A 57671-nucleotide genomic window follows, 5' to 3' on the forward strand; every position below is an offset into this window, starting at 1 on the left:
ACTGGTCTTTTACGGCTTTTTTACTTTGCTTTTTCTATTCCTGGCTCTCTTCTTTTCCGCTCCCCTACTTCTTGTTTCGAAAGCGGATCCGAAAAAATCGAATGCGATTCTAGTCGAGGCGATCGAAACGGGAAGAAAAGACAAACTGAAACAAGCTTCCCAACTTTGGAAAAAAGGATTGGCCCCCGTAGTCCTAGTTCTCTACTCTCCTGCCGGTTCCGATTCGGATGTAGGAGTCCCGACGGATCTCACGTCCGCGATCCAATCCAATCTGATCTCTCAAGGAGTGGAGGAAAACAAAATTCTGATCTATACTGTCCCTGCCGGACCGCAAGAGTTTCCGAAAACTCTTCTGAAAATCGCTCTAGACCGCCAATGGAAGACATTTTTATTGGTAGGACGCGAATATGATTCGGCTACTCTTTTGCGTCTCTATCGTTCCGTTCTGGAACCCGCCGGGATCTATTTCGCCGTTTCGAAAGTTCCGGAAGGGTTCTCCTCTATGGATTGGTTTTTGAAACCTAAAAACCTCGAATCCATCCTAGGCCGTCTGGCCAAGTATTTGTATCTTATATTATTAGGAAACTGAACATGTCCCAGCAAGATGTTAAGGAAACCAACGAACTAATACAGCAAAGAATCCGCAAAGTGGAGGAATTGAAAGCGAAAGGGGTCGATCCTTATCCTGTTCGCTTTTTCCCGGACGCGAATTCTTCCGAATTGATCGAGAGGTATTCCCAAAAACCGAGCGGCCCGGAAACCAAATTCAAACTGGGAGGAAGACTCCATTCGAAGCGGGTCATGGGCAAGGCGAGTTTTGCTCATCTCAAGGACAAAGGCGGTGTAATCCAACTTTACGCCACCCGTGACGACCTAGGAGAGGAAAATTATTCGCTCTTTAAAAGCCTGGATTTGGGGGACCAAATCGGAGTGGAAGGATATCTTTTCCAAACCCAAAAAGGGGAAACGACCCTCCATCTCACTTCCGTGGAATTGCTAGCGAAATGCATCCGGCCCCTCCCCGTCGTCAAGGAAAAAGACGGAGTAGTTTACGACGCGTTTGCAGACGTGGAACAGCGCTATCGGATGCGTTATGTGGACTTGGTCGTCAACGACTTCGTCCGCGAAACCTTTATCACCCGGAGCAGGATCGTATCCGAAATCCGATCCTTCCTAACCGGCGAGGGCTTTTTGGAAGTAGAAACCCCCATGATGCAACCCATCGCGGGCGGTGCGGCCGCTCGGCCTTTCGTCACACACCACAACACCCTGGACATGCAATTATTTCTGAGAATCGCACCCGAACTCTATTTGAAGCGCCTAATTGTGGGAGGTCTGGATCGAGTCTTCGAACTGAATCGGAATTTTCGGAACGAAGGGGTCTCCACGAAGCACAATCCGGAATTCACGATGATGGAGGCCTACATGGCCTTCGGAGATATGTCCAAGATGCTGGACCTGACGGAACGCTTGATCACTCACGTGACTCAGAAAATCCATGGTTCATTAAAAATTCCTTATGGAAACGATATGGTGGATCTGACTCCTCCTTGGAGAAGGGTAAAATACGTGGATATCATCAAAGAATATTCCGGGATAGATTTTTCCCAGATCAAGACCTTACAAGAGGCGAAAGAAAAGGCCTCCGCCTTAAAAGTGGACGTCTCCAAATGCCATTCCATCTGGAAAGTCGCGGATGAAGTGTTCTCTGAAAAAGCGGAACCGAACCTGATCCAGCCGGTATTCGTAACCGATTACCCGAAAGAACTTTCTCCATTGGCAAAATCCCGTCCGGACGATCCGAACTATGTGGAAAGATTCGAGCCGTATATCGTAGGGAGAGAAATCGGAAACGCGTTTTCGGAATTGAACGATCCTTTCGACCAAAAGGAACGCTTCGAGGAACAGGTAAAGCAGCGGGAAGCGGGAGACGACGAGGCATTCATGATGGACGAGGATTATATCCGAGCCCTCGAATACGGCATGCCTCCTACCGGCGGTTTGGGAATCGGGATCGATCGGCTCGTCATGCTTTTGACGAATTCCCAATCCATCCGGGACACCATTCTCTTTCCTCTGATGCGTCCGGAGTAAAAACTCCGGACTTCTTCAGTAATTTGCGATGCTCAACTTTGCTTGTGCATCAAGCCTTGTCTTAAGTTCCTTTAACTGCTGCTTCAGATTTTCCGAATCTCCGGATCCCAAAGATTTCGTGACCGTATGTTCGCGGGAAGAGAAGCTGAATTCTATCTCCTTCGCGGCCATGATCTTATCCGCGACCTCCGGAGGAAGGATGGAAACGAGTCGGAGGGTCTCTCCGTAATCGGTGGTAACCTTCCGCAGATTGTGCCAAGTCTGGTCCAATTTTAAGGAAACCCCTATCGGAAAACTTTCCTCGAAAGAACTCACGTAGTATTCCAAGAACAACGGTTTTTCTCCCGTGCGGTTATTCAAAACCCCCTTGAAATTCAAGGCTCCCGAGCGACCGGGAGAACAGAACCAGGAAAAAATACATACTGGACTGGACCGAAGTGTCGTTTGCTCGATCACAGGTTCCGCAAGAGATTCTGGGCGAGCGGAACAGGAAAGGGAAAGTAGAAAAACCGCAAATAGGCCTGCGAGTTGTAAAAGGGTACTAGATTGAAATCTCCGCACTGTCATCTCCAAAATCGATTCCATACTATCTCTCCGCGGCAAAACGTGAAGCAAAAATCCGATTTCCAGGGAATGGAGGAAGTCCTTTTATGGTTCTAGAACTATGATTTCCTACCCTAAAGAAAAGATCAACGTACTGCTGCTCGAAAACATTCATAAAGACGCTTACGATCTCTTTCAGAGGGACGGTTTTAACGTCCGTCTGCTCCCCCAGGCTTTCAGCGAAGCGGAACTTTTAAAGGAAATCGAGAATGTTCACGTTCTGGGAATCCGCAGCAAAACCAATATAACCGCTCCCGTTTTGGCCAAGGCGAAACGTTTGCTTACCATCGGCTGTTTCTGTATCGGCACCAACCAGGTCGACCTGGCGGAGTCCGAAAGCAAGGGAATTCCAGTATTCAACGCCCCCTATTCGAATACCAGATCCGTAGCGGAATTGGTGATAGCGGAGATCGTGCTCCTGGCCAGGCGAGTTCCCGACCATATCCGAAACACCCATGCCGGGATCTGGAATAAGATCTCCAAGAATTGTTTCGAAGTACGCGGAAAAACCCTAGGAATCGTAGGGTACGGTCATATCGGCAGCCAGGTTTCCGTCCTTGCGGAAGCCATGGGCCTCAAGGTAGTCTATTACGACGTCCAAACGGTACTTCCTTTAGGAAACGCGACCCCTGCCCACTCCTACGAGGAGTTATTGGCAATTTCCGACTTTGTTACGTTTCATGTTCCGGAGACGACGGAAACTACGAATCTGTACGGCAAAAAGCAGATCGACCAAACGAAAAAGGGTGCGTATGTCATCAACTTGTCCCGAGGAAAAGTGTTAGACCTGGAAGCCCTGGCGGAAGCCATCAAAAGCGGGCATATCGCCGGTGCAGGTGTGGACGTTTTTCCCGAGGAGCCCGAATCCAATAACGATCCGTTCCTGACTCCAATGCAGAATCTGCAGAACGTGATCCTTACACCGCACATCGGAGGTTCCACAGAGGAAGCCCAGAAGAACATCGGTTCCGAAGTGGCCAGTAAGCTATTGAAATTCGTCAATAACGGCTCGACTTCCTTCGCCGTGAACTTTCCGCAATTGGAATTGAATCCGATTCCGACCGGAATGTATCGCATCCTGAATGTCCATAAGAACCAACCTGGATTCCTGAAGGATATCAACGCGATGGTTTCGGAAGTAGGAGCAAATATCAGTTCCCAACATTTGGGTACCAGCGCGGAAATCGGCTACCTGTCGATGGTAATCAACATGACGGTCGGTGACGAGCTGAAGGAAAAAATCGAGAGGCATCCGGGATCCATTAAGACCAGAATCCTGTACTAAACCCTCTAAGATCGCCGTCCTAGACTCTTTCCGTCCTTGATTTGGATTCGTTTAACAAATCGTAAAATCCGTTCTCTTTAGATCAAATAGCTGCCAAATTGAACAGCGGGTCTTCTCTCGATTCAATCCGTTTGATCCTTTTTTCCCGCCAAAACCCTTACGTGAAGCGAGAAAACGCAACGAAAAGGCGATCCGCGTCTTCTTTAGCCTACTTTAAAATTTCTTTCAATCTCTCTTCCTGTAGGCACGCTAATTGCTGTTAGATCCTTGAGGAACAAAATTGGATAGGGATCTTTTACTGACAAAAGTCGCGCTTAAAATCGTAAAAATTCCTTAATCTGTATGTAAGTATCCTCGATTAGGGTTAGTGCAAACGGGAGGACCGCCATGAAATACAATAGAATCCCTTCCACCTTAAACGTTCGTTTTGAGACGATCGACGACACCAAACTTAGGTTCGCGGAGAACGTTCTTGTCGGACTCGTAATGAGAAGCGACTCGGCCGTAGATCCCGGAACCAACCTTTCCATACAGATAGGAGTGCTCAGTCTTTCCGGCTCGATCGAACTAATGATGAAAGTGATCAAATGCGAACGGATTTCGAACTTCGAATACGACGTTTATCTAAATTACACCGAAAAGGATTTCGGTAAGATAGAGGCGATCGAGGATCTGATCCGGGACCTCGCTTAAAAAGCGGGTAAAAGCGATTCTGAATCGGTCGTTTTCGTTCCTAGGAGCGGAAACGACCGAGACGATTCCGTCTAGGCTACGAATAGATCCGCTTTGCTGATCATCGTCAGCGGAACTTTGCTTACGTTCATTTTATCGGGGAAATAAACGATCTCTTCTCCGACCAATCTCCTGTTTTTGTCCAATTCCACTACGGACCCGTCTTTGAGATGAAGTACGATGTCGATTCCGCGGTAGTTGACATATCTTTCGAGTTGGTCTCTGAATTTATTTCCCTGTTCCATGGTTGCTCCTCGGCAAAAACGTTGAACGGTAGCCTAAAGAACCTAGGTAAAAGTACAAGTTTTTTTTATTTCTTCCTTCGAAAAATATTTATGTCCGCTAATTTAGAAGTACTGAATGGATGTGAAGGTCTTCAGTTCGGAAACGGAACCTGATTCGGTCCCGTCCAACTCGCTCCGTTATTCGTAGTGGTATACCAGTACAGTCCGGTTCCGGTCGCACTCGGAACGCTGATGAATATCGTAATTGCGTTCGTGGAATCAATGGTGGAAGTGTAAGCGTTCGCGTAAAAAGAGGATCCTGCGGCTCCCAAAGGCAAAGCGCTCGTATCAACGAGAGTCCAGGTCGCTCCCGCATCCAAGCTGACGTAAAGAGGAGAATACCCTGCTTGAGCGGAAATCTCGGGGTACATGGTGGAAACTAAAACTCCGGATCCGGAAACTCCCATCCGCGCCACGGTTTGGCTGATCGAACTCGTCGTCGTCAAATACAAAGGAGGAGTGACGTTCACAGTGGTAAAAGTGGCGCTCGAACTCACGGTAAAGTTCGTGACCGGCGTAGTATTGATACGCAAAGAAGTCGTAGCGGAACCCACATCCAAAAAGAAGGCTTGGCTATAGCCGTCCGCAAACGCCCAGGATGCATTACTCCCGTTGAGCGTAAAAGGGGTATACCCGTACGACGATATAAGAGAAGTAGTGACGTTAGAAGAAAGTCCGGCGCTGGAAACGGACTGTCCGCTCATGGAATACGCACCGGAAGAACCGGAAATTCCGAAACCGCAAAATTCATATCCGGTGCCCGAACTTTTCGGACCGACACAGGTTGTAAGATTCGCAATCGACGTTCCGGAACTCGGAAAGCTAATCGCCCGGTAGCAATTGTATGACGCACCGCTTTCGCACCAATAATAATACCCCGAATTGTAATAGATCGAAGTAAACCCAGTTCCTCCCATCGGCGGGGTCACTTGGGTAAAATTGAGATTTGCTCCTTGCGTAAGAGGCAAAACTCCCTGTGCAAAATAATAAGTGTTCGTACCAGTCACTTCGAACATCGCATAGAAACCGCTCGCGGACCCGTTCGCGCCGGCATTCAATGCGATGGTAGAACTCAAAAGCCCGCTCCCGGGAACGTTCGTGGAAACCGTATAAGTCCCCGTACTTCCTCCGGTAAAAAGCAGATCTAGAACGCTAGGTTGCAGTCCTTTCTGGCGGGTAATGTACGAAAATTGCACCCCTGTTCCGACGGTTCGAAATCGCTGGTACATGTCGGGAAAGCTATTGTAACCGACGGAATCTCCGATTCCGAGAAGAGTGGTCAGCAAAGAGAAATTGGATTGCGGGTCTAAGGAGGCTTCCTGAAATTTCATGCATCCGCTACAAATGAACAAAAGAAAAAAACCCGCCGCAGTTCTAGACAATCTACTCTGCATCGATTTCATACACTCTCCTCCCCAAAACCCGAAATGAACCTTCTAAAACAGTGTTGAATACCGGACTTCTCCGTACAACGCCTTCCCATACCAACCGTTTGCGAAACTTGTACTTGTAAATACGGAAGTCGGAACCCTGTCATAACCCGCATTCCATTGGAAGCCGTTGCGCACCGGAGTTCCGTCCGCGGAAACGACCGTCTCTTCGGCCGCCCAGGTCCCTCCGGTGAAATAGCTATGGACCAATTGTACCAAATAAACGGTCCCTAGAATAGCAAGAGATTGGTTGTATTGTTTCACGTCCTTTTGGTATTCGCTCCTCTGGCCTTCCAAATTGAACCTTCCCAGTCCGATCGGAGAATTTCCGAAAATCAAGGCAGAGTTGAACGTGGCCTGGTCATAACTGGATTTTGCGGATTTCGCATGTTCTGCGGATATGATGCTATATCCGAGAGCGACAGCGAATGTTCCTCCATAGATCCATCCCGTTTTTTTACGATCCGCATAGATATGCCCCCAACCAGGCAATACTGCGGATCTCCAGACTAGGCTCCACCGACTTCTGGTCGGCTTAGGAGGCGGGACAAAAACGGGCTCTTGCGGAACTTCAGGAATGACAGGGATCTCCTCCTGAGCGGATTGAGGCTGCTGGATGTTCTGGATTTTTTTCTCCTCTTCCTGCCGGATTTTCTTCTCTTCTTCTTTCGTAACTTCCTTGTAAATGACCTTTAAAATGGACTTTTTGGGGATGGTAACGAGCCTACCGTCTTCCCCCTTTACCTGTATATTTTTTTCGTTTTGAGTGATCACAGTCCCTTTTACCGTACTTCCATTTCGAAGTAGGATGGACTGCACTGCAATCAATTGGCTGGAAAATAGAAGAAGGATTAGCGGAGTTCCGTATCTGGCGGCACTGAGAATTCGTAGAAACATTTTTGTCTATGCAACTTTTTGACAAAAATACACTCCTCTCCTTCCGTCGCATAGGAGTTTTTCGGGGAGTTAAGTTAGTTCTACGGAATTTTAGTTCTTATCAACAAGGAGATCCTTTTTTTTCGCGGTCGGACATTCCATTCGGAGAAAATTCCTGCCTTCAGACGAGAGAATTCCCGGAATAAAATCCCTCCATCACTTTTGCAAGAAGATCCGGACGATCATGGTGCATATTGTGGCCCGCTTCTTCCAGCTCGATGTAGGTAAGATTTCGGAGATGTGAAAACACTTCTTTCGGATCATCCAAAGGAAGATTGGTTTCCTTACCGTAGACTACAAGCACGGGACACGACACACTTTCCCAAAGATGCCTCGTGAATTGAGGACTGATGAATACCGGCGGACCGCTTTTATAGATCGGGTCGCTTTTCCAGACGAATCCGTCTTCCACAGGTTTGGTCAAATACGTCGCGATGACAAGCAGCCGTTCCTTAGGTAGTCTAGGATACACCGGGGAAAGTCTGGAGGCCGCTTCTTCCACGTTTCGAAAACTCTTTTGTCTCTTTCTTTCCCTTCCCGCCAAACTATTTTCCCAAGTTTCCAGCCAGGAGCGGAAACGTTTCCGTTCTTTTTCCGGATTCGGCAAAGAGCTGAATCCCTCCAAACATACCAAAGATTCTACTCTCTCCGGTACCAATCCTGCGATCCTGGATCCCAAACCTCCCCCCATAGAATGGCCCAGTATATGAAATTTTTCCGGCAGAAATTTGGAGATAAAACTTTGGGTGTCGACTAACGGAAGCATGAAATGATAGAACCCTTCTCGCAACCATTCCGAATCTCCATGACCACGATAATCGAATCTGTACAGATCGAAATATTCGGAAAGAAATTCCTCCTGAAACACGAAGGTATCGGAGGAATCCATAAATCCGTGAAGTTGAAGGAGCGCCCTCCCCTTACCGTTATTCCGGATGGAATACGAGAGTTTGTATCCTCCCGACTCGAAAGTCCCTTTTACCGTTTTGCCGATCTGAATTTCTGTAGAACCCATATTCGTATCCAGAATGGAATCGGATCCGGAGGAAGAAAGCAATTCCTCTCCCGTTTTGGTCAAAATAGGCAGCGGGAGTTTTTGGATTCGTTCGAGATCCCAACGATTTTCGTCCGAAAATTCGGACAAAAGAGAATCCAAAAACCCGATCCATTCCGGAACGATTCTTTTTCCGATTTCGGAAAGCTCTCCGGAAAGAAGCAATGCTTCGAATTTTTGTTTGGATTTTTCCGCCTGCATCCTCGCGCCGCGAACATTCGGTTTTACGAAAATCTTATTTAAGGAAATTGCCAACTGGATCCAGCCGTGTAATAACAGCCTACGTCCTCTAGCTTCCTTCTTCCATTGGAATTCGAATACTTCGTGCAGCTCGAAGTATTTTCCCTTTGCGTACAGTTCCCTTCCCTTTTCCCAGGCAAACGGGAAACTTTCCTTCGTTTCGGAAGTATTTGAGATTTTCGCAAGGATGCTTCGAATTTCAGGGTCGAATTCCATGGTTTTCCCTTTTCTTCCCCGTCGCATCTCCGACCAAAATCGTAAATTCACCTCTCTTCGATTCGAGGAAAATTTTCGCATCGCACAATGGAAGGTTCGGACCGGGTTCCTTCCTTTTCTTGCAAATGTCCATTTTTTGTCCCTTAGTTTAAAAGTTACTTTCCGTCCAAAGCAGTTTTTTTACCCTAAAACTTGGGACAAATCGGAGACGCTTCTTCCTTTAAGGATTCTCCCTCCCGCAAAACAAATCGATGACTTCTTCCCATGACTCTCACAGGAGATTTTGAATGGACTTTCAGGCTGGATACCTTAGGTCTTCCATCGGTAGGAAAACTATCGTAGGGATTACCGGACTCGTTTTTTTCGGCTTTGTGTTTTTTCACATGCTGGGGAACCTCCAGATCTTCCAGGAACCGGATAAGATCAACAGCTATGCCGCGTTTCTACAAAGCCTCGGCGGACTTCTTTGGATCGCTCGCGGTACGTTACTAGTGGCCTTCGTGTTGCATGTCTATTATGCGATTCGACTTTCGGTGGAAAACCGTCAGGCAAGACCGGTCGGATACGTGAAAAACAGCACGATCCAAGCCACTCTTTCTTCCAGAATGATGGCTCTGACCGGCTTGGTGATTTTCGGGGCGATCCTTTACCACCTAGCTCATTTTACTTTGGGCATTACCGATCCCAAAGACTTTGCATTAAAAGACGCGCAAGGTCGCCACGACGTGTATTCCATGGTCGTTCTCGGATTTCAAAATCCGATCGTTTCCGGAGCGTACGTGCTTTGGATGTTTTTGCTGGCTTCCCACCTCAGGCACGGAGTCTCTAGCGTTTTCCAAACCTTCGGTCTCAACACATCCTTTTGGGCGCCTAAAACCAACGCCTTTGCGATCGCTTATGCGATCCTGATTTTCGTAGGAAACTCTTCCATTCCGCTTTCTATCCTACTGGGATATGTAAAGTTACCAGGAGCACAATAGAATGAGCTTAGATTCAAAAATCCCTTCGGGACCCTTGGAACAAAAATGGGACAGTTACAAATCCCATATCAAATTAGTAAACCCCGCTAACAAACGTAAATATACGATTCTAGTCATAGGAACCGGACTTGCCGGAGGATCCGCCTCCGCCACACTTGCGGAACTCGGCTATAATGTAAAAACCTTCTGCTTTCAAGACAGCCCGAGAAGAGCCCACTCCATCGCGGCACAGGGCGGAATCAATGCGGCAAAGAATTACCAAAACGACGGAGATTCCGTTTACCGCCTGTTTTACGATACCATCAAAGGCGGCGACTTCCGAGCGAGAGAAGCAAACGTGTACCGTCTTGCACAAGTCTCCGCGAATATCATCGACCAATGCGTCGCGCAAGGGGTTCCGTTCGCGAGGGAATACGGAGGTCATTTGGACAACCGATCCTTCGGAGGAGCCCAAGTCTCCCGGACATTTTATGCAAAGGGACAGACCGGACAGCAATTGCTTTTAGGCGCTTACTCTTCCCTCTCCAGACAAATCGGATTAGGAAACGTGAAAATGTATCCTAGAACCGAAATGGTGGATTTGGTAGTCGTGGACGGACACGCCAAAGGAGTCGTGATCCGGGATTTGGTTACCGGCAAAATTTCCGTTCACTCAGGAGACGCGGTCGTACTAGCTTCCGGAGGATACGGAAACGTATTCTATCTTTCCACGAACGCAAAAGGCTCCAACGTCACCGCGACCTTCCGCGCGTATAAAAAGGGTGCCTTCTTTGCGAACCCTTGTTATACGCAGATTCACCCCACCTGTATCCCGGTTACCGGAGACCATCAGTCCAAACTGACCTTGATGTCGGAATCTCTTAGAAACGACGGCCGTATTTGGGTGCCGAAGAAGAAGGGAGATACCCGGAATCCGGCGGACATCCCGGAAGGAGAAAGGGACTATTATCTGGAAAGAAAATATCCTAGCTACGGAAACCTTTGTCCGAGGGACATCGCTTCCCGTTCCGCAAAAGAAGTTTGCGACGCCGGCCTAGGAGTCGGTCCCGGAGGCCAAGGGGTCTATTTGGACTTTTCTTCCGCCATCCAACGCCTTGGCGAGCACACCATCGCGGAAAGATACGGAAACTTATTCCAGATGTACGAACAAATCACCGGAGAAAACCCTTACAAGTCGCCGATGCGGATCTATCCCGCCGTTCACTATACGATGGGCGGACTCTGGGTGGACTACAATCTCATGAGCAACCTTCCGGGTTTGTTCGTAATCGGAGAGGCGAACTTTTCCGACCACGGAGCCAACCGTTTGGGCGCTTCGGCTCTAATGCAAGGATTGGCGGACGGATATTTTGTGTTACCGTATACGATCGGAAATTATCTGGCGGAAGTCGGATTCGGAAAAACTCCTTCGACCGATCACGCCGAGTTCAAGAAGGCCGAGACGGAGAACACGGAAAAAATCAATAAATTTCTTTCCATCAAAGGAAAACGGACCGTCGATTCCTTCCACCGCGAATTGGGAAAATTGGTTTGGGACAAATGTGGAATGGCAAGGGACGACAAAGGCCTAAAGGAAGCTCTGCAGAAAATCCCGCAAATCCGGGAAGAATTCTGGAAGAACGTGAACGTCCCGGGATCCGGCGCGGAATTGAACCAGTCTTTGGAAAAAGCCGGTCGGGTCGCGGACTTCTTGGAATTTGCGGAACTACTCTGCCTGGACGCCCTCACTCGAGAAGAATCCTGCGGTGGACACTTCCGAACGGAACACCAGATGGAAGACGGGGAAGCCAAACGTAACGATAGTAAATTCTGTCATGTCACGGCATGGGAATGGAAGGGAGTTGGCGGAAAACCGGTCGAACACAGGGAACACCTGGAATTCGAGAACATTAAACTCGCAACGAGGAGCTATAAATAATGGATCTCAAACTGAAAATCTGGAGACAGAAAAACTCCCAGGAAAAGGGAAAAATCGTGGATTATCCCGCCAAAGGGATTTCCGAAGATATGTCCTTTTTGGAAATGTTGGACGTGGTCAACGAAGAACTGATCGAAAAAGGCGAAGATCCGATCGCTTTCGAACACGACTGTCGGGAAGGAATCTGTGGGTCCTGCAATATCATGATCAACGGCGAAGCACACGGACCTCTTCCCGGTGTGACTACTTGCCAACTCCATATGAGATCCTTCAAGGACGGAGATACGATCTTTCTGGAACCCTGGAGAGCTAAGGCCTTTCCGGTGATCAAAGACCTAGTTGTGGACCGCAGCGCCTTCGATCGGATCATCCAATCCGGAGGATTTGTCAACATCAATACGGGAGGAGCTCCCGATGCGAATGCTCTTCCTGTCGCGAAAAAGAACGCGGACCTGGCTATGGACGCCGCAACTTGCATCGGATGCGGTGCCTGTGTTGCTTCCTGTAAAAACGCTTCCGCAATGCTCTTCGTCTCCGCGAAAGTTTCCCACCTGGCTCTCTTACCCCAAGGACAAGTGGAAAAGCAGGAACGAGTCAAGAAAATGGTCTCCGCTATGGACAAGGAAGGCTTCGGAAACTGTACCAACCAGTACGAATGCGAGGCGGCTTGCCCGAAAGATATCAAAAGGGATTTCATCAGAATGCTCAATCGGGATTACATTCTCTCCTAAAGTCCCTCCTCTACCGGGGACAAGAGCCCCGGTAGATTTTTCCTTTGTCCGTCCTTTCTATTCTTTCCCTAGTAGAGAAAGACTTTGCAAAATCCCTCCTTGGTACACATACAAAATCCTTCCCTTTAATTCTTTTGCTTTGACCAGTTCCTCTATTACGAATAAGGATTTGGCTGCATAAACCGGCTCGATAAAGATTCCGGTCCTAGTGGAAAACTTCTCCGCTAGGGATTTCCATTTTTTTCCGCTGCGAAACGCGAAAGATTTTTCCCCGAATTGCGACCTAGGATCGAACAACGAGGACCACCGCAGGTCCGAATCGGGAAATCCGATGTTCTCCGTGTTTCGTAAAATCCAGTCTTTCATTCTAGGGAAAGATAAGCCTAAACTGATTCCCAGGACTGGAATCTGGTTCCATCTTAATGCGGAAAGCCAAGTCAATCCGGAGCCGACATCCAGCACGAGCCAGTCGAAATCCCTCGGATCGATTTCCTCCCAAAGAGAGGAAAGTCCATGGAAGGCGGGAGAACAAAAAAGATATTCCGGCAAGCGAACTTCCGAGCTGCCCGACAAAATTTCTTTACCAAACTTCTCTCCTCCGGAACGTCCGATCGGTCCGCCGGAAAAATCGAAAGCAGGAATTTTGGCTGTCTGCTCTTCCCATTCTCTCCTGCTAGAATAAAGGGAAATCTCCGAAAAGCGCCGAGCCAAAATCGATGCCGGACTCTCCAATTCCGGGTTCCGAGAATACGCCTCCACCTTGACCGAAATTCCCATCCAATGAAAAAAAAGAACTCCGGATAGAATCGCGTTAGAATGCAGATTGCCGCGCAGAACCGCACGGAATCGACTTTCGGAATCGGAAATCGACTTTAAAGATTCGTAAATTCCTTTGAGTTTTCGAATCTTAGTGCCTTGAGAGAAAAAGATCCGGTCTTCTCTCTTTACGAAAATTTCGGAACCGCCCACCCTCAAAATAGGTTGGATCGGAGTGAAGAACTCGAAAGGGGATCGATTCCCCTCCAATTTTAATCTCCCGTTTTTAGGACGGCAAGGAAGGCTTCCTGAGGGATTTCCACGTTTCCGATCTGCTTCATCCGCTTCTTTCCTTCCTTCTGTTTTTCCAACAGTTTCTTCTTACGGGTGATGTCTCCACCGTAACATTTTGCGGTTACGTTCTTTCTCAATGCGGAGATACTTTCGCGGGCCAGGATTTTTCCTCCTACTGCCGCTTGGATCGGGATCATGAATTGGTGACGTGGAATGAGTTCCTTCAGTTTTTCTATAATCTCCCGCCCTCTCTGTTCCGCTTTGGAACGATGCACGATCATGGACAATGCATCCACAGGTTCCCCGTTTACCAATATATCCATTTTGACCAATTGGGAAGCCTTATAGCCGGAAGGCTCGTAATCCAAGGACGCATACCCTCGCGTCAAAGATTTTAATTTATCATAAAATTCGAATATTAACTCGGCAAGAGGCAACTCGTACGTCAACTGGACCTTTTCCTGGGAAAGATATACGGTATCCAATTGAATCCCGCGCTTATCCATTGCGAGAGACATGATGTTCCCGACGTATTCGATAGGAGTGATGATGGACGCCTTTACATAAGGCTCTTCCGTGGTTTCTATATGGATCGGATCGGGAAATTTGGAAGGATTGTCTATATCGAAGACCTCTCCTTTCCTGGTATGGATCGTGTATTTGACCGAAGGAGCCGTCGTGATCAGATCCAGATTGAATTCCCTTTCCAATCTTTCCTGCACGATTTCCATGTGCAAAAGGCCGAGATAACCTACCCGAAACCCGAAACCCAGAGCGGCGGAACTTTCCTTTTCGTAGACCAAAGCCGCATCGTTCAATTTCATCTTTTCGATCGCGTCGACCAACTCTTCGAACTGCTCCCCCGCGATCGGGAAGAGACCCGCAAAGACCATGGGCTTGGCGTCCTTATATCCCGGAACGGCATCCTGAGTAGGATTAGAGTAAAGCGTTACGGTATCACCCGACCTGGCGTCCGAAACCTTTTTGATCCCTGCGATGATATAACCCACTTCCCCTGTGGAAAGGGTTTCCGTAGGTAGAAGTCCGATTCCTTTGATCCCGACTTCGTTCACTGTAAAATCCTTCTGGTTGCTCATGAGAAGGATCCGGTCCCCTTTTTTTACGGTTCCGTCGAATACTCTGGTTTTAATGACGACCCCCATATATGGGTCGAAATAGGAATCGTAGATCAATGCCTTCAGCGGTCCTTTCGAATCTCCTGTGGGAGCAGGAATCTGCTTCGTAATTTCCTCTAAAACCGCTTTTACGTTCAACCCGGTCTTTGCGGAAATAGCCACCGCCTTTTCCGCATCCAATCCGAGGCTATCCTCGATTTGCAACTTGGTTCTTTCCACGTCGGCGGCAGGCAAGTCCACCTTATTCATAACGGGAATGATCGCCAAGTCCTGCTCCATAGCAAGATACAAGTTGGCGAGAGTTTGGGCTTCCACCCCCTGACTCGCGTCTACGATCAAAAGTACCCCTTCGCATGCTTTCAAAGAGCGAGAGACTTCGTAGGTAAAATCCACGTGCCCCGGAGTATCGATCAAATTCATCGTGTACGTATGCCCGTCTTCGGCAAGGTAATTGAAGGTAGCGTTATTCGCCTTGATCGTGATCCCTCTTTCCCTTTCGATATCCATAGAATCCAAAATCTGGTCTTTCTTGGTTCGATCGTCCGTGATCCTTCCGATCTCCAAAAGTCGGTCGGCCAGCGTGGATTTTCCGTGGTCGATATGAGCAATAATGGAGAAATTACGGATGTATTTAGGATCGGACATGCTTAAAAACAAAATTCAGGGGAATTCCTTCCCTGAAAAGCGTTTTCTATGCCCGAGTTTTCGAGGAATCATGTCCGTGCCATTGAAAAAGGACGGCGAAGAACGGACGGGAAAAATGCCCCCCGCCCGACTTTTGGATCGATTCTTAGTAAATCAAACCGTCCGCTTCGATTTTTTGACAGGAAGTTACGATCGTCAAAGTGGAACCGATCAGGTATCCTTTAAATCCTTTGATATCGCTTACGCATTGGTCTACAACGGACTTTTTATAGTACTTCGTCGGATCGATTCCGGCAACATCCCCTGCAATCACGGAAAGAATAGAGACGGTTGCCTTGCCGGAAAGAATGGCCGAATTGACAAGGTCGGTCGTAATGGCCGCATTTTGGATTTCATTGGATGCCACATCTCCTTTGACCCTATCGTACGTGAAACCGATCGGATCCAAGACCGCGCAATTTACGAGAAGCACACAGAAAAGATTCGAGAGAAAGAACGCTTTTTTCCTCATTTCAAATTCATCCAGATGATTTTTTTTCATTTCTGAGCGTTTCGCTCTTTGCTTGCAACTGTTTTTAAACCGATAAGAAATAAATTTCGCCTGCGAGAATTTCGTTCCAAAATCGATTTCAGAATAGAACCGTCGTTACCGTTTCTCTTGCGACAATCTATCCGAGAATTTGCAAATCGAATTCCGCCAAACGTTCCGGATCGCAGGCGAAGCGAGAGATGTCGATCTGCTTGTGATGGTCGAACAAATACGTGGTCATCCTTCCCACAAATCTTCCCGAATATTCTTCTTCGACGAACCTGAGCCAAGCGCAAATGTCGATCAACTCGTGACAGAGAAACTCGAAGTTCTTACCCGTTTTCGAATCCTGAAATTTTTCCCTAGAATTATAGATTCTATCCTCGTCCAACAGAAGTACGTTCTCCAGAGTAAACGGATAGTCCTTCAAACCTCCGGCCAGACCGATTTGGTGGAACTTTTCCGCCTCTGGTTTGGTTCGGAACGCAGTCGTTCGAGCATCGCAGAAATAAGAGAACGTTTCCGGACCGAACGTTACCTGTATTCTCGAATTTCCGACGGAAGTTCCGGGATAAGAAACCTGGTGGTCCAAAATCAACTCGTCGGAATCCTTGGAATTCGTAGGAGGTTCCAAGATACAATATCCTTTTTCCCATTCCATCGCAAAAGGAGAAGAGGGAAAAATCGGTTTCCTCTTTTCCAATTTTCGAAAATTGTCCTTTAAACCGTCGGAATACGGAAGATCGCAGTTGTCGAAGGTCGGAAAACTCGACTCGGTGGTTTCTAGATCCGCATAGACACCGTAAGCCAACATCCACGCCAGAGGATGCTCGATGATCTTCACTTCTCCCAATTGAATATTATGATTTCCTTTGATACAATAGGAAGGGTGCAAGGGAAATCGGTTCCCCTTCCAGGAAAAAGAGGACCTTTTCGGATCCGTTGCCGGACGAATGGTAACCCGGCTATTCCTGTTTTCGAAGGTCGCCTTCCCTTCCAGAATAAATTCCCTTTCGACTGTATAGGAAAAATCCCGGTTCGAGACCGGAGGCATTCCTAGAAAATGATCGGGCAAAAAAAGGATCTCCTTCGACCGTGCTTCGCGCAAACGGTCCAACCTGGAAGAATCGCGGATGATCTCGAATTCCGTCGAAAGTTCGGTATCGGACAAAGGGAACCTCCTTCCGTATCTTTCGGAAACGCTCCGCCTTCCGACGGACCCTAATGCGAAAGTTTGCATCTTCTCCTAAAGTGCGAGCAACCTTTTTTCCCCGTTTCCCGCTTGATTTATTTTGCAGAACGCGAAGAATCTCTGAAAAAATCCTTCGGGAAAGAATTACAGGAACTATCATGCTCAAATCTTCCAAAATCTCCGGAATTACAGCCCGAGAAATCATGGACTCTCGTGGAAATCCGACGGTAGAAGTGGATGTAAAATTAGAAGACGGGTCTTTCGGTAGGGCTGCCGTTCCCTCCGGCGCCTCTACGGGCGAATACGAAGCGGTGGAACTTAGAGACGGAGACAAATCCAGATACGGCGGTAAGGGAGTTCTCAAAGCCGTAGATCATGTGAATTTGAAAATCAAAGAATTGTTGTTAGGGGAAGACGCTCTCGACCAAAATAGGATCGATGCGCTCATGCTGGACAAAGACGGAACCAAGAATAAATCCAAATTAGGCGCCAACGCTATTTTAGGAACCTCCTTGGCCGTCGCCAAAGCCGCCGCCTCCCATACCCGCCTCCCTTTGTACAGATATATCGGAGGAAACTTCGCTAGAGAACTTCCAGTCCCCATGATGAACATCCTGAACGGCGGTGCTCACGCCGACAACAACGTGGATTTTCAGGAATTCATGATCCTCCCGATAGGAGTATCCAGTTTTCGGGAAGCCCTTCGGGTTGGAGCGGAAATATTCCATAGCCTGAAATCGGTACTCAAATCCAAAAAACTGAACACTGCGGTCGGAGACGAAGGCGGATTCGCTCCGGACCTCGCCAGTAATGTGGAAGGGTTGGAAGTCATTCTAGAAGCCGTCGAAAAAGCGGGATACAAGCCCGAAAAGGACATCCTTTTGGGCCTGGACGCTGCCTCTTCCGAATTCTACGATAAATCCAAGAAAAAATACGTGCTCGGCGGAGAAGGAAATAAGGAATTTACCGGCGCAGAATTAGTGGAATACTATTCAAATCTTGCCGCGAAGTATCCGATCATTACTATCGAGGACGGTCTGGACGAAAACGATTGGGACAGCTGGAAAATCCTGAGCCAAAAACTGGGGAAAAAAGTCCAATTGGTCGGAGACGATCTCTTCGTCACGAACATAGAAAAACTCTCCAAGGGGATTTCCTCCGGAGTCGGGAATTCGATCCTGATTAAGGTGAACCAAATCGGATCCTTGTCCGAAACTCTGGCCTCCATCGACATGGCCAAAAAGGCGAAGTACACGAATGTGATCAGTCATAGATCGGGAGAAACCGAAGACGTTACGATTTCGCATATCGCGGTCGGAACGAACGCAGGCCAGATCAAAACGGGATCCTTGTCCCGGACGGATCGGATCGCAAAATACAACGAACTCCTCAGGATAGAAGAGGAACTCGGAAATTCTGCGGTATACAAAGGAAGGGAGACCTTTTATAATCTATAACCCCATGGGCTCGAAACTCGCGAACAGGCTTTTCCTAGGATTGGTTTTTCTCTCAGGACTCTTCTATTTTACGATCCTGGGAGAATCCGGCCTGGTCGTGAGGTCCACTCTCGAAACCAACCTCTCCGAACTGCGCCTGGATGTGGAAAGGTTGGAATACGAAAACCGCCAATTGGAAGAAAGGCAAAAACTGTTACGGGACGACAAGGTCGCCTTGGAAAGAGAAGCCAGGAGATATTACCTCTTATCCGAAAATGCCCATATTATCAAATTCAAGGAAGCCGAACCTAGGTCGGAAAACCGGCCGGTTCTGGCCTCTCGTTTGATCGCCCTCCGCGCGGGAAAGGATCTGCCCGTCCCTCCTATCCAATTGATCCGCTTTTTTTACGTATCCTTTGTCGCGTTCGTATGTATTGGTGTTTTCAGAAAATTGCGTAAGAAGAAACTGGAACAACGAAGCGCTTAAGGGAGCCAGAATGTCTGAGACCGAGAAAATTACGGAAGTTTTCGAAGAACTTACCGGAAGCAAAATTTCCAGGAAGCTGATCGACCATAGAAAAATATTTCTTTGGGGACCTGTGACGGACGAATCCGCAAAGGATATCGTGGGCAAACTCCTCTTTCTAGAAATGGCGGACCCCGGAAAAGATATTACGTTTTATATTAACAGCCCCGGAGGAGTCGTGACTTCCGGACTTACGATTTATGATACGATCAAAATGATCAGTTCTCCCGTACACACCGTTTGTATGGGATTGGCGGCATCCATGGGATCCGTTCTACTTGCAGCAGGAGTCAAGGGCAAACGTTCCATTTGGCCCAACGGAAAAGTGATGATCCACCAGCCTTCCATCGGAGGTCAGATCGTAGCCCCCGCTTCGGATCTGAAAATCCAGGCCGAAGAAATCCTCAAAACCAGAGCAAGGTTGAACCAAATCCTAGCCGATGCTTGCGGTCACCCCGTCTCCAAACTGGAGGAGGATACGGACAGGGATTATTATATGGATGCGGACGAAGCGATCCAATACGGCATCGTGGACACCCTCGCCACTAAAATAGAATTCCCGAAATCGAATTCGTAAGGAGGAGTTCTTTGTCGGAGGCTCGCAGGATCGAAGACGCCCTAAAAGGCTTTCTGGAAAATCCGCAAGGGCGAGCCTCGGATAGCGACGAGGCATTCTCTTCCCTGCTCCTGGAATTCTGCGAATTATTATTCGCCGAGGAAGAAGACGATCGGGAAAAAATGAGCCTGAGCAACCTAGGTTCCTTCGAACTGGACGAGTTCTTTCATTTTTACCTACCCGACATGCACCCCGGCGATGTTAATATCCAAAAGAAGGTGAAGGATTTCCTCAAGCGCTTCCGCAAATACCTGGAAAAGAAGAATCTCCTAAGCAAGGCCCAATCGGAAGATTGGAAGGAATTCTTTCAGGAAAACGGAATATAAGGTTTTCTTTATGGATCATCCTCCGTTTCGACCAAAGCGCTTCGTTTCCGGTAAACACGCTCAAACCATCTACAATACCTTTTTTCCGCCCGCAAATCGGCTGCGAACCGAATATTTCTGCGAGGATGTCCTTCTTACGGTTCGGGACGATTCCCAAGACATCCTTTGGTTGGAACACAATCCCCCCGTTTCCAGCTATGGAAAGAAAGGGCCTAAGTGGAACGGTGCGTATATAGTCATGCTCCACGGAATGGAAGGAGATTCGGAAAGCCCTTACCTGGTTTCTCTGGCGCAAGGAGCGCTAAATAGAGGATACGGAACCGTTCGAGTGAACCTTAGAAATTGCGGAAGAGGAAGAGGCTTCGCAAAACATTCGTATTACGCCGGTCAATCGGAGGACCTGGAAGACGTATTGGACTATGTCCGAGAGTCCGTCTGCAGCAAGGTTTTCGTATCCGGCTTTTCTCTTTCCGCCAATCTGATTTTAAAATTTTTCGGAGAAAGAACGGATCGCCCGGCGAAAGCCTTCTCCGCGGTTTCCCCTCCTTTCGATCTGGCCAAAAACTGCGCGTTTATCGATTCCGCCAGGGGAAGATTTTATCGGGAACATTTTCTGAACAGCTTCCGCCGCAAAATCAAAGAGGGAGTCGTGCAATTGGCTCCGGAGATCGGAGCGAATCTAGCGAACGTGCGGTCCTTCTTCGATTTCGACGATTTAATCACTGCCCCCACGTTCGGCTACAGGAGTGCATTAGATTATTATAAGATAAATTCCTGTAAGGATTACATAGCCTCCATCCGACATCCCGGGATTCTGGTACATGCGGAGGACGATCCTGTCGTTCCCCTCTTCGAATGGGATTCCGTGCCTTGGGAAAAGCTTCCACATCTCAAGGTTCTACTGACCAAACAGGGAGGGCACGTGGGGTTCGTCGCCGATTCCAGCCCGGAGGTTCCCGACGGTCATTGGGTCACGAAAATTCTGCTGGATTATTTCGATTCCAAATTATAGCCTGAATTCCGGACAATCCGAAGAAATCGATTGTCGAACAGAGCAGTCCATCCCGAGTGAAACAAAGACAAACCGTCAAGCAGCGCAAGCCCCTCCCCGCTTCCTTTTTCCTAGTGATTTCTTTCGAAGACGAGGAGTGCTATTATAAACTGAAAGAAAAGGCGGAAGAGATCTTTTCCCAGACTCTCTACGAATCCCAAGCGCTCCCGAAGTGGAGTCACGAGTTCGCGAACTTTTTGGATTCTCCCTTGGGACGTCACACTCGGATCCTTTCGTTCAAACGCAGAATTTCGAGAGAGGAGCTTCCGAGTCTGCAAAAGGAATGCTCCAAGACCCAGGATAGACTGAGGAAAACCGATCCGTCCTTCCGCATTTTTCCGGGGTATCTTACCCCCTACAATCTCGTACTAGCTTCCGTAGAAGAGGACCTCCATAGAGTGTATCTCTTCCACGGAGTCTTTGCCGAAATCGTTTATACGTACCAGGGTCAGAAATGGGTTTGCCAACCCTCGGCTCCGAATTTCTTTAAGTCACCGGAAGTACTGTACTTTTTTACAAATCTGAGAGAATCCTATGTTTTATCCCTCGAAAAGCGTTAATCCTTTTATCCTCCTCTTTGCTGCCATTCTTGGCGCTTGCGAACCTACTGCTCTTCAGATCGGTTCCGTGGAACTTTGCGATTACTTTACGAGAAACGGGAACTGCGAGGAACCCGTCGCAAAAAATAAGAAATACCAAGTGAAGATTCCCAATAACAAAAGACCTCAGACATGGGAAGACTTGGCGAATTACCTGTACTTTCATGCAAGGGAGACTCCCGGTTTCGTGATCCGCGCAAATCGGAACTTCACACCGGAGGAAAGGAAACGTCTGAAAGAATCCTATTTTGCCATGTACGATTTCGCGGGGGAACGGGGCAAAATGGAAGGCTTGGAAATCGGCGAGAACTGGATAGGATCCTTCAACTATCTCGGATCCATGATTAAGGAAAAACTAAAAAAGGAAAATCGACTGAAGCAATACCCTTACGAATCCGGTTTGTTTCCTGCGGACCTGGAATTCAGTTGGTCCTCCGCACTTTTCTCCGGCGCTCTTAAGACCAGGATCGATTTCGTTTATAACGTGCTTCCACCCGAAACGAAATAACCGGAACGAGATTCGATCCGAAACGAAAAAATCAATAGATCATCTGCAAAGGGTTCAAAAAAATCCGATCCGCATGAATGCCTAAAACCAAATAGGCCACGACTCCCAGAACGAGCGCGGAAACTACGGGTATTAGAAGATTATCGTCGATCAGCCCGTTCCAATACGTCCCGCTATACAATTCGGTAACTGCGGCCGAAATGATGGCGGGAAGGATCAAAATCAGATTTTCTCCCAAGGAACCGGAACCGAAATGATAGATTCCGAGTATCTTAGGCTGCGCCTGGACCAGGTACAAAAACCAAAGACCGACGACTAAAGTGGAAAGGATAAAGGCGAGAATCCCTTCCTTGGATTTTCCGTTCGAGAATCGGTTTTTGCCGAAGTGCACCCCTACCCATGCAGCCATAGGATCTCCGATCACGAGAAACAGCATGGATAAGATCGTTATGTCGGGGGGAAAGAAAAGTACGACGAACAGGATGGAAAGAAAATACGGAAAGGTTCCGTTGATCCTGTATTTTTCCTCCTCTTTCAATAAGGGACCCGCTACCTTCACGAAAAGGTTTTGGACCGCTTGAACGTGAAAGCGGGAATACTCCAGAACCACCAACAATACAAGACAGACGAATAGGATGACGGTGATGAGCACCCAAGTCGCGTGCTGCATACCGAAAGCTCCTTGGAAAACGTCCATATAATAGCAGACCGGAATCAAAAGCCCGAGCAAATGCCAGGCCTTTCGGAAGTAATTGAAGGATGCGGGTCGCGTAATTTCCAATTTTCTAATTCCTAGTTTATCGTTTGGAGGCCATTTTTAAGGCCGCCTCTTCGTCGCCGGCGATCAGGAAGAAACCGTTCAAGCCCGCCATTTTGAAAACGTTCGAAATCGGTTTCGAGATATTCACCAATACGAGCTTGTTCTTATGGCCGAAACTGACCTGATACACTTCTTTCAGCGCCTGCACGCCCTTGGAAGAGATCAGATGCACGTCTTCCAAATCCATAATCACCGGTCCTTGGCGAACGGCAACGGAAAGAACTTCCCGAAATTTTTTCTCCGTAAAGGAGTTGATAGAACCTTGCAACTTCAGAACCTGAACGTTGTCTATCTTTTCCGTCGAGATCAATATCTCGTTCAGGATCATAGTTTCTCCGATTGGTCAGGATACGGAATTTTCCCAAAAGATACAAATGGTTTTTCTGTTATTCGTTTCCGCCTTTCTCTTTTTCAAAACGTACGATTTTCCGTTTTCCGGAACCTTGGTCCTAGGCCTTACCTTAGCTACATCCCTAAATTTCCGCGAAAGCATGCGGAAATTTCCCCCCGTTTTTCTGACATTTCCGACCCTACTCTGCCTCCTTTCCCTCTGGGACGGATCTTCTCCGGAAGACATTCTGGACTTAATTTCTATCAGCCTAGCCGGAATCCTTTCCTACAGGGAATCGCTGCGATCCGAAGGAAATTACAAATCCGTACCGGAGGAAGGAATCCTCGCGCTTCTATTCGCCTGCGGACTCATTTTTTCCTACTCCAGGGAGGAATTTTCCGCCTTCCTCTCTCCTGCCTTAGCCCTACTATTCTTAAAAAAGGGATTCGGCAAAAAAATACGGATCCTTTTGCTTCTCTCTCTTCTCTCCCTCACCGCGATTCATTTGTACGGGGGGAACCCTTCCTTGCCTACGGAACCTTCCTTTAGCAAATCGATTCTGATCTGTTCCGGTATGGGACTCCTTCTATTTTACGGGAAGGAGGCTCTCCTCGAAAAAATACTCTTCCTGTTCTCCTTTTTGGCCGTTTCCGCATCCCATCCGGGCCCCGAATTTCCGGGCTATTCCTTGGGGTTGTTTTTTTCCTACTTGCAAGAACGGGATAGGGAGAAAGAATCCGAAAGGGAGGAATCGTCCGGATAAGCAGGCGTTCGTATGAAAATTAAAATCGCTCACCTTCTCAGAAAAACGGAAGAGATCGAAAGAGATCTGACCGAATTGGGAAAAATCAAGGACCGGATCGCTACGGACCGGGACTACTCGGAGTCTTTAAAAGAGTCCATCGGAGCCGAGATGCAAAAGCTCAGTTCACAAAGGGACGAACTTCTTTCTCTTTCTACGAAAGAAATCCCGAGCGGATGGAACCTTCCTTCCTCTTCCTCAGGAGCAAGAGCCGCTGAGGGTTTGTACCAAGACAACGAAAAACGTCTGACCCGTGAAATATCCGTTGAAATACAAGGAAAGCGCCAGCAACCTGCCCGAAAGACCGTTCATAAATACTAATCCCATCAAACTTCCGAAAAAATCAGGTAATCAAAGAAACATGAGTAAAAAAATCATCGTACTCTCTCTCTTCGGAATCCTATTTGCGGATTGCAAATTAGATTCCGACGTACTGGCTTCCTTTAAAGGAGGTACGGTCACCCGTAAAGAGCTTAGAACCCATTACTTTTACAGTTTAAAAGGCCGTAAAATAGATGAGACCAATGCTTCGGTGGAAAACCAAAACAAGATCCTGGAAGAGCTGAGCCTCCTCAAAATGGCGGAACTTTATAATAAGGACCACCATTTAGTTTCCGATCAGGATATGGAAAAGTATCTGAAATATTCCGAACCCCAATTTGCGTTTTCCTTATTCCGTAAAAAATTCGAGGATGGAATCGCGAAAGACGGAAAAGTCAGAATGGCTTTCATACGCGTACTTCTCGTCGCGACTCCGGACGCCTCCGGAAAAACTCCGAAACAAAAAGGGGAAGAACTACTCTCTCAACTTTCCAAGTTATCCTCCAAGAAGGAGACCGCCAAGTTCGTCTCCGAACATACGGAAGAACCCCAGAGAAAAGCCGTAGGCGGAGTCTTGGAACCCGTCTGTTTGGACTGTGGAAACGATCCTCTATCCGCGATTCTTTCCCGAGCCGCCGAAAATAAGGGAAAGTGGATCTTGGAAGAAAGCGCGGGAAAAGTCTATGTTCTGCGAGCAGAAAGAGTGGAGAATATCTACCTGGCTCGTTTGGACAAACTGTTCAAAACGGAATTGGCCAAACAAAGAGACGTCGCAAAGGATTATTTACAGAATCCTAATTTAACGGAAGAAGATAAGAAGAATGCGAAATTCTATTCGGAACTTCGTGTGGAAGACATAGCCGGTCAGTACGCCGACTATTACAAAAATAAGTTCCTGGCCGAAGGCTGGAAAAAGAGCATAGACAAGGTAATGGAGGAATCCGGCTGGGAACCGGCTCAAATCTCGCAGGCGAGCATTCCTACTCTCGGACCCGAGACCGTACTGCTCTCCGACAAAAAGACGGGAGCATCGGTCAAATACAAAGAAGTATTAGAAAATTTTAAAGATTTTGCGGCCACGAGCGGAGCGGATCCGATCGCGGGGAAAGATGAAAAATCGATAGTGATCAATTTCTACTCCTCGCGCTATCTTCCTTTGAAAATCGGAGAACGCTCTGAAATGATCCGCGCAATTCGAGAATCTCAAGAGTTCAAAGAACTCTTTCCGATCCAAAAACGATTCCTGGTGCTTCCTCTTTTTATGAAGAAAGTCTTTCCTCCTAAAATCGAAGTGGGAGAAGCGGAAGTAAGAAGCACTTACGAAGCTGGTAAGATGTTCGCGTATTCCAAACCGAATCCGAATAACCAGAAGGAAAGAATTCCCGTTCCGTTTGCGGAGGTTCGGGAAAAGATCCACCAGGAATTGTTGGAATCCAAAAAACAAAGTCTTGCTCAGGAATTCATCGGAAAGTTAAAAACCGAATACCAATTAACCGTAGCTACGGAGCAACTGAAGCCCGGACGAATCTAATACGATTTGCTACAAAGATTCGAAAACGTTCCGAACCCCGGCTCTTTGCCGGGGTTTTTCATTTTGTGTTTCTTCTTCCGATCGAACCTAGGTCGACTTAGCTATTTCGTCTTACTTTCTTCCTAACCCTTGCGGTTTAATTCCAAACCTCCTTTCCGTATAGGAACGGGACCTCGGAGGGAACCTTTTAAAATCGATCGATTTCCTGCCATACCTAGGTCGTTTGTGCCAAGCTCCTTCTTTTTTATTGAGAATTTCTTAAAATTGGAAAAAAATTGTATCCTAAAGGTTCTAAGTTAGCGTACTGGAAATTTATTCTTGAGCCTAGATAGGACATGGATAAAACGGTAATAAAGAGGGGAAAAAGATGAATAACCACATCTACATGCTCCGCAAAAAACGGGGTATCAAACAATACGATATGGCAAGGGCTTTGGGAGTTTCCCCTAGCTACCTCTCCAAGATCGAAACGGGAAGCCAGGCACCCACTGAGAAATTCAGACAAGCTTGCGCAAAATATTTGAAAACCACACTTGAGAAATTATTCAACGAGAACCCGGTCGAAGACGTTTATCCCGAATTCAGCCAAGGTCTCACCAACAAACTCTGGGCAAAACGCAGAGAGTTGGGAATCAAACAATACGATATGGCAAAGAAATTAAAGGTTTCGACTCCCTTTCTTTCCAAAGTGGAATTAGGTTTACTAGAGCCTCCAGAGGAATTCAAAAACATGGCCTCTAAGGTCTTAAAAATGAAAAAGGAAGAACTATTTCTGCATAAAGTAGAATTCTGATATTTCCGAACGGGAGGCGTTTGCCTCCCGTAGAGAAATCCGTTTACGCTTTGTCCTTTCCCCTTTTGACAAAATCGAGCGGCAACCCCGGCCTTTTCACCGGGGTTTTTTATTTTAGAATCGAAAGCTCGGTCTAGTTTTTAAGCTTTCTTCACTTCTACCTTTCCCCCGTTGGAATCCACTCGTATTTTTTGGCCGGCTTCGAAATCCCCTTTTAGGATGTAGGAACTCAAGGCGTTTCCGACCTCTCTTTGGATCAATCTCTTGAGAGGTCTTGCACCGTATTCCGGATCGAAACCCGCATCCGCCACGTATTTTCGGAGCGCTGTCGTGTATTCCACCACAAGCCCGCTTTCCTTTGCTTTCTTGGCCATAAGGTCTAATTGCAATTCGGAGATTTTGGAAATCATCGACTGGTCCACGGATTTGAATAGGATCACTTCATCCAGACGGTTCAGGAACTCCGGTTTAAAATGCCGTTTCAGCCTTTCGTCCACCAATCTCTCTTTTTCCTCCGCGCTGTATTCGTAGGAAGACAGGATGTCCGAACCTAGATTGGAGGTGAGAATGATCACCGTATTCTTGAAATCCACGCTCCGGCCTTTGCTATCGGTCAACCTACCTTCGTCCAGAATTTGGAGGAATACGTTGAACACCTCCGGGTGAGCCTTTTCCACTTCGTCGAAGAGAATCACGGAATAGGGTCTTCTACGAACGGCTTCCGTCAATTGTCCCCCTTCGTCGTGCCCGATATAACCCGGGGGAGCTCCGATTAGTCGCGCTACGGAATGTGCTTCCATATACTCGCTCATATCGATCCGTAACATCGCATTCACATCGTCGAATAGAAATTCCGAAAGCGCTTTGGCCGTCTCGGTTTTTCCCACTCCCGTAGGCCCCAAGAACAGAAAGGTTCCAATGGGACGATGAGGATCGGAGATTCCCGCCCGAGACCTGCGTATGGCTTCGGACAAAAGAGAGATCGCATGATCCTGTCCGATCACCTTTGCGGTTAAAAATTCCTCCATTTGAAGGAGTTTCGCCTTTTCTCCCTGAAGCATTTTGGAAACGGGGATACCGGTCCATCTGGAAACGATATTCGCGATGTCCTCTTCGTCTACCTCCTCTTTGAGCAGGCGACTGTCTCCAGAAATCTTCCTTAGTTCTTCGTTGGCCTTTTCCATCTGCTTGGACAATTCCACCTGCTTGCCATAACGGATCTCTGCGACCCGATTGATTTCCCCTCTACGCTCCGCCTCCGCTTCCAACAATTTGAAATGATCGATTTGTTCCTTGATCTCCTTGATCTTGGAAATCTTGGATTTTTCCAGATCCCAGCGAGCTTTTAAGATTCGAAAAGTTTCCTCCTGCTCCGCCAACTCTTGGACCAGATTTTGGGTCCTCTGTTTCGAGGCGGGATCCGTTTCCCTCTTCAAGGCTTCCCTCTCTATTTTCAAGGATTGGATCTTTTTACTCAGTCGATCCAATTCCTCCGGCATGGAATCCATCTCGATCCGCATTTTAGAGCTCGCTTCATCGATGAGATCCACCGCCTTATCCGGTAAAAAACGGTCAGCGATGTACCGATTGGAAAGCGTAGCGGCGGCGACCAAAGCGGAATCCAGGATCTTAATTCCATGATGCAATTCGTACCTGTCCTTCAACCCCCTCAGGATGGTTACCGTTTCCTCCACGCTAGGCTCCTTGACCAGAACGGGTTGGAAACGCCTTTCCAGCGCCGCGTCTTTTTCGATGTATTTTTGGTACTCCTTCAGCGTCGTGGCCCCGATACAACGGAGTTCTCCTCGAGCCAACATCGGTTTCAACATGTTGGAAGCGTCCATCGCCCCTTCGGTGGCTCCCGCCCCCACAAGAGTGTGAATTTCATCTATGAAAAGAATGATATTCCCTTCGCTCTGTTTCACTTCGTCCAAAGTGGCCTTCAGTCTCTCTTCGAACTCTCCCCTATATTTCGCCCCGGCAATCATGGCGCCCAAGTCCAGAGCGTAGAGAATCTTATTCTTGATTCCTTCCGGGACCTCTCCTTGGATAATTTTGTTAGCGAGTCCTTCCACTATGGCAGTCTTTCCCACTCCAGGTTCTCCGATCAGGACCGGATTGTTTTTGGTCCTTCGAGTCAAAACCTGAATGGTACGACGGATCTCCTCGTCCCTTCCGATGACAGGATCCAGCTTGCCTTTCTTTGCCAGCTCATTTAAATTTTTCGCATACTTATTCAGCGCATCCGCCTTGTTTTCGGGTGAATCGTCCATGATAGGTTGTCCTTTTCTTAAGTCTAAAACGACCTTGAGTAATTTTGCGTAATCCAATCCCAGCGTTTGGAATTCCAAGCGCAGAGGGGAAACTCCGGATTTTAAGAAGGAGAGAAGAAGGTGATCCGTGCTCAAATAATCGTCCTTCATCTCTTTGCGGAGAGAGTCCGAATTTTGGAGCAAAGAAATCGCCTCCCGGGAAAATCCCCGCTCCGTTGCGCCTTCTACCTTGGGAAGTTTTTGCAGGAAGGCATCCGTCCTTCTACGAAATTCCTCTAAGGGCAATCCCAACCGAGAGAACAAAGGTGGGGCAAATCCGTCTCCTTGGGAAAAGAGTGCCGAGAGGATATGTTCCTCTTTGATTTCTGGATGGCGAAATCTCTCCGCGGAAGATTGCGCTTCCGAAAGCGCCTCGTTCAGCTTTACAGTGATCTTGTCCAATTTCATTTTTTCTTCCTAATCGCTTCTCAGTCGGCCTCCGACTCAAGCACCATTTAGACCCCCTCCACCCCGAAAAAGTCTCATTTTTCTGCCAGTTAGTCAGAGACTTTTTTTCCTTTTTATGTCCCGTCTTTTTCCGTTCCGGGATCGGAAATCCTTTTGACAAATCTCCTTCCTTTTATGCGATTATGGTTCATCTCACTTTCCTGGCAGATTTCTGACCGGGACCCCGGCGGAAAAGAAGAATGTCGAATGAACCTCCTAAGGAGAGTTGGAAATCTCGCACTGGATTGATTTTAACCGTAGCCTCGGGAGCCATCGGTTTAGGGAATTTCCTTCGCTTTCCGGGACAAGCCGTCCAGAACGGAGGCGGGGCGTTTTTGCTCCCGTACATCATCAGCTTTATCCTCGTCGGAATTCCGGTCTGCATCACGGAATGGGTCATGGGACGAATGGGCGGGGAACAAGGCCATAGCGCGCCGAATCTATTTCGCTCTTATCTTTCCGGAATTCCTCTTCGCTTAGTGGGCGCCATCGGGATCACCATTCCGTTATTGATCTATATCTATTATGTTTTTGTGGAAGCCTGGTGTTTGGCGTACGCATTCGACTTTCTGACGGGCCAGATCCATTTGACCGCCCAAGGATCGGACAGATCGGAAGTCATTTCCACCGCTACGGAACATTTCCGGAATCTCGTAGGTGCCAAGGAAAACGGAGCTGCCATCGCCGGAAAAATCTTCTACGCAACTCTGGCCTGCTTTTTGATGAACTTCATCCTGGTCTTCCGGGGCATTTCGAAAGGAATCGAAGTCTTTGCCAAGATCGCGGTACCTCTGATGTTAATCTGTTCCGGAATCGTCCTGGTCCGCGTACTGACTCTGGACGGAATCCAGATCGGTCTCGGAAAAATGTGGAATCCTGACTGGAAGTCCTTAGGAGAAGCAAAGGTATGGATCTCCGCGGCGGGACAGATCTTTTTTACCCTTTCCGCAGGATTCGGGATCGCTCTCGTCTTTTCCAGTTATTTGAAAAAGGAAAACGACGTAGTTCTCTCTTCACTTTCCGCAGCTTCTTTAAACGAATTCGTAGAAGTCGCCTTCGGTGGAATGATCACCATTCCGGTCGCCTTCCTGTTCTTAGGCGCTACGGTAACCTCCTTCGGTACGTTCGGGATGGGTTTTATCGCCCTCCCCTCTGTCTTTGCTCTCATGCCGGGAGGACAATTTTTCGGAGCGCTTTGGTTCTTCGTTCTTTTCTTGGCGGCCCTGACCTCTTCGGTGACCATGCTCCAACCTTGGACCGTATTTTTGGAAGAGTCCTTTCACCTGCGCCGACGTACCTCCAGTTTTCTCCTTTTCTTACTTAGCTTTTCCCTTTCCTTTCCCATCCTGTATTTCAATAAGGATTTTAACGCTCTAGACCAAGCGGATTTCTGGATCGGAACCGTGTTGATCTACATCCTTGCTACGATACAGATCCTGATCTTCGGCTGGATCATAGGAGCGAAGCAGGGTTTGGAAGAAGGGTACCGAGGCTCCCATATCAAACTTCCCCATTCTTTTTGGTGGATCATCAAATACGTGACTCCTACGTTTTTGCTCCTAATCTTCGGAGTCTTTTTGTACCAAAATCTCGAATCCTATGTCAACAAAATGAGCGTGGATTGGATGGTAGCTCACGCCCCGCCAGGAACGTCTCCTGAGGAAGCCAAATTGCAGGCTCTCGTTTCCCGGTTCGTGTTTTTGACGATTCTTTGTGTATTCGCTTTTTTTTATTTTTTGGTACATATCAGTCTGAAAGGAAAAGAAGAGGCGGTCATCAAAAAACAAGGCGGGGAAAGATACGTTTTACCCGCTGTCTTGGGCGGGTTCGGTCTAATTCTAGTGATCGCGTACAATTTCTTTCCGTATCATAACGGAGGGAATTCCTCCCCCCTTTCCTTTCCGGTAACGGAATTGAGTTGGGAAGGAATTCTGACCATGGGTCTTTCTCTCGGTCTAGTCATTCTACTTTCGGCATACTGTATCATAAAGTTGTTCCAAACAAGGGAACAGTAAGGATTTCATTTGGAAACCGTTGCGGAACAATTCTCCAAACTTTCTAGAATCTGGCCTGAATTCGAGTCCAGACCGGGCCAAATCCAGATGGCCGAAGCGGTGGAAAATGCCTTCCGGGAAGCAAGACACCTGATCGTAGAAGCGGGAACCGGAGTAGGAAAATCCCTAGCCTACCTCATCCCCGCCGCTCTCTCCTCCTTGGAGGACCAAAAAACCGTCGTCATTTCTACGGAGACCAAGGCGCTCCAAGACCAGCTTGTACAAAAAGACATCCCTCTGGTTTCCGAAATTCTAGGACAAGAAATCCGTGCGGAAATCGCAATGGGAGCCTCCAATTACGTATGTAAGAGAAAACTGGGGAACGTTCTCACCCAAGGAACCTTCGGTCCGGAAATGCTGGATCACCTGGAGTTCTTCAAGAATTGGACCTCTAAAACCGAAAGCGGAAGAAGACAGGAATACGACGGTTTTGCCTCCTTCGACTTTTGGAATAAGGTGACTCGGGAAGCGGATTCCTGTTTAGGAAGAAATTGCCCGAACTTTTCCCATTCCTTTTACTTTCTGGAAAGAGCCAAATGGCAGAAAGCCCAGATTCTGATCGTGAATCACCATCTGCTTGCGGCACATATCGCCTCCGATTTTAACATTCTTCCGGAATTCGCCAAACTAGTGATAGACGAGGCCCACCATTTCCCCGAAACCTTGGGCTCCGCGTTTCGAATCGAGTTGTCATCCGGCGAAATCCAAAAATTACTCCAGCAAGTCTGGAATTCCCAAAAGAAATCCGGACTAGCCGTGCGACTCGGTTCTCCCCGGATCAACGACCTGACGACCCAAGCGGGGGAAAAATTATTTCACTGCTTCAACTCCATCGCAGGCGAACTTCCTTTGAATTTCTACGGCTCCCAAAGGATCCGTAAGGTCTTAAAAATGGACGGGGGCGCCTTCGAATCCTTGCTGGATTCCCTGGAACAAGCCCTTCTCCTGGAAGGAAAAAAATACAGCAAAGAAAGCGAAGAGTTGGAAGAAAAGGAAATCGCACTGGAAATAGAGATGCTAGCCAAACGGATCGGAGAGGTGGCGGAAGGTCTACACCTGTTTCGTACCATGGACGCCGGCGAACGGGTGTACTGGGCGGATCCTCCGAACCAAAAAACGAAAGAAATTTACCCCAAACTCCTGACCCAACCTTTGGAATCCGAAAGCATCTTAAGAGAAGTACTGGAACCCCGAACGGAAAGCATCATCTTTACCTCGGCTACCTTGGCCACCAATCGGGGAGATTTGAAATACTTTAGCCGGAGGATCGGCGACCTTTCCTCCAAATCCAAGATCGTTCCCTCTCCGTTTCCGTACGAAAAGCATTCCTTACTCTTCCTTCCGAAGGATGTGAGGGACGCTTCGGAAAATCCCGAGGGAAATTCCGCGGACCTTTCCCGTTACATTCTCAAATTGATCGAACTGACCCAAGGAAATACGTTCGTACTCTTTACCTCCAATCGTTCTTTAAACGAAATCCTGGAAACAGTAAGACCCTTGGCCCGATTTCCGATTTTTTCCCAAATCGAACTGGGGCCCGAACCCGCTAAAAACGCGTTTCTTTCCACGGAAAATTCCGTTCTCTTCGGCGTGTCCACATTTTGGCAGGGAGTCGATATCCGAGGAGACAAGCTCAGGTCCGTAATTTTAACCAAACTCCCTTTCCAACCTCCCAATGATCCTGTTCTGGAAGCCAGAAGCGAAAAATGGAAGGAGCAAGGAGGGAATCCTTTTCGGGACCTCCAACTTCCCTACGCGACCACGATCTTGAAGCAAGGTTTCGGTAGATTGATCCGATCCGAAAGAGACACAGGGATCGTGAGCCTGCTGGACTCCAGGATTTGGACCAAATCCTACGGAAAGGATTTGGTCTCGGCTCTTCCGCCTGCAAAACGGATCCCGTCCTGGGAAGAATTGAAATCGGAATATTCAAAATTACCGAAGTATGTGGCAGGCGCTTTGAAATGAATCTGAAGAAAATTTCCGCCCTAGTTTTTGTATTTTCGGCTCTGACATTCTTGTCTTTCCTTCCGCCCCTGTCCGCTTGGGAATCTTCGGACAAAACGGATACGATCACGGATTGGAAAAACGGAGAGATCCGCAAAACGGTGGAAAGACAACTTCCCCGGATCGTCTTTCATCCGAATGATCCGGATTACAACCGGGAGGGAACCGCTAAAAATCTCACCGAAGCCAGAAATATCGCCAAAGAAGCCTTACGCGAGGAACTGAAGAAATACCTATTTCGAGGAATGGAAAACCTCAGACTGGATTCGAACCAATTGCTGAAGGAAAAAATCGGCAAGGACGAGACATTCCGGGAAATCTTCCAGGAATTGTACGAAAAGGATCCGATAGAAATCGAAAATCGATACCGGGAAAACCGCCTAATCGCCACGGGAACCCTTCCCCTGAAAGGTCCGAAAGGAGTTTATTCCCATCTACTTCTTCCCTACTCTTCGGAATCATTTCCCGAAATTCATCCGGCACTTCTTCCTACGGATTCCTATACCGGACTCATCGTGGACGCAAGGCACTTGCCCCTAGAGCCGGCGCTTTTCCCCGAAATACGCAACGAGGACGGAGTCACCCTGTATTCTCCTCTCTTCCTGAAAAAAGGGACGATCACGAATAACGGTTTTGCGATCTATCTTTCCGATCCGAAGGAAGCGATGAAACGGGGAATTTCCGGAGACAAACCCTATCTAACGACAGCCTTGTCCGTTTCCGGAAAGTATCCAGTAGATCTGGTGATTTCGAACGAAGACGGGGAGAGAATCCTAGCCTCTCCCAAAACGAGAGAGGCTTTACGGAAAGGGAAAGTGATTATTTTACTTGCGAAACAAGGGAAGTAAAGACTTCCTCCGCTTTCTTATAAGATTGGGAAAAAAGATAGGCATAGCCTAGATCCAGAAGTTCCTTTTCGGAAAGTTGCTTCTTTCTTTTTTCGTATTCCGAAATGTTTCGGATCATAGGTTCGTATTCTGCTACCTTATCCTCGTAACTCGGAATTTCTCCGGCCCCGGGAAGTTTTTCCAGAATTTCCTTTGCCTCCTCGAATTTTCCCAAATGAACGAGACAAAGCCCCAGAGCCGCCAAAACATCCCGGTCTTCTCTGAGTAGATGGCTGTTTCTTTTAAAGGATTCGAGAGCCTCTCCGAAACGACGCATATGGTACAAGGAAAAGAATTCCAGTCCCGCAAAGAAATCGTCCTGAAAGAGAGTCTTGTAGATCTGGATCAGATCCAAAGCGAACTTGTAATTGCCGGCTTCCTCGCAGGTCTTGATTCCGGTTTTTAGGATGGAATAGGAAATCGGAGAAGAGGAGGCCTTAAAATATTCGTGAAACAGAATCGCCGCTTCCCTAGGCCGTCCGTTGGACCGATGAAGATACGCCCCGAGGAGAGGAGTCAATACCGTCTTTCCTTCCAACGGGAAATTATTCGCGGTATCCGCTCCGGTTTCGAATTGGCTGATCGCGCTTAAATGATGGATAAAAACGTTACTCGGGTGCCGCTCCGCAGCCAGGGAAACTTCCTCGTATGCCCCGGTTTCGAAAAGTTCCCACACGGATTCTTCCAAAGATACGGAATGGGAAATCGCTGAACTCTTGGCCATAGTGATAATATCCTCTATTCCTGGTATCGGAGAGGATTTTGATTTTCAGCGTTTTTTTTCCGAAAGAAAAACCGTTTCCAAGAGCATTTAAGGATAAAGTCTTTCCATCATCCGGGGGAAGGGAATGCATTCCCGGATATGCGAAAGGCCGCAAATCCAGGCGATCAACCGTTCCGATCCCAACCCGAATCCGGAATGAGGAACGGATCCGTACTTGCGCAATTCCAAGTACCATTCGTACGACTCCACGGGCAGTTTTTCCTCCTCCAATCTTTTTACGATATTGGAATAGTTCTCCTCCCGTTCGGAACCTCCGATGATTTCCCCCACTCCGTCAGGAGCGATGAGATCCGCATTCAAGACCGTACGAGGGTCCTCCGGATTCACTTTCATGTAAAAGGCCTTGGCTTCCCTAGGATATTTCTGTATGAAAACCGGTCCTCCGTACTTTCGAACCAACATCTGCTCTCGCTCCGAATTGATATCGTCTCCCCACACGATGTCTTCCTTTTCCGATCGGAGAAACTCCAGCGCATCCTTGTAATCGATCCGAGGAAACTGCCTTTCCATATATTCCAATAGAGGTCCGGGGTCCCGCTCTAATACTTTCAATTCCGGAAGACAAGCTTGCACGGTTTGCTTTACGACGGTTTGGATAAAGTCTTCCTGCAATTCCATGTTTTGTTCGTGAGAAACGAAGGCGCTCTCCACTTCCAACATCCAAAATTCCGTTAGGTGCCTTCTCGTTTTACTTTTTTCCGCCCGAAAGGTAGGACCGAAACAATACACCTTGTTGTGGGCGAAGATGGCTGTCTCCAGATAAAGTTGGCCCGTCTGCGCCAAGTACGCGCTCCCTAAATCGAAATACTCCGTGGAAAAAAGCGTCCCCGCAGATTCCCCTATGGAGCCCGTCAATATGGGAGTGTCGATCAGGGTGAATTTCCGTTCGTGAAAATACTTCCGGATGGAAAAGGACAGCTCGTCCCTGACTCTCAGAATGGCAAGTTGACGACTGGACCGCAACCAAAGATGACGTTGGGATAATAGAAAGTCTATTCCGTGATCTTTCGGAGTAATGGGATAATTTTCCGACTCCCCGATCTTTCGAAAAGATTCCAAAACCAATTCGTATCCGATCGGAGATTTTTCGTTCTCCACCAGCTTTCCTGTGACGGAAAGGGAAGTTTCCTGCTTGAGATGTTTGACTTCGGAAAAGGTCTCTTCCCCTAGCAGTTCCTTTTCCGCGAGGACTTGCAGAATTCTTCCCGAATTCCTAAGGCTTAAAAATTGTCTGGCGTTCGAACCCCTGATTCCGTGTACCCAGCCTTGGATCTTTACAAGCTGTCCCCGGTATTCTGATAGTTCGTTTAAGGAAATCGTTTTGGGTTCGGACATGGATCGTATTTTAGCTCCAAGGCAGGACTGAAAAGGATTATTTTGGAATGACATTCAAGGACGAAAGGAAATCCTGATTCTATGGATCCCAGGCTGTTAGACGGCAAAAAACTCTCCCAAAAAATCAAAGATTCGATCGCGGAGGAAATCCGACAGATGGTGGCGGCGGGAAAAAATCCCCCGAAGTTAGCGACCATTCTCGTCGGGAGCAATCCGGCTTCCGAAACCTACGTCAGTATGAAAGTAAAAGCCTGTCATTCCGTGGGAATGCTCTCCGAAAAAATCGAACTCCCGGAATCCACGACCACCGAGGAACTCTTGAATGTCATCGACCGGTTGAACGCGGATCGGAACACTCACGGAATTCTATTGCAACACCCTTGTCCTCATCAGATCGACGAACGCGCGGCATTCGATCGGATCTCTTTGCAAAAGGACGTAGACGGAGTGACCACTCTTTCTTTCGGGAAACTCTCCATGGGAGTGGAGACCTTTCTCCCCTGCACTCCTTACGGTATGATCCTCTTATTGCGGGAATACGGAATCTCTCCGGAAGGAAAACGGGCGGCGGTGGTCGGAAGATCGCCGATTCTAGGAAAACCGATGGCCATGCTCTTAACGGAAATGAATGCCACGGTCACGCTTTGTCATTCTAAAACGAAAGGTTTAGAAGAAATCGTCCGTAACTCCGACATCGTCGTAGGCGCCGTAGGCAAACCGGAATTCGTAAAAGCTTCCTGGATCAAGCCCGGTGCGGTTCTCCTCGACGCGGGATACAATCCGGGAAACGTAGGGGATATAGAGATTTCCAAAGCCAAAGAAATCTCCTCCTATTATACTCCGGTGCCGGGTGGAGTCGGTCCCATGACCATAGCCGTCCTTCTACTCCAGACTTTGTATTCCGCAAAAGATCACTTTACACCCCCGCTAAAGTGAAAACGATGTATCCCTAATGGCTATCAGTTTCGACGAATGCTTCCAAACCTATCCCACTTTCCAGCCTCCGGCGGATCTGGACGAATTTTGGACGGAAGCGATTCGGGAACTCAAAGGTTTTCCGGTCAAAAACCAGACCAAGGCCTTGTTGAAAGGAACCATACTTAAAGAAACCATTTATGATATTTCCTTCCAATCCTACGGAAACGCCACCTTAACCGGAAGCCTCGTCATTCCGCGGAAACGGGGAGACCTTCCCGTACTGGTATACTTTCATGATTACGCCAAAGACCGTCCTCAGATCATCAAAGGATTGACGGAAGCGGGAATCGCACAAATGATCCTGGACCTGAGAGGTCACGGCGCCCAACTCATTCGCCCCGTACTGAAGGAAGGGGAACTTCCCGATCCGGATTGGACTCCCGGTTATTTCCGCAAAGGTCTGGAAGCGAAAGAATCGTTTTTTCTAAAAGCAATGTACCTGGATGTCATCCGGACCATAGAGTTTTTGAGGTTAACGGACGGAATCGACGGGGAAAAAATCATTCTCGCAGGAAAGGGCTTAGGCGCCTCCATGTCCCTCTTCGGAGCGGCCCATTCCAATCGGGTAAAAGGAATCATTCTAGAAACGCCTAACTTCTGTTATATCGAGGATGCCCAATTGAAATTGGGAACGAACTGGAACAAGGAAATCTCCGAACAGTTGGCGGCTTCGAAATCCAAGAAGACGGTTTTACGTAAAAACCTTTCCTATTTCGATACCTTGAATTTTTCCAAAAAGATCAAGGTTCCCACATTAGTCTCCGTCGGAATGGAAGATCGGGTTTCCCATCCGAAATCCGTCTTTGCCCTTTTCAACCATATACAAGGCGATAAAAGAATGCAGGTATATCCGACGGAAGGCAACGAGGCAGGCATTGCGGGAGACAAACAGAATCTTGCAAATCTGGAATTCGCCAAAGAAATCCTGATTTCCGAATGAGAGAGGTTCGGTTCCATAACACTCTTAGCGGGAAAAAGGAACCTTTTTTACCCCAAGACAAAAATAAGGTCCGGATCTATTCCTGCGGTCCTACGGTTTACAACTTCGCACATATAGGAAACCTACGCGCTTTTTTATTCGTGGATCTGTTACGTCGTTCTTTGCGGGCTTTGGGATTCGTCCCGGAGATGACCATGAACATCACCGACATAGACGACAAGATCATACGCGAGTCCATCTCTTCCGGACAAAGCATCCAGGAATTCACTCGTCCCTGGACCGAGGCGTTTTTCCAGGATCTAGATACGGTGGGAATCCAAAGGCTGGAACACTATCCGAAGGCGACGGATTCCGTCCCCGAGATGGTGGAGATCATTCGTCTCTTACGGGAAAAAGGTCTGGTCTACGAAAAGGAAGGAAGCCTCTACTATTCCATTTCGAAATTTTCCGGATACGGCAAACTTTCCCATATCGACTCGACGGGGATGAAAACCGGCACCAGGTACGACACCGACGAGTATGAAAAGGACGACGTCCGCGATTTCGTCTTATGGAAATCCCCGAAGCTGGAAGGAGAAGCGTTCTGGGATACGGACCTCGGCAAAGGCAGACCGGGATGGCACCTGGAATGTTCCGCCATGATCCGTAAAATCTACGGTTCCGGGATAGACATTCATACGGGAGGCGTGGATCTCACCTTCCCCCATCACGAAAACGAAATCGCGCAGAGCGAAGGCGCATATCCAAATGAGTCCTTCGTAAAATACTGGCTCCACTCGGAACACCTTCTCGTAAACGGCGAAAAGATGTCCAAATCCAAAGGAAATTTTTTTACTCTCAGAGACCTTTTGCAAAAAGGAGCCGATCCGAAAGCGCTTCGCTTTTTGCTCTTAGGAACGCATTACAGGAGCAAACTGAATTTTACCTTCGATCGTCTGGAAGAAGCGGACCAAGCGGTTCACCGTATCCAGGCTTGCCTCGATCGTTTATTAAAGGAGAAAGAAACGCCAAGTCTCTCACCCGACGACGCTTCCCCGATTCCGACTCTGGAGCTTTGGGAGCAGATGCTGGATTCTCTTGCCGATGATCTGAATGTTTCCAAATTTCTGGCCTACGTATATGAAGCCGTAAAATCCTTAAACCAAAGACTGGACAAACGATCTCTTGCGGGTCCGCAGGTGGAAGCCGCTCTGGAATTCTTCCGCAAAGTGGACGGAATTCTCGGAATCCTGGAATTCGAATGGAAACCGGAAACCTTGGACTCCGAGATAGACGAACTCGTGCAAAAGAGACAGGAAGCCAGAAAGAATAAGGACTTTGCCCTCTCCGACCAAATCAGAGATAGGCTAAACGAATTGGGAATTATAGTGGAAGATACCAAAGACGGATTAAGGTGGAAAAGAAAGTGAGTCGGTCGGATTTTATATACGGCAAGAGGAACATTTCGGAAAACTTGGTCCGACATCTCGAGTTAGGATCCGAGCTTTCCTTTCGGGAAGTCTGGGTAAAGGCGAATCCCAACCAAGAATTAAAGGAAATCCTAAAACGACTTCCGAAACATGTCAAAGTCAACGAAGTCTCCTTAAGCAAATTGGATCAGCTCGTTCCGGGTTGCAACCACCAAGGAATCATCGCCCAAAGAATTCTACTTCATAGCGGAGATAAAAAATCCTTCGAAGAGCATTTGAAATCCTGTAAGGGACCTATCCTAATTCCGGACCGGATCCAAGACCCTGGCAACTTGGGAAACATACTTAGGACGGCCGAATGCTTCGGAATCGAGACCGTGTTGATCCCGGATCGGGAATCTTCCGGAATCACGCCGGTAGTGGAAAAAACTGCCTCGGGAGCTCTGGCCTACTTACAAGTGTTTCGTGTGGGAAATCTCGCTCAGCTTCTGGACAAATTAAAGAAACGGAATTTTTGGGTAGTTTCGACCGCCGACCAAGGAAGCGAAGATTGGTCCAAGGTTCCTGCTTGGGAGGACCTGGTCATCCTGATGGGAAACGAAGGGGAAGGAGTCAAAAGAATCCTTCTGGAGAAATCCGATTTCGTTTTACGGATCCCTCTTCACGGTCATATTTCCTCTCTGAACGTCACAGTGGCGACCGGGATCGTTCTGGACAGACTCAAGAATCGCCCTCTTCCGTAATCCGATCGTCATCGGAACGGACGTTTTTCTACGCTATCCGTACGTTTTTACTGCTTGCGAAAGCGCTGCGAGTCATGCGACTCTTAAGAAATGTTCGGACATCTCTCCTATGGGATCTGCCTCCTCCTATTGATTTTCATCGGCTTTCCTGCCTGCAAGGTGCATGACTTAAAAGCCAAGTTAACGCCCCACCATCACGAATCGGCTACGGACAAACTGATCAATTATATCCTTTTCGAATATTATACGGAAACGAACCATGCCTTATACCGGTACGTCAACATTCTCAGTCCGGTACCGGCCACTAAATCCCAGATCAACGCGGATTTTTTCGGCGATCCTTCCGTCGGACAGGTTTCCGGAAAAACGAAGCTGATATTCATCCACGGTTGGGATTTTACGGAGCGGAACACGGATCCCCCTACCGACAAATACACGAAGGTGACAAAGCTTCTCGGCACCTGGAACCAGGCCTTGGAATTTGCCGATAATAACGTATCCAATGTGTATTCTAATTATGAAATATACGTTTTTACTTATAGAACTTCCGATTACGTCGCCAACAACGGAAGAAGGTTCATAGACACATTAAATACCTATTTTGCCACTGCAGATAAGGTGATCATCCTGGCGCATTCGATGGGTGGCTTGGTATCTAGGGCGGCCCTGTATCATCCGAACAATACGAAGGATGTCATAGATAATATTGTCAGTCTGGGAACTCCTTATTACGGATCTCCCTTTGCCTCTCCTCAATACCAGAACAACGATCTTTCCTCCATAGGAAGTATCGTCGGATTCGTCACCGGCACTCCGGGCGGAAAGGATTTAGGTTACACGAATGGGGGCACATTAGGTTCGAATCCGCTTCCGGGCCAAACGATTTCCGGCTCCTACAATCCTTATCTGGAAAGTCTACTAGGACAAACGTTTAGGGACTCCAAGGTTTCGGTCTATTACGGAGATTTGGCCGGATCCTGCTCTGGGCATGACGTGATTTATGCCAGTGGTTGCCTCATTCTGAACTCGACTAGCCCTCAGTTTCCGAACACCGACGGAATCGTGTCCACCTATTCCGGCCAACTTTACGGTAATCCGGTGGCGGGGAGATTCTCCCAATCAGGGTTCGACCATTCCCAAATGTCCTTCCGAAACCCCGCCAACCCTTCCAGTACGGCCGCCGTCCAGACTTTCTTTTCCACCGTAATCACCTATACCAACGGTCTCTAAAAGACCCCGAAGACCGAAAATCGGGCACGCGATCAAAGCCTGACTTTGATCCCCATTTCCCGCATGTTTTTTTTGGTTTCCTCAATGGTGTATTCCCCGAAATGGAAGATGGACGCCGCGAGTACCGCATCTGCCTTTCCCCTCAGTATCGCTTCCACCATGTGCTCCGGATTTCCCGCTCCGCCGCTAGCTATAACAGGTATTTCTAAATTAGAAGAAAATGATTTTAAAAGAACGATATCGAAACCTTTTTTGGTCCCGTCCCTATCCATGGAAGTCAACAGGATTTCTCCGGCCCCCCTTTCCTGGGCTTCCCTACCCCAGTCCAGAGCCTCCCGACCCGTTTCCGTACGCCCCCCGTGCAGAAAGACCTCGTATCTATCCCTTTCCTTGTGGAATTTCACGTCCACTGCGCAAACGATGCATTGCGATCCGTAAATTTCTGCGGAAGCGGTAAGTAATTCCGGATGCTGGTACGCGGCGGTATTGATGGAAACCTTATCCGCCCCTTTTTCCAAAACCGCCCTTACATCTTCCAGAGTCCGGATTCCACCGCCTACGGTAAAAGGGATAAAAATACGTTCCGCGACGGCTTCCACGAGATGAATTAAAATATTTCTCTTGTCACTGGACGCAGTGATGTCCAAGAAACAAAGTTCATCCGCGAGATTGGTCTCGTACACCACTGCGGATTCGACCGGATCTCCGGCATCCACTAGATTCACGAAATTGACGCCTTTGACGACACGCCCGTCCTTGATATCCAGGCAGGGAATGATTCGAGCCGTCAATTCGCTCATCGGATCGTATCCGGTAAATCGACCTTAGGATCGATCCGAGAAGAGAGAGCCTGCACAAACGAGAAGATTTTCCCTTCCCCCAATTCCGGTCCGGTCACTTGTAACCCGATCGGAAGTCCCTGGGAATCCTTTCCGACCGGAAGAGATATGGCGGGAACTCCAGCCAAATTCACGGACGTGGTCAGAATATCCGCCTTATACATTTGGATCGGATCCGAAGTTTTTTCTCCGATCTTAAACGCCGTGGTGGGAGAAGTCGGCTGCAATACCAAATCCACTTTGGAGAAATATCCTTCGTATTCTTTCCGAATAAGCACTCTTGCTTTCTGGGCTCTTCCATAGTAAGCGTCGTAATACCCTGCCGAGAGAGAGAACGTACCTAACAATATCCTTCTTTTGACTTCGGGTCCGAAACCTTCGCTGCGACTGGCTACGTACAGATCTTCCAATTTTCCCGCAAGATCCTTTCTGGATCCGAAACGTATACCGTCAAAACGGGAAAGATTCGAAGAACATTCCGCAGTCGCAATGATGTAATAGATCGGAATCGCCGAACCTAATTTCGAAAAATCCAACTCGATCAGCTCGGCCCCTTCGGCCTTCAATTTCTCTAGAACCTCGGAATACGCTTTTGCCACTTCAGGGGAGATTTCGGAACTCATCTTCATGACTCCCAACTTCAAACCTTGAATCTTCAAGGATTGCTGTTTAGAAGGATCATAGGAGGAAATATTCCTGGAGCTGGCGTCTCTAGGATCCTTTCCGGAGATCACGGAATACACATCCACGACTCCCTGCAAATCCTTGGACAAAGGTCCGATCTGGTCCAAGCTAGACGCATACGCCACCAACCCGTATCTGGAAACGGTTCCGTACGTGGGTTTCAGTCCGTAGATCCCGCAAAGGGAAGCCGGCTGCCGAATCGATCCGCCGGTATCCGATCCCAAAGCGACCGGAACCATAGACGCGGCGACGGCAGCTGCGGATCCTCCTGAGGAACCTCCCGGAATCCGAGTCGTATCGAACGGATTCGTAGTCACCTGGTAAGCCGAATTTTCGGTGGAAGATCCCATGGCGAATTCGTCCATGTTCGTCCTCGGAAACAGTACGAATCCTTTTTCCAAGAGCCGTTCCACTACGGTCGCGTTGAACGGAGAACGATAATTCTCCAGAATACGCGAAGCGCAAGTGGTGAGCATGTTCGCCACACAGATATTGTCCTTGATTCCGATCGGAATACCGTCGAACTCGGAGAGTGGCTTTCCGTTTTTTCTCCTTTCCGTACTTTCGGATGCGGCTTTGAGTACGAACTCTTTTTCGTAGGAAAGGAAGGCCTGTATTTTCGGATCGACCGACTCGATCCTTTCCCAAAGGGATTCCGCCAATTCTGTTGGAGTGAATTCCCCCGAATTGAGTCCGCTTTTTACCTGAGAATAATCCAATTTCCAGAGGGTTTTCATGTCTCGATCACCTTCGGTACTACGAAATAACCGTTTTGAAAGTTAGGGGCAAAGGATTCGATCTCTTGGCGAGTCAATCCGTATTCGATCTTGTCATGCCGCACCGAATTTCCCGAATTTGGATACAGGTCATCCTCCGTGATAGAGCTCACGTCCAGCTCCTTGATCGTATCCACGTAATTTAGGATTTTATTAAAATCTTGGAGAAACGGTCCGACCTCTTCGGAGCGTATCCTAAGTTTAGCCAGGTCTGCGATCTTTTTCAGGGATTCTTCGTTTAAATTCACGAGTTCGTTTTCTCCTTTTTCCCGGATCCTTATCAATAGGCGTTTTTATCCATCAACCCCATAAAAGGAGTGAGAAGAATGATCTTAATGTCTAGCCATAAGGACCAATTTTCGATATAATAGATATCCGCCGCTATCCTTTCCTCGATCGAGGTATCTCCCCTAAGTCCCTTCACCTGAGCCAATCCGGTGATTCCGGCCTTTACGGCGTGTCTCCGCATATAATGCCTATGATCGCTCTTGAATTTTTCTACAAAGTGAGGGCGTTCCGGTCGGGGACCCACGACGGACATATCCCCCAAGAGCACGTTAAAAAACTGCGGGGTTTCGTCAAGGGAGGTCTTTCTCATGATTTTCCCGATTTTCGTGACCCTTGGGTCGTTTTGGACGGTCCAAGTGGTTTCTGACCTGGATTTTTCCTGGACGACCATACTTCTGAATTTGATCATCCGGAAACTTTTATTGTCCAACCCAACCCTTTCCTGCATATAAAACACGGGACCTTCGGAGGTCAATTTAATGAGAATCGCCAGAACAAGATAGAACGGAGAGAAGAACAGGATAAAGACTAGAGAGAAAAGGATGTCGAAACTCCTCTTAATGAATCGATTGTATCCCAAACGAATCGGAATATTCCGGATGCTGATGACAGGGAGTCCGTCCATTTCATCCACCCGCCCCTTAGCGGTGATGAACTCCTGGAATCCCGGGATCACTTTCAGATCGATTCCCTCCGTATCGCAGGAATCCAAAACGTCCTGTAGATATTCCCCTTCCTCGTTGTTCAACGCATAGACGACAAGATCCGGTTTTACTTCCTCCAGAACTTTTTCGATTTTTTCGGCTTTTCCCAAAACCTTCATCTCTTTCCGAAGAGGTTTTACATTCTTACCGGAAACGTATCCCACGATCTGGTAGCCGTAGATTTGGTGACGAAGAACGGAGTCGGCAAAACGACAGGCGGTTTGTCTGACTCCGATCACGAGCACCCTACGCAGATTGTATCCCTTACTCCTAAGATATCTCAGGACCTGTCTGGTCAGAAAATGGAGAATAGTGGTCGAAAAAATATTCGTACCGGCGAATGCAAGAATGAAGGTCCGGGAAAACCTTTCGCTCCCGAGATCTCCGCGGAAAAAGAAAAGCAATGAAAGAACCAAAAGCAGGTTCAGAAACACCCCGCCGAAAATCACCAAAAACTCGTCGGCAAAGGAGAGACCTCGTCTCGGATGATACAGGTCCACCGAAAGGAAGACCAATACTTGCGATAAGGAAAGCAGAAGGGAAAGGATCGCGTAACTTTCCGTATCCACATACGACCGATCAACTCCGCTCGGGTCCAGAAGATGGAACCTCAGAAAGAAAGCGAACAAGCAGCTTCCCAAGGAAAAAATCACATCCAGGAACACGAACAGAAGTTTAAAAGTCTGACTCCTCTCTTTAAGCATTTGTCACTCCGAATCCACTCCGTCCAGAGCGCCGGCCCGCAAAGGACGTTTTTTGAACCGATAAATACGCATCCTTGTCAACTGAGAGGTATCTTCCGTCCCTATGGTCAGGTCCGTCAAGGAAACGGAAAAGAATATGGACTGGTCGTAAAAGGTCACCTGGCTGGCCCCGGTGGTTCCTCCCGGGACCGAGCGCAAATCGCTACTCAAGCCCAGTTTTAAATTCATGGTATGCAGATTGTATTTGATCACGCCCATGACCCGGTTGATGTTCAGAGCGGTGCTCCTCTGAGCCTGGGTTCCGTTGACTCCCGTTCCGTTGGCCAGATCCTGCCAAATGTTGGTGGAATTCATATTCATGGAGGTAAAAGGCGCCGTAGGGTCCTTATCCACGATATATCTTTGGTAATAATAGCTATCCGTTTGGTTGGTATATCTCCACGGTTCGGTTACTCTGGAATCCAGTTCAGCCTCGAACCCGAGCTCCCTCGTGATGTCCACGCTGGCCTTTAGGAAAAAGCGGTAACTATCTATCATAGAAGCGTAATAGACATGATACCAGGTTCCTCCCGCTTCGAATTCCCGGATATAGCGTAAAAACGGCAATCTGAACCCGCCGAGTTTATAGGAAACCGTCAGGTTATTGGAAAGAGGTCGATGCAGAGGCGTATGATAAACGAAGTCATTGTTGAAAAAGATTCCCGTATAAAAGCTTCTTTTCCTTTCGAGTAAACTTCTTCTCCTGCGACTCAACCCGTCCAGAAAGTCTATGTAACCTGCAAACCGAAAAACGGTGTAATACCAGCGATCTTGGCTGGTAGGCTGAGGCTCATATTGGGAGGAAAAATTCCTGAGGTCTCGCATCGTTTTCAGGGAAATTTCGAAATTCTCCAGAGCGTAACTTTCCAGGGAGAGTTCCAATTCGTGCTGCCGATTCTTCATCAAAACCGGATCCTGCAAATCCGGTTTTTCCGCTTCCACCTTCCTGTATGTGGCATTAAAGAAGAGAACCGGCGCTCCGATCCTCAGGTTCGTGTTCGTACGAAAGTATTGGTAGCTGTCTCTCGCGAGACTTCTTTCCAACGCGGTAAACGTGGTTTGGGAATTCTGACTATTGGACGGAATCGCCGCCGATTGTTTTTTGGCCCCGTAATACAACGTAGGAGAGAGGGAAATATAACTTCCGAAATTCATCGAAGTCCTGAATCCGGTCTCTCCTTGCAGAAAGGTCTGAGTCCGCAGTAGGTTCTCCTTATAGTTTCCGTTGGGATCCTGATAATTTCCGTCCGGGGTGGGGATCTGCAGAGTCTGGCGGACCGGTGCTCCGTAAAAACGAAGAAGAGAAGTGGTAAGATACGTATCCCAATAAACCGGAGTATCGAAATAAGGAAGCCTGGTCAGTTCCGAGTTGTTCTTGATCGTTACGGAAGGTAGAACGTCCACCGTCGGAAAATATCCGGACTTGTTCTGCGGACTCAGAATATAAAAGAGCATATTCCGTTTCATGTTCACGTTTACGGAAAGATCCCCGCGGTTCTCCGTATAATCCGCCTTCCATTCCAAGTTATTCCTGACATACCCGAACCGAACGTCCCTGTACGTATACAAAGACTGCAAACTGTTACTGGGTTGGTATCTGTTTCCGTACTCGTATTCGAAGAGTCGATTGGTATAGTTCTCGTATTGGATCGCGAAGTTCCTGGTTACGTCTTTTTCCGTGTTATTCGTTTTGGAATTCAGGAAAATTCTCGCCTTTCTCCAGGGCTCGCTTTGCTGTCCTATGTTCGGATAGCCCAGCCAATTCGTACCCTTGTCCACTTCGTTGGTCACCGCAGTAGTGGCCAAGCTGAATCGATCCTGAAAAGCGGAAGTGATCTGGTAGTCCTTATGGTTGGCATATCCCAAATCGATTAAGTAGTTTAGTGCCCCGCTCTGTTTCCACATCTCGAGCTGTACGGCTTGTCCCGTCTTTTCATAATAATCCGCCCGAAGTTTGTATCCCATAGGAGCCAGAAAGTTGGTGGGTAGAGCGGACCACTGATACGAGTTCTGCATGAACAACCCTTGCGTGTTGTTCTTTCCCATTTGTGTGATCCACCCGTTGCCCAAATTATTGGTATAAAAAGCCGGGAGCCAAAAAACGGTTCTGTCACCGATCTTAAACTGTACGTTGGTGGCGAATGCGGTCTGATCCTCGTACAGAATCACCTTCCTGACTTCGAAGGAATAGTGGGGTTTTTCCGCATTGCATCCGGTAAAATATCCCATCTCAAGCAGATAGCGCTTATCGTCTAGTTTCTTGAATTTTTCCCCGAAAAAATACGCCGGAGCCATGCTTCCTTTGGTTTTATAGACGACCCCTTTATCCAGCTTATAATCGTAAATGAATTTGTCGCCTTCCACCTTGGCTCGGCCGTCTTCGAAACGGATTCCGCCTTCCGCGTAGATTTCCTGCCTCTCCGAATCCACGGAGATCGTTTCCGCTTCTAAGTGTCCGCTTCTTAATTTTAACCTGACCCTTCCGCGTAAAACAAGAACTCCTCCTTTGGTTTTATCCACCCGGAGGAGCTCTCCTTCCGCCGCATTTTCGATCACGATCGGCGGGTCTTTTTTGGGAGCCTGCGGAATCTGAAGGTTCTCGGGAGCGGAGAGATCCTTCTCCTCCAAAAAGGCTTTCAATCTCTGTCGTTTCGTATAGATCGATCCTTCCCTCGTCAAGCCCAGGTTTTCCAGTTGTTCGTCGACTTCTCTTTCGGTAAGAGACTCTATGGATCGGGAAAGTAGTTTATTCCGGGTCTTTACCGCGGATTTGGAGGATTCGTCTTCCCCGCTAGCGGAAGAATCCGCGCCGCGAGGAGTGCGTGTGGGATCCGCTCCCTGGGCCCAAGTGACCGTAGGGATAAACAGCAGAAGTGTGAATGTGCGGATCCAGAGGCGCATTCCAATCAAGGCCACAATCTACGTTCCGGTTAGGCCTGCATCAATTTAATTTATAGAAGATCAAGACGGCTGACCCCAGCAGGATCCGGTATACCCCGAAAGTATCGAAGGAATGGGATTGGAGAAACCGAAGGAACCACCGTATGACAAGAATGCAGAGTAGAAACGAGGCCAAAAATCCGAACCCTAACACCGGCAAGGTGTCTCCGTTGAGAATATGCCTATGTTTGTAGAGTTTATAGATCCCTGCGCTTAACAAAACCGGAACCGCAAGAAAAAAGGAGAACTCGGCGGAATGACGGGCGTCTTTCTTCAAGAACCTTGCCGTCACGATCGTCGCAGCGGACCTGGACATTCCCGGAACTAAGGCGGTGCATTGGAAGATTCCGATCAGGATCGCATCCTTCAGCCGAATCGGTTCCGGATTCCGATCAGCGTTCTGTTTCCGAAACCATGCTTCCGCCAAAAGAATCAGAATTCCTCCCCCGACCCAGGCGGAACCCAAAATCAACAAAAGGTCCTCCCTCGCTTTGATCTTGTCCAAAAATCCCTTCAAAAGAAATCCGACCGCAAGAATAGGCAGAGCCCCTACCAAAATCTGAGACACGAAAAGGATGCCGGTTGCATCCTTCTCTTTGCCGCGAACGTAATTCAGACTAAGAGTGATGTGATGTAAAAAGCGGTCCCGGTACAGAACGATTACCGAAAGAATCGCTCCGCTCTGGATAAAAATATCGAAAAGATCGTCGAATTCTCCTCCTTCCGCAAAAGGGAAAAAGGAGGAGAACAGGAACAAATGTCCGGTTGAGGACACCGGCAGGAATTCCGTAACCGCCTCGATGACGCTTCGGAATAGGGCGTTTAGGAAAGATTCCAAATCTAAATACGTTTCGACTTTCCGGAAATCATTTAGCTTCGGAGGATTCTTTTTTCTCCGTTTTGGCGGCTTCCGGGAATACGATATTTTTGCTTAAGTAGTTTTCCAAATCGAACTTTTCGTTGTGCTTGATCGTAACTCCTTCCTTGACCCTTTCCAATACTTTGGGATAGACTTCCATAGAGCGACGACTTTTGATCTGCGCTCTCGCAAGCAAAAGACAACGATCGATCGGAAGGGTATTCACTTCCGCATTCCGTTTTCTTAATTCACCGCACTCCGTCTGAGCTTCTTCTTCCGAAATCTTTATCTTGGATTCCACTTGCTCGGCGATGTAGAGGTTGGAAATCAACTGCATCTCCTGGAACTTTAAGATTTCCTTAATATCTGCCCTTTTGGTAAATCCGCTTTTGTCCGCGACCAACTTGATCATCATCATCTGGCGATAACGATCAAAAAAGGTTTTTTTCTGAAATTCGTCGCGGAGAGGTCTCATCTGTTCGGGAACTTCCGCGGCATCTTTCGTAATAAAATCTATGATGTTCTTTTTTTCTATGTTTTGAGTGCGGCTTAGGGTATCGATTGCGGTCTCATAAGCGCTTTCGAAACTGCCGACGGTGATCTTCGTTCCGTCAATGGATTCGATCACTGGAGTACCGTCTCCGCATCCGATAAAGAAAACATTGAAAAAGAAAATACTGAGCAAAGGAAGTATGCGTTTCATATAAGGAATTTCCTAAGCAAAAATTAGTGATCCACTCCTTCTCGTCTATTACTTTTTAACGGGCTGCATCTCCGTCAGAAGATACACTAGATTCGATAATTTTTCTTTTTGATTCGCCTTACCGGGAAGATAGAGTAGCACGTTCGGTTCTCTCGGATTCATGGTCAGGCCGACCCTAGCTGAGATCAAGTTCACGATTTTCTCGTAGCTTCCTAGGAAATGCGGGCCGGATTTCATTCGAATTTCTTCTCCGACTTCGGCTACAGTTTCAAAACCGATACGTGAGGCAAGAGTGCGGATCTTTTCCAACAAAAGGAAGGTTTTTGCCTCTTCCGGAGGCTCTCCGAATCGATCCACCATTTCGGCGGAAATCTCTTCGATCTCGTCCATGTCTTTCGCACCTTCAAAGCGCTTATAAAACTCGATTTTCTGACGTGTATCCGGTATGTACGTTTCCGGAATGTAAAAATCCGTTTCCAAATTGATCGCAGTTCTGACTTCTACGGGAATTTCTTCTCCCCGAATTTTTGCGATGGATTCTTCCAGCATCTGGACATACAAATCGAATCCCACTTCCATGATATCGCCGGACTGTTCCTTTCCGAGCAGATTTCCTGCGCCGCGAATCTCCAAATCCCTCATAGCGACCTTGAATCCGGAGCCGAGTTCCTGGTACTCGTAAATCGTGTTCAGCCTCTTTTCCGCATCCTCGGTTACCACTCGATCTCTCGGTAAAAGCATATACGCATAGGCTTTGCGATCGCTGCGCCCTACCCGGCCGCGAATCTGATACAGCTGCGAAAGGCCGAACAAGTCCGCCCGTTTTACGAGCAGGGTATTCACGTTCGGGATGTCGATACCCGACTCAATGATGGTGGTCGTGACCAGAATATCGTACTTTTTGGCGTAAAAATCCACCAAAGTCTCTTCGATCTCGTCTTCCGTCATCTGGCCGTGAAGAACCCCGATCGAAGCCTCGGGAACGATTTCATTCAAGCGCTTGGTTTCCCGCTCTATGGATTCCACACGATTGTAAAGATAAAAGACCTGCCCCCCTCTGGAAAGTTCCCTTCGGATCGCGTCCCTCACCAAATCGTCATCTTCTTCCAGTACGTAGGTCTCTACACTCTGACGGTTTTTGGGAGGAGTCGCTATGATGGAAAGTTCCCGGATTCCGGTTAAAGCCATATGCAGGGTTCTCGGAATCGGCGTGGCGGTCAGCGTGAGCACGTCGACCAAATTCTTCAACTTCTTGATGGATTCCTTATGGTTCACGCCGAATCTCTGCTCTTCGTCGATGATCAGCAGCCCTAGATTTTTCGGGTGAACGGAATTGGCGAGAATCGCGTGCGTCCCGATGATCATATCCACTTTTCCTTCGGAAAATTTCTTCAGAACCTGTTTCGTTTCCGAGGCGGTACGAAGTCGGGATATGAGCTCGACGGAAATGGGATAATTCTCGAATCTCTTCTTAATCGTATTATAATGTTGTAAAGCCAAAATGGTGGTAGGCGCAAGCATAAGGATTTGCTTCCCAGCCATCGAGACCTTAAACGCCGCGCGAATGGCGACTTCCGTTTTTCCGTATCCTACGTCCCCGCAGATCAGACGATCCATCGGCCTTGGAGACTCCAAATCTTTTTTGACAGCTTCGATCGCGTCTATCTGATCCGGGGTTTCCTCGTATTCGAATTCCGCCTCGAATTCCTCCTGATAGATCGTGTCTGGAGGAAAAGCGTAACCCTGGAGCTTTATCCTGTTGGAATACATGCGGACCAGGTCTTCCGCCAAGCCTTCCACCGCTTTTTGAACCCGGTCTTTGGTTTTTTTCCAGGTGCTTTTTCCTAGACTGTCCAGCCTGGGCTTTTCCGTTCCCCCGACGAAACGTTGCACCAAGGAGATCTGATCCAAAGGAACGAAAAGACTGTCTCCTCCGTGGTATTCGAGTTTAAGAAAATCCCTTTCCTTTCCTCCCGCATTTACCCTTTCTATCTTGAGAAAACGCCCGACTCCGTGGTTCACGTGAACGATAAAGTCGCCCTCTTTCAGATCTAAGAAACTCTGGATCGCTTTACTATTCTGTTTTTTGAATCTAGTTTTCCGTTTGTATTCCCGGCCGAATACGTCGTTTTCCGAAAGTAGAAGGATCTTTTCCTCTTCCCAAATAAAGCCGCTACGAATCTCGGATACCGCCAAGAAGACATCCTCTCGTCCCTTGGAGAAAAGGATCTCCTCAGGTTCGACGGACTCCGGATTTAAAAGATGAATGTCCTCCGATTCGAACAATCCCTGTAGTCTCTTCGTCTGGGCCTCGAAGGAGGAAGTCAATAGGACGGTCCATCCCCCATCTTCCCGCAACTGAGCGATCTTTTCCCTCACTTCCCTTATTTTCCCTTTAAAAGAAGGGGCCTCTTTCAAAGGACAGACCAAGTCCTCCGGGCCTGACGGCGGAAGTTGGGAAAAAAGGATACCTTCCGCATTCTCGACCGATTTGAATTCCTTTTCTAGAGACAAGAGAAAAGAAGGTGGAGCGCACAACACTTCTTTATTCCTTTTCTCGTAGAGCGACTCGAATTCTCTTAACAAATTCGCGAGTTTTTCCTGCGAATCCTTCGGAGAAGGAAACAAAAGTAGCGGCGGCTCCTGAAAATAGGACAAAAAGCCGGTATTTTGCCGCACGAAAGGAACCAACTCTTCGAAATAGGTTCCTCCGGAGTCGTCCGGAATTTCGGGAAGATGAAGGGAAGAATCCGCTTCGGATATCAATTTCCGATATGCGATTTTTTGTTCCTCTGTAAGGACGTATTCGTCAGCGGGTAAAATCCACGCGTTCTCCATGCTTGACAAGGATCTCTGCGTTGCCGGATCGAAAGTGCGGATGGATTCGATCTCTTCTCCGAAAAAATCGATCCGAATCGGATCCCGCGAAAGAGACGAGAATACGTCCAAAATTCCGCCCTTCAGACTGAATTCCCCGAACGCTTCACATACGTCTTTTCGGGAATAACCTAGACGCAATAGCTCGCGAAGTAAAGCTTCCAAACCGAACTCTTGTCCGACTTCCAATTTGATCGTTCTACTTTTCAACGCCTCGGGTGCCGGAACGGATTTTAGAAAGCCGGCCACGGACGTGAATAGGATCGCCTTTTCACCGGAAAGAATCTTGGCCAAAACCTTGATACGTTCCCGTTTCATTTCCTGAGGGTAACGCATATACTCGTACGGTAGAACTTCCTGACCCGGGAAATAATGGGTTCGTTCCGGTTTGAGAAAACTGAGGGATTCGCGATAAAGAAACTCCGCTTCGGTATTGGTGGAGCTGATTACCACTACGGATCGCGGACTTATATCTCCGATCAGAGAGGCCAACAAGCCGTGAACGGAAGCAGGAGCCGAAGCGATTCTTCGGAGGTGGTTCCAGGATTGCAGTATCTTTTGGGAAAGCGGACGCTTCCAATCGGCGGCGGAGACTTCGACTCTTGACATGAACTTTCTAAGATATCCGAACGGTAGTATTATCGATTAAACGAACTTGTCCGACGAAGGCCGCCGCGGCCAGAAGTACTTCGCCTTTCAAGATCTGTAATTCTTCGAGTGTGTCCGCATCCAACACCTCCAGATAATCCGTCCGAAGAGAAGCGGAGGAATCCAAGACGTCGGACATGACGACCCTCACGGCTTCCGGATCCTTTTCCCCGTTTTGAATTAAGCTTTCTCCCAAGCGTAGCGCTCGAGACAATAGAAGCGCCTCATCCTTTTCCGAATCCGACAGTCTAGCGTTCCGGGAACTTAAGGCTAGGCCCTTGGGATCACGCACTGTTTCCACTCCGATGATCTCCATCGGAAAACCTAACATGCGCACGAATTCCTTTACGATCAGGTACTGTTGGTAATCCTTTTTGCCGAAGTAGGCCCGATCCGCCTCGACTGCATGAAAAAATCTGGATAGAACCAAGAGCACTCCCTCGAAATGCCCCGGTCTCGTAGTCGCATCCAGATTCCGCATCAATCTGGGGATCCGAAGTTCTATACTCGGAATTCCCCCAGGATAGACGGTATCCTTGTCCGGCAAATAGACCAAATCCACCCCGACGGCTTTGCAGAGTTCCAAATCCGTTTCCGTGCTGGTCGGGTATTTGGAATAATCTTCAGGGTCGTTGAACTGAGCAGGATTTACGAAAATGGAAACGACCGTTCTATCGTTCTCCGAAACGGAACGAGAAAAAAGCGCTCCGTGTCCTTCATGCAGAAACCCCATGGTCGGCGCAAAGCCGATTTCCGCACCGTGATGCTTCCAGCCCTGGACGACTTCTCGCAGTTCATTCGGATTTTTTAATACGATCATATGGTTACTTTCCGGTAATACGGATTTTCACGGAATTCCCGTGTTCCTCGTCCAGCCCTTCGAATTCGGAAAGAACTTTTACGTGCGGGTACAGTTCCGTCAAGGAAGCCGGATTCACTTCCTGGTACGTCACTCTCTTCAGAAAGGTGGCGACGCCTAAGGAGGAAAAAATTCGGCTTCCTCCCGCCGTAGGAAGAATATGGTTCGTTCCGCTGATATAATCCCCCATGGCAACCGGAGAGTACGGTCCTAAAAAGACGGAGCCTGCATGTTTGACTCCCCGGAATAATTCCTGATAATTTCTGGTTTGGATCTCCAAATGTTCGGGTGCGTATTCGTTGGAAAATTTTAAGCAAGCGTCCAAGTCGGGAAAGACCAAAATCCAACCCTCGTTTTCGATCGAAGCGGATTTCATCTCTTTCCTCTTGGGCCTTTGTATGAGAGCCAGATCCAATTCCTCCGAAACCCGTTTTGCGAATTCCATAGAATCGGTGCAAAGGATGGCCGCGGAATCTTCTCCGTGTTCCGCTTGGGAAAGAAGGTCCGCCGCAACCCAATTCGGATTCGCGGAATCGTCCGCGATGATCAATACTTCGCTCGGCCCGGCCGGACTATCGATTCCGATTCTTCCCTGCCCACTCAGGATGATCTTGGCTGCGGTCACGAATTTATTTCCAGGACCGATGACGAATTCCGATTTGGGGATGGTCTCCGTACCGAACGCGGCAGCAGCGATTCCTTGCGCTCCTCCGACAGTGATGATCGCATCCGCTCCTGCTACCTTTGCCGCGGCAAATAGACCGTCCGGAATCCCCCCTTTTTGGGGAGGAGTCACGATCTGAACATGCGGAACTCCGGCGATTTTCGCCGGAATCACTCCCATCAGAATGGTGGAAGGATACAATGCCTTCCCGCCAGGAGCATAAACGGAAACCGACTCGATCGGAGTATAACGGATTCCTAAACGATTCCCCGAAACGATCGTATCCAATGGAGCAGGAAATTGCGCCCTATGGAAGGCCTCTATATTCTCCTTCGCTTTTTCCAGAGCGTTTTGGAGATCGTTCGAAACGGAACCTTTCCATTCCGAAATCGGATGATAAAACGATTCGCATTCCAGCTTGTCGAACCGGAGGGTCAATTCCCGGAGCGCCCTGTCCCCTCCAGTACGGACCGCGTCCAAAATCGGAGAAACCAAAGGAAGAGTTTCTCCTAGGTCTTCTTTGGCACGCTCTAAGATCGGCTTGAGAGAAAAGCTCCCGTCTACTTCCCGGATACGAATCCCCATAGGGGACCAGTTTTTTTCTTTCCCTCTTGTCCGCATCCCGAAAATCCTGGGAAACCCCATCCGATTTTATGAAAGTAATCTGTTTAAATTGTAACGGTATCCGTGCCTCCTGGACCAAGGGACTAGGAGAATTCCTCGAACAAGAAAACCCCGATTTGGTTTGTTTCCAAGAAACGAAGGCGCAACCCGACCAACTTGCTCCGGAACTTTGGGAGAAATTGGGGTACAAAGCGTATTTCCACTCCGCCGAAAAGAAAGGATATTCCGGAGTGGGCCTCTGGACCAAAAAAGAGCCGAAACAGGTAACCTACGGAATCGGGGTGGAGGAATTCGATAAGGAAGGAAGAAGCGTTCTCGCCGATTTCGGAGGGTTTGCCCTTTGGACGGTTTATTTTCCCTCCGGAACCACCGGAGATGTACGACAAGCCGCTAAAATGCGCTTCCTTGCCGAATTTTTAAAGATTTCGCAAAAAATGAAAAAAAAGCACCCAAACATCATCCTCTGCGGGGACGTAAACATAGCCCATACGGAAAAGGACATTCACGACCCGAAAGGAAACGCGAAAAGCAGCGGATTTTTACCGGAAGAAAGAGCCTGGCTCACGGACTTCCTAAAAACGGGATGGCTGGATTCCTTCCGAGCCTTGTACCCGGAAAAACAGGAATATTCCTGGTGGACCTTCCGGGCGGGAGCCAGAGGAAAGAACAAGGGTTGGAGGATCGATTACTTCTTTGTTCCGGAGGAATTGAGAAAAAAACTGAAAAGCCTAACCATCCAAAAGGACCCGATCCTTTCCGATCACGCCCCCATGATTTTAGAAATTTCTTTATAACGGGAATTTCAAAAGACGAAAAAGAAATCTATTTCTTCGGAATCTTTAGGTCGAACTTGGGAAGGTTCTTTTTCAGGAATTCCGTAAGTTCGGATTCGAAAATCAACACGGTATCGGTGATCCTCTCCGGGGATTTGGAGCGCACCATTTTCTTTTGAAGGAGTTTTCCGGAAAATAAGATCGGATCCTTCCAAAAGGGAACCCGTAATTCCAGGGTCGCGTTTTGACCTTCGGGTTCCGGATGAAACCGATCCAAGGTCAGGCTAAGAGAAGTCCCTTCGATTCCCGCCCAAGTCGCCGGAAAATGACCGGATTCGGAATGCACCTCTACCGGAACTTTTACCGTTTGGAAAAATCGGTCCTTGAATTCTCGTACTAGCCTGTCCAATCCGGGGATTTCCACGAGTCATTACGTCCCTGATCTTTACTAAGAAATAAGACTTTGTGCAATGCAAACAAATTTCCGTTTTCAAAAAAAAAATCGGATTTTTTCTGCTATTTTTTCCGGAAATTCGAAGAAAATAAAAAAGCCCTCCCGGAAATTCCGGAAGGGCCGCATAAAACTTCCCGATCTGGGAGGAATTATTGGTTGCTTGCCGCGTTGGAAGCCATGCTCAGAAAGTAACCGTTGGTATCATACCAAGTTTGTCCGGTATACAGCGCATTCGTCGCTTCCAAGTGATCCACACCCGAAGTTAGGATTCCGTAAGAAGGTCCGCCCATCCAAGTACCCCAAAGTTGCGAGGAAGAAGGAACCACTCCGTCGTTCGCGATGCTCAGTCCGTAGAACGGAGCTCCGATCGCACAAATCGGATAGGTCAAACCCAT

53 protein-coding genes and 1 pseudogene (2 of these 54 running past the window's edge) are annotated in these 57671 nt (G+C 48.1%); 27 read left to right on the forward strand and 27 right to left on the reverse strand.

Translation table 11 applies throughout. The features are described from left to right. Positions 1 to 589, forward strand: the 3' portion of a protein-coding gene (locus EHO60_RS00810) for a hypothetical protein (RefSeq protein WP_135766266.1). It extends 47 nt beyond the left edge of the window; the window shows 589 of its 636 coding nt (coding positions 48-636); its start codon lies beyond the left edge, outside the window; its stop codon occupies positions 587 to 589. A 2-nt stretch (positions 590 to 591) separates the two neighbouring features. After that, positions 592 to 2094: a lysine--tRNA ligase gene (gene lysS / locus EHO60_RS00815; RefSeq protein WP_135766267.1), complete on the forward strand. Its 1503-nt coding sequence runs from the start codon at positions 592 to 594 to the stop codon at positions 2092 to 2094. 15 nt (positions 2095 to 2109) lie between these two features. On the opposite strand, the gene EHO60_RS00820 is transcribed toward lysS, so the two are convergent. Beyond that, positions 2110 to 2679 carry a hypothetical protein gene (locus EHO60_RS00820; protein WP_246028081.1) on the reverse strand — a complete coding sequence of 190 codons (570 nt, stop codon included), beginning with the start codon at positions 2677 to 2679 and terminating at the stop codon, positions 2110 to 2112. Between the two features lie 79 nt (positions 2680 to 2758). Between EHO60_RS00820 and serA the strand changes: the two genes are divergently transcribed. Both serA and EHO60_RS00830 read left to right on the forward strand, forming a co-directional pair. Next, entirely contained in the window at positions 2759 to 3982 is a 1224-nt protein-coding gene (gene serA, locus EHO60_RS00825) for a phosphoglycerate dehydrogenase (protein WP_135766268.1), read from the forward strand. 387 nt (positions 3983 to 4369) lie between these two features. After that, the gene (locus tag EHO60_RS00830; protein WP_135766269.1) at positions 4370 to 4675 is read left to right on the forward strand and encodes a PilZ domain-containing protein; all 306 of its coding nucleotides are present in this window, start codon (positions 4370 to 4372) and stop codon (positions 4673 to 4675) included. A gap of 71 nt (positions 4676 to 4746) precedes the next feature. Here EHO60_RS00830 and EHO60_RS00835 read toward each other — a convergent pair whose 3' ends face one another. The 5 genes and pseudogenes from EHO60_RS00835 to EHO60_RS17235 all read right to left on the reverse strand — a co-directional run. Further along, entirely contained in the window at positions 4747 to 4959 is a 213-nt protein-coding gene (locus EHO60_RS00835; RefSeq protein ID WP_135766270.1) for a hypothetical protein, read from the reverse strand. Positions 4960 to 5090: 131 nt separating this feature from the next. Then, the gene (locus tag EHO60_RS00840) at positions 5091 to 6401 is read right to left on the reverse strand and encodes an LIC11996 family lipoprotein (protein ID WP_135766271.1); all 1311 of its coding nucleotides are present in this window, start codon (positions 6399 to 6401) and stop codon (positions 5091 to 5093) included. Positions 6402 to 6434: 33 nt separating this feature from the next. After that, positions 6435 to 7325, reverse strand: coding sequence for an LA_0442/LA_0875 N-terminal domain-containing protein (locus EHO60_RS00845; RefSeq protein WP_135766272.1), 891 nt, complete (start codon positions 7323 to 7325; stop codon positions 6435 to 6437). Between the two features lie 160 nt (positions 7326 to 7485). Continuing rightward, a complete protein-coding gene (locus EHO60_RS00850; RefSeq protein WP_425460260.1) occupies positions 7486 to 8358 on the reverse strand; it encodes an alpha/beta fold hydrolase in 873 nt (290 codons plus the stop codon). Between the two features lie 270 nt (positions 8359 to 8628). Further along, positions 8629 to 8955 (reverse strand): annotated as a pseudogene (locus tag EHO60_RS17235) (DUF309 domain-containing protein); the annotation flags it as partial. 206 nt (positions 8956 to 9161) lie between these two features. On the opposite strand from EHO60_RS17235, the gene EHO60_RS00860 reads away from it, so the two are divergent. From EHO60_RS00860 to EHO60_RS00870, 3 genes are read left to right on the forward strand one after another with little or no spacing between them, the layout of a single operon-like run. Then, entirely contained in the window at positions 9162 to 9854 is a 693-nt protein-coding gene (locus EHO60_RS00860) for a succinate dehydrogenase cytochrome b subunit (RefSeq protein ID WP_135766273.1), read from the forward strand. A gap of 1 nt (position 9855) precedes the next feature. Further along, the gene (locus EHO60_RS00865; protein ID WP_135766274.1) at positions 9856 to 11772 is read left to right on the forward strand and encodes a fumarate reductase/succinate dehydrogenase flavoprotein subunit; all 1917 of its coding nucleotides are present in this window, start codon (positions 9856 to 9858) and stop codon (positions 11770 to 11772) included. Further along, positions 11772 to 12503: a succinate dehydrogenase/fumarate reductase iron-sulfur subunit gene (locus tag EHO60_RS00870; protein WP_135766275.1), complete on the forward strand. Its 732-nt coding sequence runs from the start codon at positions 11772 to 11774 to the stop codon at positions 12501 to 12503. Before EHO60_RS00865 ends, EHO60_RS00870 begins: the two co-directional genes overlap by 1 nt. Before the next feature lie 57 nt (positions 12504 to 12560). Here the strand turns inward: EHO60_RS00870 and EHO60_RS00875 are convergent, their stop codons facing one another. The 4 genes from EHO60_RS00875 to EHO60_RS00890 form a co-directional block, all read right to left on the reverse strand. Beyond that, positions 12561 to 13529, reverse strand: coding sequence for a 1-aminocyclopropane-1-carboxylate deaminase (locus tag EHO60_RS00875; protein ID WP_210409300.1), 969 nt, complete (start codon positions 13527 to 13529; stop codon positions 12561 to 12563). A gap of 2 nt (positions 13530 to 13531) precedes the next feature. Beyond that, a complete protein-coding gene (lepA, locus tag EHO60_RS00880) occupies positions 13532 to 15334 on the reverse strand; it encodes a translation elongation factor 4 (protein WP_135766505.1) in 1803 nt (600 codons plus the stop codon). A gap of 145 nt (positions 15335 to 15479) precedes the next feature. Then, positions 15480 to 15875, reverse strand: a complete 396-nt coding sequence (locus EHO60_RS00885; RefSeq protein WP_425460254.1) for a TIGR04452 family lipoprotein — start codon at positions 15873 to 15875, stop codon at positions 15480 to 15482. A gap of 127 nt (positions 15876 to 16002) precedes the next feature. Continuing rightward, positions 16003 to 17103, reverse strand: a complete 1101-nt coding sequence (locus EHO60_RS00890; RefSeq protein WP_135766276.1) for a UDP-3-O-acyl-N-acetylglucosamine deacetylase — start codon at positions 17101 to 17103, stop codon at positions 16003 to 16005. A gap of 110 nt (positions 17104 to 17213) precedes the next feature. Here EHO60_RS00890 and eno point away from each other — a divergent pair, with 110 nt between their 5' ends. From eno to lcpA, 7 genes are read left to right on the forward strand one after another with little or no spacing between them, the layout of a single operon-like run. Further along, positions 17214 to 18512, forward strand: coding sequence for a phosphopyruvate hydratase (gene eno / locus EHO60_RS00895; RefSeq protein WP_135766277.1), 1299 nt, complete (start codon positions 17214 to 17216; stop codon positions 18510 to 18512). 4 nt (positions 18513 to 18516) lie between these two features. Next, a complete protein-coding gene (locus tag EHO60_RS00900) occupies positions 18517 to 18978 on the forward strand; it encodes an FtsB family cell division protein (protein ID WP_167880120.1) in 462 nt (153 codons plus the stop codon). A gap of 10 nt (positions 18979 to 18988) precedes the next feature. After that, entirely contained in the window at positions 18989 to 19594 is a 606-nt protein-coding gene (locus EHO60_RS00905) for a ClpP family protease (RefSeq protein WP_135766278.1), read from the forward strand. 11 nt (positions 19595 to 19605) lie between these two features. Then, positions 19606 to 19959, forward strand: coding sequence for a hypothetical protein (locus tag EHO60_RS00910; RefSeq protein WP_135766279.1), 354 nt, complete (start codon positions 19606 to 19608; stop codon positions 19957 to 19959). 10 nt (positions 19960 to 19969) lie between these two features. Further along, a complete protein-coding gene (locus EHO60_RS00915) occupies positions 19970 to 20971 on the forward strand; it encodes a YheT family hydrolase (protein WP_135766280.1) in 1002 nt (333 codons plus the stop codon). 56 nt (positions 20972 to 21027) lie between these two features. Then, positions 21028 to 21570 carry a DUF4416 family protein gene (locus EHO60_RS00920; RefSeq protein WP_135766281.1) on the forward strand — a complete coding sequence of 181 codons (543 nt, stop codon included), beginning with the start codon at positions 21028 to 21030 and terminating at the stop codon, positions 21568 to 21570. Continuing rightward, on the forward strand, positions 21545 to 22117 hold the full coding sequence (gene lcpA / locus EHO60_RS00925) for a complement regulator-acquiring protein LcpA (protein ID WP_135766282.1): 573 nt from the start codon (positions 21545 to 21547) through the stop codon (positions 22115 to 22117). The genes EHO60_RS00920 and lcpA overlap by 26 nt, the downstream gene beginning before the upstream one ends. 31 nt (positions 22118 to 22148) lie before the next feature. On the opposite strand, the gene EHO60_RS00930 is transcribed toward lcpA, so the two are convergent. Together EHO60_RS00930 and EHO60_RS00935 are read right to left on the reverse strand one after the other, a co-directional pair. Further along, positions 22149 to 22892 carry a diacylglycerol/polyprenol kinase family protein gene (locus EHO60_RS00930; RefSeq protein WP_425460261.1) on the reverse strand — a complete coding sequence of 248 codons (744 nt, stop codon included), beginning with the start codon at positions 22890 to 22892 and terminating at the stop codon, positions 22149 to 22151. Positions 22893 to 22914: 22 nt separating this feature from the next. Beyond that, complete coding sequence (locus tag EHO60_RS00935; RefSeq protein WP_135766284.1) at positions 22915 to 23265, reverse strand: STAS domain-containing protein; 351 nt, start codon at positions 23263 to 23265, stop codon at positions 22915 to 22917. A gap of 46 nt (positions 23266 to 23311) precedes the next feature. On the opposite strand from EHO60_RS00935, the gene EHO60_RS00940 reads away from it, so the two are divergent. The 4 genes from EHO60_RS00940 (at position 23312) to EHO60_RS00955 (ending at position 26715) form a co-directional block, all read left to right on the forward strand. After that, positions 23312 to 24031: a hypothetical protein gene (locus EHO60_RS00940; RefSeq protein ID WP_246028082.1), complete on the forward strand. Its 720-nt coding sequence runs from the start codon at positions 23312 to 23314 to the stop codon at positions 24029 to 24031. A 12-nt stretch (positions 24032 to 24043) separates the two neighbouring features. Beyond that, complete coding sequence (locus EHO60_RS00945; protein WP_135766285.1) at positions 24044 to 24391, forward strand: hypothetical protein; 348 nt, start codon at positions 24044 to 24046, stop codon at positions 24389 to 24391. Between the two features lie 40 nt (positions 24392 to 24431). Further along, entirely contained in the window at positions 24432 to 25922 is a 1491-nt protein-coding gene (locus EHO60_RS00950; RefSeq protein ID WP_135766286.1) for an LIC12015 family putative lipoprotein, read from the forward strand. Between the two features lie 385 nt (positions 25923 to 26307). Further along, entirely contained in the window at positions 26308 to 26715 is a 408-nt protein-coding gene (locus tag EHO60_RS00955) for a helix-turn-helix domain-containing protein (protein WP_135766508.1), read from the forward strand. Positions 26716 to 26855: 140 nt separating this feature from the next. Here the strand turns inward: EHO60_RS00955 and clpB are convergent, their stop codons facing one another. Further along, positions 26856 to 29435 carry an ATP-dependent chaperone ClpB gene (gene clpB / locus EHO60_RS00960; RefSeq protein ID WP_135766287.1) on the reverse strand — a complete coding sequence of 860 codons (2580 nt, stop codon included), beginning with the start codon at positions 29433 to 29435 and terminating at the stop codon, positions 26856 to 26858. Between the two features lie 239 nt (positions 29436 to 29674). Between clpB and EHO60_RS00965 the strand changes: the two genes are divergently transcribed. Genes EHO60_RS00965 through EHO60_RS00975 form a run of 3 tightly spaced genes read left to right on the forward strand, consistent with a single transcriptional unit; the run spans position 29675 to position 34383 of the window. Further along, the gene (locus EHO60_RS00965; protein WP_135766288.1) at positions 29675 to 31489 is read left to right on the forward strand and encodes a sodium-dependent transporter; all 1815 of its coding nucleotides are present in this window, start codon (positions 29675 to 29677) and stop codon (positions 31487 to 31489) included. 9 nt (positions 31490 to 31498) lie between these two features. Next, positions 31499 to 33496, forward strand: a complete 1998-nt coding sequence (locus tag EHO60_RS00970) for an ATP-dependent DNA helicase (RefSeq protein WP_135766289.1) — start codon at positions 31499 to 31501, stop codon at positions 33494 to 33496. Continuing rightward, positions 33493 to 34383: a hypothetical protein gene (locus EHO60_RS00975; protein WP_246028083.1), complete on the forward strand. Its 891-nt coding sequence runs from the start codon at positions 33493 to 33495 to the stop codon at positions 34381 to 34383. Before EHO60_RS00970 ends, EHO60_RS00975 begins: the two co-directional genes overlap by 4 nt. Here the strand turns inward: EHO60_RS00975 and EHO60_RS00980 are convergent. Together EHO60_RS00980 and asnS are read right to left on the reverse strand one after the other, a co-directional pair. Beyond that, positions 34355 to 35146 carry a tetratricopeptide repeat protein gene (locus tag EHO60_RS00980; RefSeq protein ID WP_135766290.1) on the reverse strand — a complete coding sequence of 264 codons (792 nt, stop codon included), beginning with the start codon at positions 35144 to 35146 and terminating at the stop codon, positions 34355 to 34357. The genes EHO60_RS00975 and EHO60_RS00980 overlap by 29 nt on opposite strands. Before the next feature lie 87 nt (positions 35147 to 35233). After that, positions 35234 to 36541 (reverse strand): asparagine--tRNA ligase, encoded by a 1308-nt coding sequence (asnS, locus tag EHO60_RS00985; protein WP_135766291.1) that lies wholly within the window; start codon positions 36539 to 36541, stop codon positions 35234 to 35236. Positions 36542 to 36622: 81 nt separating this feature from the next. Here asnS and folD point away from each other — a divergent pair, with 81 nt between their 5' ends. From folD to EHO60_RS01010, 5 genes are all read left to right on the forward strand, one after another. Then, complete coding sequence (gene folD / locus EHO60_RS00990; RefSeq protein ID WP_135766292.1) at positions 36623 to 37477, forward strand: bifunctional methylenetetrahydrofolate dehydrogenase/methenyltetrahydrofolate cyclohydrolase FolD; 855 nt, start codon at positions 36623 to 36625, stop codon at positions 37475 to 37477. A gap of 16 nt (positions 37478 to 37493) precedes the next feature. Further along, positions 37494 to 38459 (forward strand): acetylxylan esterase, encoded by a 966-nt coding sequence (locus tag EHO60_RS00995; RefSeq protein ID WP_135766293.1) that lies wholly within the window; start codon positions 37494 to 37496, stop codon positions 38457 to 38459. Beyond that, positions 38456 to 39868 carry a cysteine--tRNA ligase gene (gene cysS, locus EHO60_RS01000; protein WP_135766294.1) on the forward strand — a complete coding sequence of 471 codons (1413 nt, stop codon included), beginning with the start codon at positions 38456 to 38458 and terminating at the stop codon, positions 39866 to 39868. The genes EHO60_RS00995 and cysS overlap by 4 nt, the downstream gene beginning before the upstream one ends. Then, positions 39853 to 40611, forward strand: coding sequence for a 23S rRNA (guanosine(2251)-2'-O)-methyltransferase RlmB (gene rlmB, locus EHO60_RS01005; RefSeq protein WP_210409301.1), 759 nt, complete (start codon positions 39853 to 39855; stop codon positions 40609 to 40611). The genes cysS and rlmB overlap by 16 nt, the downstream gene beginning before the upstream one ends. A gap of 90 nt (positions 40612 to 40701) precedes the next feature. Further along, positions 40702 to 41841 (forward strand): esterase/lipase family protein, encoded by a 1140-nt coding sequence (locus EHO60_RS01010; protein WP_135766296.1) that lies wholly within the window; start codon positions 40702 to 40704, stop codon positions 41839 to 41841. 32 nt (positions 41842 to 41873) lie between these two features. On the opposite strand, the gene hisF is transcribed toward EHO60_RS01010, so the two are convergent. The 10 genes from hisF to hisD are packed head-to-tail and all read right to left on the reverse strand — an operon-like array spanning position 41874 to position 56010. Then, complete coding sequence (gene hisF, locus EHO60_RS01015; RefSeq protein WP_135766297.1) at positions 41874 to 42641, reverse strand: imidazole glycerol phosphate synthase subunit HisF; 768 nt, start codon at positions 42639 to 42641, stop codon at positions 41874 to 41876. Further along, positions 42638 to 44101 carry an Asp-tRNA(Asn)/Glu-tRNA(Gln) amidotransferase subunit GatA gene (gatA, locus tag EHO60_RS01020; protein ID WP_135766298.1) on the reverse strand — a complete coding sequence of 488 codons (1464 nt, stop codon included), beginning with the start codon at positions 44099 to 44101 and terminating at the stop codon, positions 42638 to 42640. The genes hisF and gatA overlap by 4 nt, the downstream gene beginning before the upstream one ends. Continuing rightward, positions 44098 to 44388, reverse strand: a complete 291-nt coding sequence (gatC, locus tag EHO60_RS01025) for an Asp-tRNA(Asn)/Glu-tRNA(Gln) amidotransferase subunit GatC (RefSeq protein WP_135766299.1) — start codon at positions 44386 to 44388, stop codon at positions 44098 to 44100. Before gatC ends, gatA begins: the two co-directional genes overlap by 4 nt. Before the next feature lie 32 nt (positions 44389 to 44420). Further along, positions 44421 to 45836: an undecaprenyl-phosphate glucose phosphotransferase gene (locus EHO60_RS01030; RefSeq protein ID WP_135766300.1), complete on the reverse strand. Its 1416-nt coding sequence runs from the start codon at positions 45834 to 45836 to the stop codon at positions 44421 to 44423. 3 nt (positions 45837 to 45839) lie between these two features. Beyond that, positions 45840 to 48776: an LPS-assembly protein LptD gene (locus EHO60_RS01035; protein WP_135766510.1), complete on the reverse strand. Its 2937-nt coding sequence runs from the start codon at positions 48774 to 48776 to the stop codon at positions 45840 to 45842. 40 nt (positions 48777 to 48816) lie between these two features. Then, a complete protein-coding gene (locus tag EHO60_RS01040) occupies positions 48817 to 49653 on the reverse strand; it encodes an undecaprenyl-diphosphate phosphatase (protein WP_135766301.1) in 837 nt (278 codons plus the stop codon). Between the two features lie 28 nt (positions 49654 to 49681). Then, on the reverse strand, positions 49682 to 50377 hold the full coding sequence (locus tag EHO60_RS01045) for a lipoprotein LipL31 (protein WP_135766302.1): 696 nt from the start codon (positions 50375 to 50377) through the stop codon (positions 49682 to 49684). Positions 50378 to 50425: 48 nt separating this feature from the next. Continuing rightward, positions 50426 to 53863, reverse strand: coding sequence for a transcription-repair coupling factor (gene mfd, locus EHO60_RS01050; protein WP_135766303.1), 3438 nt, complete (start codon positions 53861 to 53863; stop codon positions 50426 to 50428). A gap of 7 nt (positions 53864 to 53870) precedes the next feature. After that, positions 53871 to 54722, reverse strand: coding sequence for a pantoate--beta-alanine ligase (gene panC, locus EHO60_RS01055; protein WP_135766304.1), 852 nt, complete (start codon positions 54720 to 54722; stop codon positions 53871 to 53873). A 4-nt stretch (positions 54723 to 54726) separates the two neighbouring features. Further along, positions 54727 to 56010, reverse strand: coding sequence for a histidinol dehydrogenase (hisD, locus tag EHO60_RS01060; RefSeq protein ID WP_135766305.1), 1284 nt, complete (start codon positions 56008 to 56010; stop codon positions 54727 to 54729). A gap of 68 nt (positions 56011 to 56078) precedes the next feature. Here hisD and EHO60_RS01065 point away from each other — a divergent pair, with 68 nt between their 5' ends. Continuing rightward, positions 56079 to 56843: an exodeoxyribonuclease III gene (locus EHO60_RS01065; RefSeq protein WP_135766306.1), complete on the forward strand. Its 765-nt coding sequence runs from the start codon at positions 56079 to 56081 to the stop codon at positions 56841 to 56843. 28 nt (positions 56844 to 56871) lie between these two features. Here EHO60_RS01065 and EHO60_RS01070 read toward each other — a convergent pair whose 3' ends face one another. Together EHO60_RS01070 and EHO60_RS01075 are read right to left on the reverse strand one after the other, a co-directional pair. Then, positions 56872 to 57246, reverse strand: coding sequence for a hypothetical protein (locus tag EHO60_RS01070; protein ID WP_425460255.1), 375 nt, complete (start codon positions 57244 to 57246; stop codon positions 56872 to 56874). A 179-nt stretch (positions 57247 to 57425) separates the two neighbouring features. Continuing rightward, positions 57426 to 57671, reverse strand: partial view of a lipase family alpha/beta hydrolase gene (locus EHO60_RS01075; RefSeq protein ID WP_135766307.1) — the 3' end only. The gene runs 678 nt beyond the window's last position; only the last 246 of its 924 coding nucleotides appear in the window; its start codon lies off the right edge, out of view; the stop codon is at positions 57426 to 57428.

The organism is Leptospira fletcheri (assembly GCF_004769195.1).
Taxonomy (GTDB): Bacteria; Spirochaetota; Leptospiria; order Leptospirales; family Leptospiraceae; genus Leptospira_B; species Leptospira_B fletcheri.

What these genes read in the sequence shown, in the direction of transcription:
- EHO60_RS00915 (WP_135766280.1), top strand. Translation starts at nt 19,970, where the DNA reads ATGGATCATCCTCCGTTTCGACCAAAGCGCTTCGTTTCCGGTAAACAC.
- gatA (WP_135766298.1), bottom strand. Translation starts at nt 44,101, where the DNA reads ATGAAAACCCTCTGGAAATTGGATTATTCTCAGGTAAAAAGCGGACTC.
- EHO60_RS00995 (WP_135766293.1), top strand. Translation starts at nt 37,494, where the DNA reads ATGGCTATCAGTTTCGACGAATGCTTCCAAACCTATCCCACTTTCCAG.
- EHO60_RS00840 (WP_135766271.1), bottom strand. Translation starts at nt 6,401, where the DNA reads ATGAAATCGATGCAGAGTAGATTGTCTAGAACTGCGGCGGGTTTTTTT.
- EHO60_RS00870 (WP_135766275.1), top strand. Translation starts at nt 11,772, where the DNA reads ATGGATCTCAAACTGAAAATCTGGAGACAGAAAAACTCCCAGGAAAAG.
- EHO60_RS00980 (WP_135766290.1), bottom strand. Translation starts at nt 35,146, where the DNA reads ATGGCCAAGAGTTCAGCGATTTCCCATTCCGTATCTTTGGAAGAATCC.
- EHO60_RS00835 (WP_135766270.1), bottom strand. Translation starts at nt 4,959, where the DNA reads ATGGAACAGGGAAATAAATTCAGAGACCAACTCGAAAGATATGTCAAC.
- EHO60_RS00900 (WP_167880120.1), top strand. Translation starts at nt 18,517, where the DNA reads ATGGGCTCGAAACTCGCGAACAGGCTTTTCCTAGGATTGGTTTTTCTC.
- asnS (WP_135766291.1), bottom strand. Translation starts at nt 36,541, where the DNA reads ATGTCCGAACCCAAAACGATTTCCTTAAACGAACTATCAGAATACCGG.
- lepA (WP_135766505.1), bottom strand. Translation starts at nt 15,334, where the DNA reads ATGTCCGATCCTAAATACATCCGTAATTTCTCCATTATTGCTCATATC.
- eno (WP_135766277.1), top strand. Translation starts at nt 17,214, where the DNA reads ATGCTCAAATCTTCCAAAATCTCCGGAATTACAGCCCGAGAAATCATG.
- EHO60_RS00945 (WP_135766285.1), top strand. Translation starts at nt 24,044, where the DNA reads ATGAAAATTAAAATCGCTCACCTTCTCAGAAAAACGGAAGAGATCGAA.
- EHO60_RS00865 (WP_135766274.1), top strand. Translation starts at nt 9,856, where the DNA reads ATGAGCTTAGATTCAAAAATCCCTTCGGGACCCTTGGAACAAAAATGG.
- EHO60_RS00975 (WP_246028083.1), top strand. Translation starts at nt 33,493, where the DNA reads ATGAATCTGAAGAAAATTTCCGCCCTAGTTTTTGTATTTTCGGCTCTG.
- lysS (WP_135766267.1), top strand. Translation starts at nt 592, where the DNA reads ATGTCCCAGCAAGATGTTAAGGAAACCAACGAACTAATACAGCAAAGA.
- EHO60_RS01030 (WP_135766300.1), bottom strand. Translation starts at nt 45,836, where the DNA reads ATGCTTAAAGAGAGGAGTCAGACTTTTAAACTTCTGTTCGTGTTCCTG.
- EHO60_RS00905 (WP_135766278.1), top strand. Translation starts at nt 18,989, where the DNA reads ATGTCTGAGACCGAGAAAATTACGGAAGTTTTCGAAGAACTTACCGGA.
- EHO60_RS00935 (WP_135766284.1), bottom strand. Translation starts at nt 23,265, where the DNA reads ATGATCCTGAACGAGATATTGATCTCGACGGAAAAGATAGACAACGTT.
- EHO60_RS00965 (WP_135766288.1), top strand. Translation starts at nt 29,675, where the DNA reads ATGTCGAATGAACCTCCTAAGGAGAGTTGGAAATCTCGCACTGGATTG.
- panC (WP_135766304.1), bottom strand. Translation starts at nt 54,722, where the DNA reads ATGATCGTATTAAAAAATCCGAATGAACTGCGAGAAGTCGTCCAGGGC.
- EHO60_RS00955 (WP_135766508.1), top strand. Translation starts at nt 26,308, where the DNA reads ATGCTCCGCAAAAAACGGGGTATCAAACAATACGATATGGCAAGGGCT.
- clpB (WP_135766287.1), bottom strand. Translation starts at nt 29,435, where the DNA reads ATGAAATTGGACAAGATCACTGTAAAGCTGAACGAGGCGCTTTCGGAA.
- EHO60_RS01010 (WP_135766296.1), top strand. Translation starts at nt 40,702, where the DNA reads ATGTTCGGACATCTCTCCTATGGGATCTGCCTCCTCCTATTGATTTTC.
- EHO60_RS00820 (WP_246028081.1), bottom strand. Translation starts at nt 2,679, where the DNA reads ATGGAATCGATTTTGGAGATGACAGTGCGGAGATTTCAATCTAGTACC.
- EHO60_RS00885 (WP_425460254.1), bottom strand. Translation starts at nt 15,875, where the DNA reads ATGAAAAAAAATCATCTGGATGAATTTGAAATGAGGAAAAAAGCGTTC.
- EHO60_RS00845 (WP_135766272.1), bottom strand. Translation starts at nt 7,325, where the DNA reads ATGTTTCTACGAATTCTCAGTGCCGCCAGATACGGAACTCCGCTAATC.
- EHO60_RS01045 (WP_135766302.1), bottom strand. Translation starts at nt 50,377, where the DNA reads ATGAAACGCATACTTCCTTTGCTCAGTATTTTCTTTTTCAATGTTTTC.
- mfd (WP_135766303.1), bottom strand. Translation starts at nt 53,863, where the DNA reads ATGTCAAGAGTCGAAGTCTCCGCCGCCGATTGGAAGCGTCCGCTTTCC.
- EHO60_RS00940 (WP_246028082.1), top strand. Translation starts at nt 23,312, where the DNA reads ATGGTTTTTCTGTTATTCGTTTCCGCCTTTCTCTTTTTCAAAACGTAC.
- serA (WP_135766268.1), top strand. Translation starts at nt 2,759, where the DNA reads ATGATTTCCTACCCTAAAGAAAAGATCAACGTACTGCTGCTCGAAAAC.
- lcpA (WP_135766282.1), top strand. Translation starts at nt 21,545, where the DNA reads ATGTTTTATCCCTCGAAAAGCGTTAATCCTTTTATCCTCCTCTTTGCT.
- EHO60_RS00830 (WP_135766269.1), top strand. Translation starts at nt 4,370, where the DNA reads ATGAAATACAATAGAATCCCTTCCACCTTAAACGTTCGTTTTGAGACG.
- cysS (WP_135766294.1), top strand. Translation starts at nt 38,456, where the DNA reads ATGAGAGAGGTTCGGTTCCATAACACTCTTAGCGGGAAAAAGGAACCT.
- folD (WP_135766292.1), top strand. Translation starts at nt 36,623, where the DNA reads ATGGATCCCAGGCTGTTAGACGGCAAAAAACTCTCCCAAAAAATCAAA.
- EHO60_RS00860 (WP_135766273.1), top strand. Translation starts at nt 9,162, where the DNA reads ATGGACTTTCAGGCTGGATACCTTAGGTCTTCCATCGGTAGGAAAACT.
- hisD (WP_135766305.1), bottom strand. Translation starts at nt 56,010, where the DNA reads ATGGGGATTCGTATCCGGGAAGTAGACGGGAGCTTTTCTCTCAAGCCG.
- EHO60_RS01035 (WP_135766510.1), bottom strand. Translation starts at nt 48,776, where the DNA reads ATGCGCCTCTGGATCCGCACATTCACACTTCTGCTGTTTATCCCTACG.
- EHO60_RS00950 (WP_135766286.1), top strand. Translation starts at nt 24,432, where the DNA reads ATGAGTAAAAAAATCATCGTACTCTCTCTCTTCGGAATCCTATTTGCG.
- EHO60_RS00890 (WP_135766276.1), bottom strand. Translation starts at nt 17,103, where the DNA reads ATGCAAACTTTCGCATTAGGGTCCGTCGGAAGGCGGAGCGTTTCCGAA.
- hisF (WP_135766297.1), bottom strand. Translation starts at nt 42,641, where the DNA reads ATGAGCGAATTGACGGCTCGAATCATTCCCTGCCTGGATATCAAGGAC.
- EHO60_RS01065 (WP_135766306.1), top strand. Translation starts at nt 56,079, where the DNA reads ATGAAAGTAATCTGTTTAAATTGTAACGGTATCCGTGCCTCCTGGACC.